The 53192-nt window shown below is 31.3% G+C and carries 54 protein-coding genes (1 of these 54 only partly in view); 22 read left to right on the forward strand and 32 right to left on the reverse strand.

What is annotated here, in order from left to right:
- Nucleotides 1-1869: the 3' portion of a DUF349 domain-containing protein gene (locus D3P13_RS18430; protein WP_117884446.1), read on the forward strand. 144 nt of this gene lie to the left of the window's left edge; only the last 1869 of its 2013 coding nucleotides appear in the window; the start codon falls outside the window, past its left edge; it ends in the stop codon at nucleotides 1867-1869.
- Here D3P13_RS18430 and D3P13_RS18435 read toward each other — a convergent pair.
- Together D3P13_RS18435 and D3P13_RS18440 are read right to left on the reverse strand one after the other, a co-directional pair.
- Nucleotides 1866-2543: a DUF6090 family protein gene (locus D3P13_RS18435; protein WP_117884449.1), complete on the reverse strand. Its 678-nt coding sequence runs from the start codon at nucleotides 2541-2543 to the stop codon at nucleotides 1866-1868. The two genes, D3P13_RS18430 and D3P13_RS18435, sit on opposite strands and share 4 nt — an antisense overlap.
- Nucleotides 2544-2608: 65 nt before the next feature.
- Nucleotides 2609-3613 (reverse strand): 3-oxoacyl-ACP synthase III family protein, encoded by a 1005-nt coding sequence (locus tag D3P13_RS18440; RefSeq protein WP_117884450.1) that lies wholly within the window; start codon nucleotides 3611-3613, stop codon nucleotides 2609-2611.
- 151 nt (nucleotides 3614-3764) lie between these two features.
- Between D3P13_RS18440 and D3P13_RS18445 the strand changes: the two genes are divergently transcribed.
- From D3P13_RS18445 to D3P13_RS18455, 3 genes are all read left to right on the forward strand, one after another.
- Complete coding sequence (locus D3P13_RS18445) at nucleotides 3765-4307, forward strand: porin family protein (RefSeq protein ID WP_117884453.1); 543 nt, start codon at nucleotides 3765-3767, stop codon at nucleotides 4305-4307.
- Between the two features lie 129 nt (nucleotides 4308-4436).
- Nucleotides 4437-6365 (forward strand): molecular chaperone HtpG, encoded by a 1929-nt coding sequence (gene htpG, locus D3P13_RS18450; protein ID WP_117884456.1) that lies wholly within the window; start codon nucleotides 4437-4439, stop codon nucleotides 6363-6365.
- 134 nt (nucleotides 6366-6499) lie between these two features.
- A complete protein-coding gene (locus tag D3P13_RS18455; RefSeq protein WP_232829243.1) occupies nucleotides 6500-8812 on the forward strand; it encodes an FUSC family protein in 2313 nt (770 codons plus the stop codon).
- Here D3P13_RS18455 and D3P13_RS18460 read toward each other — a convergent pair.
- Together D3P13_RS18460 and D3P13_RS18465 are read right to left on the reverse strand one after the other, a co-directional pair.
- A complete protein-coding gene (locus D3P13_RS18460; RefSeq protein ID WP_117884460.1) occupies nucleotides 8809-9207 on the reverse strand; it encodes a hypothetical protein in 399 nt (132 codons plus the stop codon). The genes D3P13_RS18455 and D3P13_RS18460 overlap by 4 nt on opposite strands.
- On the reverse strand, nucleotides 9188-9796 hold the full coding sequence (locus D3P13_RS18465; RefSeq protein WP_317124803.1) for an RNA polymerase sigma factor: 609 nt from the start codon (nucleotides 9794-9796) through the stop codon (nucleotides 9188-9190). The genes D3P13_RS18460 and D3P13_RS18465 overlap by 20 nt, the downstream gene beginning before the upstream one ends.
- Before the next feature lie 122 nt (nucleotides 9797-9918).
- On the opposite strand from D3P13_RS18465, the gene D3P13_RS18470 reads away from it, so the two are divergent.
- The gene (locus tag D3P13_RS18470; protein ID WP_117884464.1) at nucleotides 9919-10266 is read left to right on the forward strand and encodes a DUF6249 domain-containing protein; all 348 of its coding nucleotides are present in this window, start codon (nucleotides 9919-9921) and stop codon (nucleotides 10264-10266) included.
- Nucleotides 10267-10328: 62 nt separating this feature from the next.
- Here D3P13_RS18470 and D3P13_RS18475 read toward each other — a convergent pair whose 3' ends face one another.
- A complete protein-coding gene (locus D3P13_RS18475; protein ID WP_117884466.1) occupies nucleotides 10329-11027 on the reverse strand; it encodes a M15 family metallopeptidase in 699 nt (232 codons plus the stop codon).
- Between the two features lie 246 nt (nucleotides 11028-11273).
- On the opposite strand from D3P13_RS18475, the gene D3P13_RS18480 reads away from it, so the two are divergent.
- A complete protein-coding gene (locus D3P13_RS18480; protein WP_117884468.1) occupies nucleotides 11274-12356 on the forward strand; it encodes a hypothetical protein in 1083 nt (360 codons plus the stop codon).
- 26 nt (nucleotides 12357-12382) lie between these two features.
- Here D3P13_RS18480 and D3P13_RS18485 read toward each other — a convergent pair whose 3' ends face one another.
- Nucleotides 12383-13165 carry a S1/P1 nuclease gene (locus D3P13_RS18485; protein ID WP_117884470.1) on the reverse strand — a complete coding sequence of 261 codons (783 nt, stop codon included), beginning with the start codon at nucleotides 13163-13165 and terminating at the stop codon, nucleotides 12383-12385.
- Between the two features lie 113 nt (nucleotides 13166-13278).
- Between D3P13_RS18485 and D3P13_RS18490 the strand changes: the two genes are divergently transcribed.
- The 8 genes from D3P13_RS18490 (at nucleotide 13279) to D3P13_RS18525 (ending at nucleotide 21036) form a co-directional block, all read left to right on the forward strand.
- Nucleotides 13279-14133: an SPFH domain-containing protein gene (locus D3P13_RS18490; RefSeq protein WP_117884472.1), complete on the forward strand. Its 855-nt coding sequence runs from the start codon at nucleotides 13279-13281 to the stop codon at nucleotides 14131-14133.
- A gap of 120 nt (nucleotides 14134-14253) precedes the next feature.
- Nucleotides 14254-14412 (forward strand): DUF4177 domain-containing protein, encoded by a 159-nt coding sequence (locus D3P13_RS18495; RefSeq protein WP_117884473.1) that lies wholly within the window; start codon nucleotides 14254-14256, stop codon nucleotides 14410-14412.
- A 25-nt stretch (nucleotides 14413-14437) separates the two neighbouring features.
- Nucleotides 14438-14947, forward strand: a complete 510-nt coding sequence (locus D3P13_RS22265; RefSeq protein WP_117884475.1) for a hypothetical protein — start codon at nucleotides 14438-14440, stop codon at nucleotides 14945-14947.
- Complete coding sequence (locus D3P13_RS18505) at nucleotides 14944-15870, forward strand: alpha/beta hydrolase (protein ID WP_117884477.1); 927 nt, start codon at nucleotides 14944-14946, stop codon at nucleotides 15868-15870. The genes D3P13_RS22265 and D3P13_RS18505 overlap by 4 nt, the downstream gene beginning before the upstream one ends.
- A gap of 27 nt (nucleotides 15871-15897) precedes the next feature.
- The gene (locus D3P13_RS18510; RefSeq protein WP_117884479.1) at nucleotides 15898-16059 is read left to right on the forward strand and encodes an Arc family DNA binding domain-containing protein; all 162 of its coding nucleotides are present in this window, start codon (nucleotides 15898-15900) and stop codon (nucleotides 16057-16059) included.
- A gap of 174 nt (nucleotides 16060-16233) precedes the next feature.
- The gene (locus tag D3P13_RS18515; RefSeq protein WP_117884481.1) at nucleotides 16234-18768 is read left to right on the forward strand and encodes a M14 metallopeptidase family protein; all 2535 of its coding nucleotides are present in this window, start codon (nucleotides 16234-16236) and stop codon (nucleotides 18766-18768) included.
- 104 nt (nucleotides 18769-18872) lie between these two features.
- Nucleotides 18873-20180 (forward strand): DUF819 family protein, encoded by a 1308-nt coding sequence (locus D3P13_RS18520; protein ID WP_117884483.1) that lies wholly within the window; start codon nucleotides 18873-18875, stop codon nucleotides 20178-20180.
- A gap of 160 nt (nucleotides 20181-20340) precedes the next feature.
- Nucleotides 20341-21036: a DUF4369 domain-containing protein gene (locus tag D3P13_RS18525; protein WP_117884486.1), complete on the forward strand. Its 696-nt coding sequence runs from the start codon at nucleotides 20341-20343 to the stop codon at nucleotides 21034-21036.
- 93 nt (nucleotides 21037-21129) lie between these two features.
- Here the strand turns inward: D3P13_RS18525 and D3P13_RS18530 are convergent, their stop codons facing one another.
- On the reverse strand, nucleotides 21130-21930 hold the full coding sequence (locus D3P13_RS18530) for a TIGR00266 family protein (protein WP_117884488.1): 801 nt from the start codon (nucleotides 21928-21930) through the stop codon (nucleotides 21130-21132).
- Nucleotides 21931-22325: 395 nt separating this feature from the next.
- Nucleotides 22326-23297, reverse strand: a complete 972-nt coding sequence (locus tag D3P13_RS18535; protein ID WP_117884566.1) for a D-alanine--D-alanine ligase — start codon at nucleotides 23295-23297, stop codon at nucleotides 22326-22328.
- Nucleotides 23298-23382: 85 nt separating this feature from the next.
- Between D3P13_RS18535 and D3P13_RS18540 the strand changes: the two genes are divergently transcribed.
- Nucleotides 23383-23976 carry a PASTA domain-containing protein gene (locus tag D3P13_RS18540; protein ID WP_117884490.1) on the forward strand — a complete coding sequence of 198 codons (594 nt, stop codon included), beginning with the start codon at nucleotides 23383-23385 and terminating at the stop codon, nucleotides 23974-23976.
- Complete coding sequence (locus tag D3P13_RS18545) at nucleotides 23954-25003, forward strand: RluA family pseudouridine synthase (RefSeq protein WP_394336477.1); 1050 nt, start codon at nucleotides 23954-23956, stop codon at nucleotides 25001-25003. Before D3P13_RS18540 ends, D3P13_RS18545 begins: the two co-directional genes overlap by 23 nt.
- 1 nt (nucleotide 25004) lies before the next feature.
- Here D3P13_RS18545 and D3P13_RS18550 read toward each other — a convergent pair whose 3' ends face one another.
- Nucleotides 25005-25403, reverse strand: a complete 399-nt coding sequence (locus D3P13_RS18550) for a hotdog domain-containing protein (protein ID WP_117884492.1) — start codon at nucleotides 25401-25403, stop codon at nucleotides 25005-25007.
- A 104-nt stretch (nucleotides 25404-25507) separates the two neighbouring features.
- On the opposite strand from D3P13_RS18550, the gene D3P13_RS18555 reads away from it, so the two are divergent.
- Nucleotides 25508-26137 carry a CatA-like O-acetyltransferase gene (locus D3P13_RS18555; RefSeq protein ID WP_117884493.1) on the forward strand — a complete coding sequence of 210 codons (630 nt, stop codon included), beginning with the start codon at nucleotides 25508-25510 and terminating at the stop codon, nucleotides 26135-26137.
- 1 nt (nucleotide 26138) lies between these two features.
- Here the strand turns inward: D3P13_RS18555 and D3P13_RS18560 are convergent, their stop codons facing one another.
- From D3P13_RS18560 to D3P13_RS18635, 16 genes are all read right to left on the reverse strand, one after another.
- Nucleotides 26139-26993 carry a DUF3592 domain-containing protein gene (locus D3P13_RS18560; RefSeq protein ID WP_157972964.1) on the reverse strand — a complete coding sequence of 285 codons (855 nt, stop codon included), beginning with the start codon at nucleotides 26991-26993 and terminating at the stop codon, nucleotides 26139-26141.
- Nucleotides 26994-26996: 3 nt separating this feature from the next.
- Complete coding sequence (locus tag D3P13_RS18565) at nucleotides 26997-28661, reverse strand: hypothetical protein (RefSeq protein ID WP_117884497.1); 1665 nt, start codon at nucleotides 28659-28661, stop codon at nucleotides 26997-26999.
- Nucleotides 28651-29007: a YARHG domain-containing protein gene (locus D3P13_RS18570; protein ID WP_117884499.1), complete on the reverse strand. Its 357-nt coding sequence runs from the start codon at nucleotides 29005-29007 to the stop codon at nucleotides 28651-28653. The genes D3P13_RS18565 and D3P13_RS18570 overlap by 11 nt, the downstream gene beginning before the upstream one ends.
- A 390-nt stretch (nucleotides 29008-29397) precedes the next feature.
- Nucleotides 29398-30456 carry a hypothetical protein gene (locus tag D3P13_RS18575; protein WP_117884502.1) on the reverse strand — a complete coding sequence of 353 codons (1059 nt, stop codon included), beginning with the start codon at nucleotides 30454-30456 and terminating at the stop codon, nucleotides 29398-29400.
- A gap of 312 nt (nucleotides 30457-30768) precedes the next feature.
- Nucleotides 30769-31134 carry a hypothetical protein gene (locus D3P13_RS18580; protein ID WP_117884504.1) on the reverse strand — a complete coding sequence of 122 codons (366 nt, stop codon included), beginning with the start codon at nucleotides 31132-31134 and terminating at the stop codon, nucleotides 30769-30771.
- Nucleotides 31135-31391: 257 nt separating this feature from the next.
- Nucleotides 31392-32123 (reverse strand): hypothetical protein, encoded by a 732-nt coding sequence (locus D3P13_RS18585; RefSeq protein WP_117884506.1) that lies wholly within the window; start codon nucleotides 32121-32123, stop codon nucleotides 31392-31394.
- A gap of 230 nt (nucleotides 32124-32353) precedes the next feature.
- On the reverse strand, nucleotides 32354-32845 hold the full coding sequence (locus D3P13_RS18590; protein ID WP_117884508.1) for an SH3 domain-containing protein: 492 nt from the start codon (nucleotides 32843-32845) through the stop codon (nucleotides 32354-32356).
- A 47-nt stretch (nucleotides 32846-32892) separates the two neighbouring features.
- Nucleotides 32893-33621 carry a hypothetical protein gene (locus D3P13_RS18595; protein WP_117884510.1) on the reverse strand — a complete coding sequence of 243 codons (729 nt, stop codon included), beginning with the start codon at nucleotides 33619-33621 and terminating at the stop codon, nucleotides 32893-32895.
- Between the two features lie 196 nt (nucleotides 33622-33817).
- The gene (locus D3P13_RS18600) at nucleotides 33818-34378 is read right to left on the reverse strand and encodes a hypothetical protein (RefSeq protein ID WP_117884512.1); all 561 of its coding nucleotides are present in this window, start codon (nucleotides 34376-34378) and stop codon (nucleotides 33818-33820) included.
- Between the two features lie 89 nt (nucleotides 34379-34467).
- The gene (locus D3P13_RS18605) at nucleotides 34468-35247 is read right to left on the reverse strand and encodes a hypothetical protein (RefSeq protein WP_232829244.1); all 780 of its coding nucleotides are present in this window, start codon (nucleotides 35245-35247) and stop codon (nucleotides 34468-34470) included.
- Nucleotides 35248-35251: 4 nt separating this feature from the next.
- A complete protein-coding gene (locus D3P13_RS18610; protein ID WP_117884516.1) occupies nucleotides 35252-35992 on the reverse strand; it encodes a hypothetical protein in 741 nt (246 codons plus the stop codon).
- A gap of 303 nt (nucleotides 35993-36295) precedes the next feature.
- Entirely contained in the window at nucleotides 36296-38341 is a 2046-nt protein-coding gene (locus D3P13_RS18615; protein WP_117884518.1) for a DUF3857 domain-containing protein, read from the reverse strand.
- Entirely contained in the window at nucleotides 38307-40139 is a 1833-nt protein-coding gene (locus D3P13_RS18620) for a transglutaminase-like domain-containing protein (protein ID WP_117884520.1), read from the reverse strand. The genes D3P13_RS18615 and D3P13_RS18620 overlap by 35 nt, the downstream gene beginning before the upstream one ends.
- Nucleotides 40140-40208: 69 nt before the next feature.
- Complete coding sequence (locus D3P13_RS18625) at nucleotides 40209-40703, reverse strand: hypothetical protein (protein WP_117884522.1); 495 nt, start codon at nucleotides 40701-40703, stop codon at nucleotides 40209-40211.
- 345 nt (nucleotides 40704-41048) lie between these two features.
- Nucleotides 41049-41402 (reverse strand): DUF779 domain-containing protein, encoded by a 354-nt coding sequence (locus D3P13_RS18630; protein WP_117884524.1) that lies wholly within the window; start codon nucleotides 41400-41402, stop codon nucleotides 41049-41051.
- A gap of 61 nt (nucleotides 41403-41463) precedes the next feature.
- Nucleotides 41464-42963 (reverse strand): aldehyde dehydrogenase family protein, encoded by a 1500-nt coding sequence (locus tag D3P13_RS18635; protein WP_117884526.1) that lies wholly within the window; start codon nucleotides 42961-42963, stop codon nucleotides 41464-41466.
- Between the two features lie 162 nt (nucleotides 42964-43125).
- Here D3P13_RS18635 and D3P13_RS18640 point away from each other — a divergent pair, with 162 nt between their 5' ends.
- Entirely contained in the window at nucleotides 43126-44046 is a 921-nt protein-coding gene (locus tag D3P13_RS18640; RefSeq protein ID WP_117884528.1) for an AraC family transcriptional regulator, read from the forward strand.
- Nucleotides 44047-44090: 44 nt separating this feature from the next.
- On the opposite strand, the gene D3P13_RS18645 is transcribed toward D3P13_RS18640, so the two are convergent.
- The 7 genes from D3P13_RS18645 to D3P13_RS18675 all read right to left on the reverse strand — a co-directional run bounded on the left by D3P13_RS18645 (nucleotide 44091) and on the right by D3P13_RS18675 (nucleotide 48215).
- Nucleotides 44091-44276 (reverse strand): hypothetical protein, encoded by a 186-nt coding sequence (locus tag D3P13_RS18645; RefSeq protein WP_117884530.1) that lies wholly within the window; start codon nucleotides 44274-44276, stop codon nucleotides 44091-44093.
- 179 nt (nucleotides 44277-44455) lie between these two features.
- Nucleotides 44456-44845 carry a hypothetical protein gene (locus D3P13_RS18650; RefSeq protein WP_117884531.1) on the reverse strand — a complete coding sequence of 130 codons (390 nt, stop codon included), beginning with the start codon at nucleotides 44843-44845 and terminating at the stop codon, nucleotides 44456-44458.
- 50 nt (nucleotides 44846-44895) lie between these two features.
- Entirely contained in the window at nucleotides 44896-45849 is a 954-nt protein-coding gene (locus D3P13_RS18655) for a polysaccharide deacetylase family protein (protein WP_157972965.1), read from the reverse strand.
- Nucleotides 45850-45874: 25 nt separating this feature from the next.
- A complete protein-coding gene (locus D3P13_RS18660; protein WP_157972966.1) occupies nucleotides 45875-46216 on the reverse strand; it encodes a hypothetical protein in 342 nt (113 codons plus the stop codon).
- A gap of 16 nt (nucleotides 46217-46232) precedes the next feature.
- Complete coding sequence (locus tag D3P13_RS18665; RefSeq protein ID WP_117884537.1) at nucleotides 46233-46913, reverse strand: haloacid dehalogenase type II; 681 nt, start codon at nucleotides 46911-46913, stop codon at nucleotides 46233-46235.
- Between the two features lie 232 nt (nucleotides 46914-47145).
- On the reverse strand, nucleotides 47146-47577 hold the full coding sequence (locus tag D3P13_RS18670; RefSeq protein WP_117884539.1) for a VOC family protein: 432 nt from the start codon (nucleotides 47575-47577) through the stop codon (nucleotides 47146-47148).
- 95 nt (nucleotides 47578-47672) lie between these two features.
- Nucleotides 47673-48215 carry a hypothetical protein gene (locus D3P13_RS18675; RefSeq protein ID WP_117884541.1) on the reverse strand — a complete coding sequence of 181 codons (543 nt, stop codon included), beginning with the start codon at nucleotides 48213-48215 and terminating at the stop codon, nucleotides 47673-47675.
- 435 nt (nucleotides 48216-48650) lie between these two features.
- Between D3P13_RS18675 and D3P13_RS18680 the strand changes: the two genes are divergently transcribed.
- The 4 genes from D3P13_RS18680 (at nucleotide 48651) to D3P13_RS18695 (ending at nucleotide 53102) form a co-directional block, all read left to right on the forward strand.
- The gene (locus D3P13_RS18680; protein ID WP_117884543.1) at nucleotides 48651-49826 is read left to right on the forward strand and encodes an alginate lyase family protein; all 1176 of its coding nucleotides are present in this window, start codon (nucleotides 48651-48653) and stop codon (nucleotides 49824-49826) included.
- A gap of 356 nt (nucleotides 49827-50182) precedes the next feature.
- Nucleotides 50183-50905: a cupin domain-containing protein gene (locus D3P13_RS18685; RefSeq protein ID WP_117884545.1), complete on the forward strand. Its 723-nt coding sequence runs from the start codon at nucleotides 50183-50185 to the stop codon at nucleotides 50903-50905.
- Nucleotides 50906-51066: 161 nt separating this feature from the next.
- Complete coding sequence (locus D3P13_RS18690; protein WP_117884547.1) at nucleotides 51067-51933, forward strand: helix-turn-helix domain-containing protein; 867 nt, start codon at nucleotides 51067-51069, stop codon at nucleotides 51931-51933.
- Nucleotides 51934-51965: 32 nt separating this feature from the next.
- Complete coding sequence (locus tag D3P13_RS18695; protein ID WP_117884549.1) at nucleotides 51966-53102, forward strand: acyl-CoA dehydrogenase family protein; 1137 nt, start codon at nucleotides 51966-51968, stop codon at nucleotides 53100-53102.
- Nucleotides 53103-53192 lie beyond the last annotated feature (90 nt).

Consider the following 53192-nt stretch of genomic DNA (forward strand, 5'->3'; position numbering starts at 1 on the left):
CCAATAGTTGTTGAAGAAAAAACGGAGTCGATAGAAGTTGACGATAAAAAGGTTGAAACTGAAGAAGTGAAATCTGAAGTTTTAGAAGAAGAAACAGTTTCAAATGAGGAAATAATAGTTTCTAAAACAACAAATGATAAGGCTGAGGAGGATGAAGTAGTAAGTTTTGATACATTAGATTTAGAGCAACTGGTTAAAGAACTTCAAAAACTATTAAAGACTGATAATATAACAAGCATCAAAACTGATGTTGATACCATAAAAAAGAATTTCAATAAGCAATTTGGTCAACTATTGGCAGAAAAGAAAGAAGCTTTTATAGCTGATGGAGGTAATGAGATTGATTTCTATTATAGTACGCCCATAAAATCTGCATACAATGATTTACTTTTTGAGTACAAAACAAAAAGAGAAGCGTTCTATGCCGAAAAGGCCAGTGAACAAAAAGACAATTTAACAAAACGATTGACTTTAATTGAAGATTTAAAAGAACTTATTGATAATGCGGAGCCATCTACCATGTATGCTCATTTTAAGGAACTTCAAGAAAAATGGCGTGGTGTAGGTAGAATTCCTAGTGCCCAATACAATGATACTTGGCGTACTTATGAACATCATGTTGAGCGGTTTTATGATTTATTACATTTAAGTAATGACTTAAGAGATCTTGATTTTAAGCATAATTTAGAAGAAAAACTAAAACTAGCCATAAGGTCAGAGGAATTAGCAGAAATGACTGATTTAAATGTTGCTTTTAAAGAATTACAGGTGTTGCATAGATTATGGAAAGAAGAAGTTGGACCGGTTGCTAGAGAACATCGTGAAGAAATTTGGGATCGTTTTAGCAATGCAACTAAGAAAATTCATGAGAAAAGACATGAACATCAAAAGGTATTAGAATCTAAGTATGAGGAGAATGTAGATAAGAAAAGAGAAGTTATTGAAAAAATTTCTAATTTAATAGAAGATAGTAGTAATACCTCTCATAAGTATTGGCAGCAAAAGATAAAAGAATTAGAAGAACTAAGACAGCAGTTTTTTAAAATTGGTAAGGTACCTCGAAATGTAAATGACAAAATCTGGAATGAATTTAAAGATTCTACGAGAAAATTTAATAAGCTTAAGAATGGCTATTATAAAAATATAAAGAACGAACAAAATAGTAACTTAGAAAAAAAGAATGCTTTAGTAGCAAAAGCAGAATCATTTAAGGAAAGTGAAGATTTTGATGCCACCACTGAAGTTATGAAGGAGATTCAAGCGGAATGGAAAACGATTGGACATGTACCAAGAAAATTTTCTGATAAAATCTGGAAACAATTTAAAGATGCTTGTAATCATTATTTTGACAGATTACACGGTAAACAAGACGAAGCAAATAAAGACCAAATTGAAGCTTTTAATAAGAAGAAAGAAATGCTTGATAATCTTAAAAGTCAAGCCGATGAAAATGAAGTAGTGAGCTTAGAGGTTATTAACTCTTATATAGAAGATTGGAATAAGTTAGAAAATTTACCACATAATATGCACCATATTGAAGTAAAATTTAATAAAACATTAAATTCACTTTATGGTAAGTTAGACTTAGATGAAAAAGAGATTGCCATGTTAAAGTTTAAGAATATGGTTAATAGTTATGTAGAAACAGACAATTATAGAAAGCTTGACAGTGAACAACTTTTTGTAAGAAAGAAAATTGATGAAGTTACTAGAGAAATTCAGCAATTAGAGAATAACATGGGCTTTTTCGCAAATACAAATGCTGACAATCCGCTTTTAAAAGGTGTTCAGAATAATATTGAAAATTATAATAATCAATTAGAAATCTGGAAGACCAAATTAAATTATATAACCAGTTTAGATTATTAATTGAACTTATTTAATTCTTTTTTTACATATTTTATTACGGTACTTATGTTAAGTGTATCGAGTAGTTGATTATTTATTTTCTGATTAGCAGATATTTGAGAGTTTATCAAATTTAATAACATGTTATCTTTTAGTTTTTGTCTGACAATTACTGTATCTGCTAGATTATTTTTATCGATTAAAAACTCTGAAAGAATGTAAGGGCGAACATTATTATAAATAAAGGCCTTATGTGATTTTGAAAAGGCATCAAAGGAGTCGTAACCTGCTTCATACCATCCTGTTAAAGCACCTCTTATGGTGTCACTGGATATGGTATTTAAATTGCCGCCTGATTTTAAGTTGATGTATGCAGAGTTCATTTTTGCATGATAGAATTCACTATCAAGGTAAATAGATAATGAGTCTAAATGAATCGCTTCTTTTGTAGTAACTTGAGTAAGATAATCGATACTGTGGTTTAAATGATTTTTCCACATTACCATGATGTATTTTTCAGTTTGTAAATCATTATAAACTGCCTTCAAAACCTTATTTACTTCTTGCTTTTCTTTTCTGTTTTCATTCCAGTTATTTAAATTAACAGCAATAAAAATACCTAATACCACGATCAAAATTTCACCTAAAACATAGGTTATTGTTTTAGGAAGTTTTTTACTTAAAAATCTTGACATATAGAATAGTATAATTATTGAATGGTAATAATGAATTTACTGTTTCGATTAATTATTCAAAGATATTACCATCTTATAATTACACTTCCCCAAGTAAATCCGCTACCAAAGGCAGCCAGTACCACTAAATCATTATCCTTAATTTTACCTTTTTCATGAGCTTCTGCTAAGGCGATAATAATAGATGCGGCAGTAGTATTTCCATATTCCATTATATTATTATAGACTTGATCATCGCTTAAGGCAAATTTTTTCTGAACAAACTGTGAAATCCGTAAATTAGCTTGATGAGGAATAAACATATCAATATCTTTTGCTGTCAGATTGTTAGCTGTTAAGCCTTCCATAATTACCTCACTAAAACGAACTACCGCATTTTTAAAAACGAAAGTGCCATCCATATATGGATAATAGGAAGTATCCTCTTCTGTAGAAGCTAAAATTTCGGGTATCCAATGCTTTATACTCGGTGATTTTACTATTAATTTATCTGCATATTTTCCTTGACTATGCAAATGCGAAGACAAAATACCTTTATTGTTATCTTCTGTTCTTGATAAAACACAAGCACCAGCACCGTCTCCAAATATTACAGAAACACCTCTACCGCGTGTACTTTTATCTAAGCCATTAGAATGGTATTCAGATCCAATTACCAATATGTTTTTATACATACCTGTTTTTATAAACTGATCAGCAGTAGAAAGAGCATATACAAACCCTGAACATTGATTTCTTATATCAATTGCTCCAATGGTAGGCATGTCTAGCATGTCCTGTATTTGAACTCCACAACCAGGAAAATAGTAATCAGGACTTAACGTAGCAAATACAATAAAATCAATATCATCTTTAGTTAAACCTGCACGTTCAATTGCAATTTTAGCAGCTTTAGCACCCATTTTTGCTGAGGTAAGGTCGCTGTCTTCAGGAATCCACCGTCTTCTTTTTATCCCCGTTCTTTCTTGAATCCATTCATCATTTGTGTCCATTAGTTTTGAAAGATCGTCATTGGTGACAATATTTTCAGGAACGTAAAAACCTAGTCCTGTAATTTTTGAATTGTACATGTTTATTGTTTTTAATACTATGCAAGATAAGTAATCTAATTGAATTTATATTTAAGTTAATTTAACTAACAAAAGTTAAATGTGGTTAATTAACAAATTTTTTAGATAGACTGCATCGTAATTTTATGACTTAATCTTAAAATCAAATCTTATGAAAAAATTATTACTTACCAGTTTTGTGCTGATCACTATGATTACTAATTCGAATGCTCAAGAGGAGTACGGAATTAAGGCTGGGTTTTTCAATTCAGAAAGAGCAACAAATAGTTCTTTTCAGAATAGTGGACTAAAAACGGATACAAATTTTAATGAAGGTATTTACTTTGGTGCCTTTGCTGAATTTAAGCTGTCTGAAAAATTCGGTTTGCGACCAGAAATTACTTATGTCTCTGTGAAAAATGATTTTGACCAATTGCGTGTTCCTTTACTGGGAACCTATAAAATTGGAAAAAAGTTTAAAGTTTTCTTAGGACCAGAGATTGGCTATCTATTAACCGATAATAAAAACTTTAATAATATCCATTTTGGAGCTACAATTGGTGTTGGTTATGAATTTATTAAAAATTTATCAATTGAAGCAAGGTATTATTATGCATTCACCGAATCTCTCAAAGAAAGTGATCAATACTCAAGTGGTTCTTCAGCAAAGTTTAATAGTTTTCAATTAGGGCTTGTGTACCGTTTTGGCAAATAAAATACTGAGTACTCTTAATACCGAGACATTAAAATGTGAAAATCTGCCATCTTGTCATTTTAATGATCTTGGTATTTTTTTTGACTATACCAAACTACTATTATAAAAATAATTTAAAACTTACATATTATGGCAAAAGGAAAAATTAATGTTTCAGTCGAAAACATATTTCCGTTAATTAAAAAATTCTTGTATTCTGATCATGAAATATTTTTACGAGAATTAATATCAAATGCTACAGATGCAACATTAAAACTTAAGCACCTTTCTACAATTGGTGAAACAAAAGTTGATTATGATAACCCACTAATTGAGGTTAAAATTGATAAAGAAGGTAAGAAATTACATATTATCGATCATGGAGTCGGTATGTCTAAAGAAGAGGTTGAAAAGTATATCAATCAGGTTGCATTTTCAGGTGCTGAAGAATTCTTAGAAAAATATAAAGATTCTGCCAAAGATTCAGGAATTATTGGACACTTTGGACTTGGATTTTATTCTGCTTTTATGGTAGCAGAAAAAGTAGAAATTATAACAAAATCACATGTAGAGGAAGAAGGTGCTATACATTGGGTTTGTGATGGTTCGCCTGAATTTACATTGACTAAATCTAAGAAAAAAGACATAGGAACAGAAATTATATTGCATATAGCTGATGATTCTACTGAATTTTTAGAAGAACACAGAATTAGTGAATTGTTGTTGAAATACAACAAGTTTATGCCTGTGTCAATTAAATTTGGTACAAAAGAAATAAATGACCCTACGTTTGAGCCTAAAACAATAAAGGATAAGGACGGTAAAGAAACTACCGAACCACATAAGCAAATTACGATAGATAATATTATCAATAACCCAAACCCTGCTTGGACGAAACAACCTGGGGATTTAAAAGATGAAGATTACAAATCTTTTTATAGAGAGTTGTATCCAATGCAATTTGAAGAACCATTATTCCACATTCATTTAAATGTAGATTATCCTTTTAATTTAACGGGTATTTTGTATTTCCCGAAGTTGACTACCAATTTAGATGTGCAAAAAGATAGAATTCAATTGTATCAAAATCAGGTATTTGTAACGGATAATGTGGAGGGTATTGTTCCAGAATTTTTACAAATGTTACGTGGTGTTATTGATTCTCCAGATATTCCATTAAATGTATCACGTAGTTATTTGCAAGCTGATGGTGCTGTAAAAAAGATTTCAAGCTATATCACTAAAAAAGTGGGTGATAAATTGCAATCATTATTTAAAAATGACCGAGAAGGCTTTGAGAAAAAATGGAACGACATTAAAATTGTCATAGAATATGGAATGCTTTCTGAGCCTAAATTCTTTGAGAAAGCTCAAAATTTCGCATTGTTTCCAACAGTAGATGATAAGTATTTTACTTTTGATGAGTTGGTTGAAAAAGTAAAACCAGCACAAACAGATAAAGATAAAAATATTGTATTGCTTTATGCTACTAATGTAGATGAGCAACACGGTTACATAGAAGAAGCAAAAGCAAAAGGTTACGAAGTACTGTTGTTAGACTCTCCTATAATTTCTCATTTAATTCAAAAAATTGAAGGTGAAAATTCTGAGTTGTCTGCAGAAAAACAACCTATAAAATTTGCGAGAGTAGATTCTGATTTTGTTGATAATTTGATTAAAAAAGACGAAGAACAAATTTCAAAATTATCGGATGAAGAGAAAACAAAATTAAAAGAGATTGTAGAAGGAATTGTGCCTAAGGATAAATATACAGTACAATTAGAAGCTTTAGATTCAAATGCCAATCCTTTTATAATTACTATACCTGAGTTTATACGTAGAATGAAGGAAATGAGCCAAACTGGTGGCGGTGGTATGATGGGAATGAGTAATTTTCCTGAAATGTATAATTTGGTGGTGAATACCAATAATGAGTTAATGCAGAAAATTATTAAATCTAAAGGTAAAAAAGAAGAATATGTGAATCAGGCCTTAGATTTGGCAAAATTATCTCAAAATTTATTGAAAGGTAAGGATTTAACAAGTTTTATCAAACGTAGTTTTGAGTTGATGAAGTAGTTCTTTTACCTTTTTAAATATCAAACCGCTTTCCTAATTCATAGGAAGGCGGTTTTTTTATGGGGTAACTATGTTAAATAATTAAAGAACCATAGTCTTGATTTTGTTAGCAGATGGTATTTAAGCATACAATCATGCAAATAGAATATAACTATCCTCACCCTAATAAACTATCTTTGCGTCACTTAATCATGGTAGGCAACTTGTTAAAATCAATTGAGTTATTTTTAAAAGGAGCTAGTTTTTACAGAGGTATTGTATTAACTATTGCTGTAACACTGCCAATCGCTATACTTTATTCTATTGGTCAGACTGCTATAATAGTTCCTATTGTTTTTGGAACATTTGTAAACGCACCTAGTGATATTCCAGGAAGTTTAAAGCGAAAAGTTAATGGTATTTTAATTAGTATTTCCTTAACCGCAATTGTTACCCTATTAATTCTATTTGCAAAACCCTATTTTTTAGTACTACTAATAGCTTTGGCAATTTTATCTTTTTTTAGTGCCATGATTGCTGTATATGGTTTTAGAGGGTCATTAATTGCATTTTCAGGTTTGTTAGCAATGGTGCTAGCCTTGGCGGTTAAGGATATAAGTGGCATTGATATTTTGTTACATGTAGGTTTATTAATTATAGGAGGCTTGTGGTACCTCATAATTTCGTTACTGTTAAGACGGATTTCTTCAAAAAAAGATCAAAAAAAGTTATTATCAGATACGCTAGAATTAACGGGAGAATATTTAAAATTACGAGGACGGCTATTAACGGAACGCGATTTGCATGATGATTTGTTTAAGAAAATATTAGAACTTCAAACTAAAATTAGCGAGAAACATGAAACGCTTCGCGAATCTCTTTTAATTACCAGAAGGAAAACAGGTCGTTCGCATTATGAAGAAAGAAGACTACTTATATTTATTTCTTTGATAGATATTTTGGAGTTGGCATTGGCAAACACGTTAGATTACGCTAAGATTGATGATTTATTTAATACTAAAAAAAATTATTTAGAGACCTTTAGTAATGTTAATGTTGTTATGGGTGAGCATTTAGTAATGTTGTCTAAAGCAATAATCAATAATAATAAAATACCTACAAAAAACGAATTACTAAACGTTTTTGCAAATGCACATAAAGAGATTGATAATTATGTTGCAGAAGTAGGTTTGCCTGAGGCTAGGGAAGGAGCCTTAACACTTCGTAATATTTACACATATCAACAACAGTTGCTATATCAAATAAGGGCTATAAGACGCGTGATGGCAAATGTAGAAAACGCGTCTAAATTATCGATAAAAAAACAAGAAGAAAGCCAGTTTATTACACTTCAAGAATATCGATTCTCTATCATTTTAGAGCATTTGAGTTTTAAATCTACCATATTCAGACATGCCTTAAGGTTAAGTGTAGCTGTAGTTGCTGCTTATTTATTGGGAAGTTTATTAGATATAAAAAATGCTTATTGGATAATTCTGACGCTAATTGTTATTATGCGACCTAATTATGGATTGACCAAAGAGCGTTCTTTAAATAGAATTATAGGAACTATTATTGGGGCGGCTGTTGCAGCTTTAATTATTTTCACTACACAAAATATAATAGTCTATGGGGTGTTGGCAGTTTTATCATTAACATTTGCGTTCTCTTTAATTCAACAAAGTTATAAGGTTGGAGCGGCCTTTATTACACTCCATGTTATTTTTGTTTATGCTTTATTACAGCCCAATGCATTTGAAGTAATTGGTTACCGAGTTTTAGATACTTTAATTGGGGCAATTCTGGCAGTTATTGCTAATTATGTACTTTGGCCACTTTGGGAATTCAAGAACTTAGATCACGATATTTTAGCTGTTTTAAAAGCAAACAATAATTATTTATTAGCAACTCAAAAGCTATATAACAAAAAAAACGGACTGAATACACATTATAAAATGCCTAGAAAAGAAGCTTTTTTAGCCATGAGTGAATTAAATGCCGCATTTCAGCGTGTAACACAAGATCCGAAATCTAAGCAGAAAGAATATCAACTTATTTATGATATAGTTACTTTAAATCATACTATTATATCAGCTATTGCATCTTTGGGTAGTTTTATTCAAAAGCATAAAGTTTCCTCTTTAAATGAACAATTTGATATTTTTATTATTCATATAAGTAATAATTTAAAAGAGGCTCGAAATATTTTAGATAAGAATAAAAAACTAAAAATTAATCAAGACGATAATATTGAAAATGCAAAAGAAGAATTGTTAGATAATTATACAAATCTAGCAAATGAAAGAGATCAAGAAATAAAATCAGGTCAACTTGATGTAAAGGAAGAAATGCTCATTAATCTGCAAGAAGCACATTTATTATATAATCAGCTAATTTGGTTGAGAAACTTGACTGATAATCTTAAAAAAGCAACTTATAAGTACAAGAAATTGGTAAGCTCAACTTAGATGTTAAGGCGTTTGTTAAAGTAATTTTTAAGTACAATAATTTGTATTAAGAATAATATAGAAACGATTATGGTAGCATATAAAGTAGTGTTTGAGAAATGCATATTAGGCAGGAAATTTAAGCTAAAATCGAATTCAAAATAGTTCAACCATTTAGATTGGGTAAGGTTTTCGTAACGAGCTATATACACTAAAGCACTTACGGTTAAAAAACTAATTAACAACCATACTTTTTTAGATATCAGAGGTTTATATTCGAATGCTTTTTGTAGATCTAATTGCTCAACTTGAGCCATAATAGAATTTGTAAATTGCATGGAAGTCGTGGTTAAAGCATCATCTTGCATTAACTTATCAACCAACGTTTCTATATTTTTATTTTCTTCTGTACGCATAATGCTCTATGGTTTCCGGTGATAGCCTTTCTTTTAATACACTTGTCAATTTTTTTCTACTTCTGAATAGTTTTACTTTAATATTATTAGATTTTAGGTGAACAATTTTAGCTATTTCATCTATGGTTAAATCTTCAAAATAATATAAAGTTAATAAAAAACTGTCTTCACTTGGTAGTAATTGCATACAATTTTGAATTGCCAATTTTTTTTCTTCTCGTTCCATTGTATCCAAGACATTGTCTAAACTTTTAATTTGATGTTCAGTATACTCATTAATAGTAATTGTTTTCTGCTTGCGTTTTGTCTTTTTTAAATTATCTAAGCAAGTATGATACGCAATGCTATAGATCCATGTTGAAAATTTTGATTCTCCTTTAAATTTATGCAATGATTTATAAGCTTTTATAAACGTATCTTGACTAACCTCTTCTGCATCCTCCTTGTTTTTGACCATTCTTAGTACCAATGTGTATACAAAATTCTTGTAACGATTCACCAAAACAGCATATTTTTGGGTATCGCCATCAAGTATTTTTAGAATACATTCTTGGTCGGTTATTTCGGTCATATATACATATGACTTCAAAAAAGTAGTTTTGGTTACAATATTTGGGAAAAAATATGTAGAAAAATCTGTAACCAAAATAAAGAAAGCTTCGTCATAAGTAACATAACACAATAAAATTAATCAATTTAAATTAAATAATTATGGGATCAGAAGTAATCATATTACCGGCAATTTTTGGAGGTATATTCGGAATTTTCTATTTGTATTTTACGACAAGAAATAAAGAACGAATGGCATTAATTGAAAAAGGAGCAGATGCAAAAATATTTACACGAGAAAGACAGCGTGCGGCTCCGGTTTGGAAAGTTATTATATTAAATTTAGCCTTATTGTTAATGGGAATTGGTGCAGGTATTGTAATTGGTGGAATTTTATATTCAAATTTTAATGTTAAAGGTGATGTTGCCATGCCAGGCTCAATTTTCTTAATGGCGGGTACTGGTTTATTGATAGGGTTTTTCTTAACCAAGAACCTAGATAAGGAATAATAAAGTAAAGTTTAGAGCATAAAAAAGCCGCTTAGTGTTTACTAAGCGGCTTTTTTATTTTATTATTCAATCGAGAAATCAAAGTAAGTGTCAGGGTAAGGTTCTTTTGCTAATGTAAAATGCCACCATTCTTTTTCATGTGGTTTAAAACCATATTTTACCATTCTACGTTGCAACATTAATCGAATAGAACGCTGGTTTTTGGTTACGTTTTTAAAATTAACATGAGATTTTTTATCAAATAAATCAAAGTCGCTACCCAAATCTAATATATGTCCCGTTTTTAAAGATACAATAGTTAAATCTACCGTACTTCCTCTACTATGACCAGATTTAGCAGCGATATATTCCTCTTTAAATAAATCTTTTTTATCTATGTTAGGATAATATTGATGTTTCATTTTAGTATCAGTAGTGTCTTGTGCCCATTTTACAAATTGATTAACAGCACGTTGAGGTCTGTATGCATCAAATACTAAAAGGCCAAAACCTAATTTTTCAAAGTCCTGTTGTACTTTCTTTAAAGCTTGAGCAGCCTCTTTGGTTAAAATACACTTGGGCTTGTTGTAACCATCTATAGGTTTTCCAATAAAGTTGTTTTCAGAATAATATCGTAAATCAGTTCTTAATTTAGGAATTACTTCTTTAGCATAAACAAAACCTTTTGGCAAGGTTCCAGAATTTTCTTGAGCTTTAACTTGATTTGAGATACTAACTAGTAATATCACTGTTAAAAGTTTTATGAAATATGAAATTTTCATTAATTTAATCTTTTGGGTTAAGTGTTTAACGCTAAAGTATTCAATATATTTTACAGAATAGTACAATGACGCTACTGTGGTTATCCTATTGCTTTTGTTATTTAAGGATTAATAGTATAAAATAAGCTTAAAATGTACCTTTGATAGGAATATTTATATTATCTAAATGAATAGAATAACAATAAGCTAGAACTTAATTTCTATGTTTATTAATTACTATATTTAACAAAATTTCAAAATTATAGAATGAATCATAAATTAATGTCAAAGAAAAAACCAAGCTTTCCTATTTCGGAGAAGCTTTCTGCTTATTTGACTAGGCATGGTAGAAATATAAAGATTCCTATTTTTTATGATGATTTATTGCGTTTTCAAGGAGCCATAGAAATTTTTGATGAAGAGGGGAATGATACCTTATGGGTTAGTGTTTTTTTTGCAGAGCACGAGCGTAATGAGATTGAATTCAGTTTAAAGCAAATTTATACTATTTTAAATGCAGATGGTAGTGATACCTTGATTCCTTATTTAAATATTGATAGTATAGATTTTTGCACTTTTGGTAACTCAAAACCATTTAGGATAAAGGTGAGAAATATTTTAAATGATATCTACACTTATTTTTATGTTAAGAGTGCGGATGCATCTCGTATTTATGGATTGGAATTAGAGCATTTACTGTCACCAAACTACATTTATTTCTTAGTTTATAAGGATACCTTAATTGAAGAGCATATTTCTGGCATACCAGGCGATACTTTTATTGAAAATCATCTAGATCAGTGTTCAGAACAGGATAAAAGGACAATTGCTAAAGAGTTTGTAAAGTTTAATGAACGTTGTTTTGTGCGTTTGTTGGGTGACATGCGTTCTTATAATTATGTAATGGTACTTACTCATGATTTTGATAGAATACTCTATAGAATCAGGGCAATCGATTTTGATCAACAAAGTTTTGAAGGGAATCCAAAGGTGTATAAACCTCAGTTTTTAAAAGAAAATAATAAATTGGTAGAAATGACTTTAGACTTACTTCGTCAAGAATCTATTGACCAATATAAATTAGAAGAACGTTCGCTATTAGCAAAAAGAGCGGCCAGTGAGGACACCCGGTTAAGCCAAGTGTTAGATTGTATGTGCAAAGATGTAATATCAACGCCTGAGAAAGTTACGGAACTTAAAGAAGGTTTATTAGAACTTACTGGTGATGTTGAATTTAAGAAAGCAAATAATATGGGAGACATATTAAAAAGTGCTTTAGGCTTTGTTGGTCGAAATTATGAAAACTTAAATCCTCATATTATTAGAAACAATCAAGTAGATAATGTTTAGTAAATGTAAAATTTGTTTAAAATATATTAAGCAAAAATATCATTTAACAATTCTGCCAATCTAATTCCTGCTTTTTGAAGTTGCTGTCTTACGGTTTTAAAGTGATCATAATTATATTGGTAACGTAAATTTTCACCAACTTCAACAGAAGCATATATTTTTTTAGTAAGATTATGTGATTCATTTACCCAATCAATTACAGAACCTGCTTGAATGGTTTTTAATTGTACTTTGGATAAGTCTTGTTCGTTGTCTGCCAATTCTAAGTAACTCATTCCCCATTCATTAATCATATCACTATCCCAAACGCGGTGTAAATTTGTGCCTTTACCAAACCATTGTACTTGTACTGTATTTCCACCTTTATCTTCAGCTCTACCAACATGCATAGGTTGGTGTAAGTCGCCCACTAAATGCACTAACAATTTTAAATAAAAAACTTTGTCTTCTTTAGAGCTGTTATCGTCTTTTAAAACTTCAACACATTTATTAATACCTGTAACCACATCACCTTGTGGATTTTTTTCTGATGTTTCATAAGTTTTGTCAAAAGGCATATTCACATAATGCCATGTGTAAAACTTATTATACTTTTTATCAGATTTTATCTCATCGCCATAGGTCGATACAAATGCTAGACTTTGACCATCTAATAACTTATCAATCTTTTTACGCACGCTTTTCTTTAAATGATTTTCTGCGATTTTCCCTGTAGTTCTGTGTCCAGTTGGTCCCCACTCTATAGAAGTAGCAAAGATTGAGCTTGAAATAAATAGTGCAGATATAAAAAGTGAAATTTTTGAGATCATAAGTAATATATTTCTACAAAAGTAAGAAATAAATTGGTGATACTATTTGTAAATATCAAAAATAATGTTATATCTTAGCGATATCAAAATAATATCATTCTAAATCAAATAATATGAAAGAAGAAAAAATTATAAAAGTACCCAATGGTTATTTTATGCTGTTTTTAAGCCTCGTTTTAATATGCGGAGGTATTTACGGGTTTGTTGCTTTTGATATGGTTTTTGTGGTCGCTGTTGTAATAGGAATATTTCTGCTACCTGGCTTTTTCTTAGTGAACCCTAACACCTCAAAAGTATTGTTGCTTTTCGGTAAATACGTAGGTACTGTAAAGGATAATGGATTTTTTTGGGCAAATCCTTTTTACACCAAAAGAAGAATTTCTTTAAGAGCAAGTAACTTTGATAGTGAACGCGTAAAGGTAAATGACAAATTAGGTAACCCGATAATGATAAGTACCATTTTGGTTTGGCGTGTACAAGACACTTTTAAAGCGGCTTTTGATGTTGATAATTTTGAAAACTTTGTTAGAGTACAAAGTGATGCAGCAGTAAGGAAATTAGCAAGTTTATATCCTTACGACAATTTTGCAGATGAAGGTTTAGATGAAGATATTACGTTAAGAGCAAGTGTAAATGAGGTAAGCGAAGCTTTAGAAAAGGAGTTGTCAGAGCGTTTGGCAATGGCAGGTATTGAGGTGTTAGAAGCCAGAATAGGCTACTTGGCATACGCACAAGAAATTGCAAATGCGATGCTGAAGCGTCAACAAGCCACTGCCATTGTAGCGGCAAGACATAAAATTGTTGAAGGTGCAGTGAGTATGGTAGAAATGGCTTTAGAAGAACTAAGTAAAAAAAATATAATAGATCTTGATGAAGATAGAAAGGCAGCTATGGTTAGTAATTTGATGGTCATACTTTGTTCCGATAAGGATGCAACACCCGTTGTAAATGCAGGAACACTAACTTAAAATTTATAGGGTATGTCAGGATATATATTTGGCAAAAAGAAAACAAAACTTATAATCACCTTGGTTATTTTGTCCTTAATCTTAATAATTATTGGGTTTTTATTTAATTAAATATTTAATATGAAAGAATACAAAGTAATTAATTGGAAACAAGGATTAACAGGTAATAATAAAAGACTTGAAGATACTTTAAATCAACATGCTCAATCTGGTTGGAGAGTTTGTCATTTAGCAGAACATACAGCTCGTATTGTTTTTGAAAGAGATAAAAACAGGTAATTAGATAAATTTTAAAATTTTAAAAATGAAAATCTTCAAAGAACAACAGCGGTTTAGTCAATGGTGGATTTATATTATTATTGCTGCATCACTATTGTTCATGGTAATTCCCGTATTGGTAAATTCTAATGATATTAGTAATGATATAGCGGCTAAAACTTCCTTGATAATTTCAATTTTATTGATAGCTGGTGCCGTTATTCTTATTCGTATGATGACTTTACATACTAGGATAGATGATAAAGGAATACATTATCGTTTTACTCCTTTTCAAGGAAAGAAATATTTAATAGTTTGGAATGATATTAGCAATGTGTATGTACGAAAATACAATGCCATAACTGAATATGGAGGATGGGGATTCAGAGGTTATATCTTTAAATCTGGTGGAAAAGCTTTTAATGTTATGGGAAATAGAGGTATTCAAATTGTGTTAAAAAACGGAAAGAAAATGCTAATTGGAACTCAGAAGGAAGTTGAAGCAGAACGTATACTTGATGTTTATAAATCAAAAATTATAAAACCTACAGCATGAAAATAAAATTGGTATTTATTGCTTTTTTTGTAGTTCTTTTTAGTTTTAGTCAAGAAAACAATTTTATAGAAACAGAGCTCAATATTCCATCCGAAAAAGTGACTGCTAACGGTACATTATTGTCACCTAAAATTAACATTGTTCCGTTGGTAATTATTATTCCTGGTTCAGGGACGGTAGATAGAAATGGCGGTCAAGGAAATTACTTAAAGCAATTAGCAGAGGGTCTTTCGGAAAATAATATAGCTACCTATCGTTATGATAAAAGCAGTATTGCTTTATCAAAAATAGAAGGACTTAAAGAAGAAGATATTTCATTTGATGATTTTATTAATGATGCCATTGCTGTGATAAATTATTTTAAGGATCTACCTCAGTTTTCTAGTATTACAATTGCTGGTCACTCGCAAGGCAGTTTAGTGGGGATGGTTGCTGGCCAATTACGTGTTGATGGTTTTATTTCGTTGGCAGGAGCAGGAAGAACAATTGACAAAATACTAATAGAACAGGTTTCTGCTCAATCTCCTCTATTTAAAGGGGATATGGAAAAGACCTTTGGAATTATTGAATCTGGGAAAATTGATGAGGATTTTAATCCGTTATTGGTTTCTGTTTTTAGAAAATCATTGCAACCCTTTTGGGGATCTTGGATGAAGTATAATCCGCAAGAGGAAATTAAAAAATTAAACATTCCCGTTTTAATTGTTAATGGTACTAAGGATATTCAGGTGCCAGTTGCAGATGCTGAATTATTACATAAAGCAGATGATAACTCTCAATTACTTATAATTGAAAATATGAATCATGTTTTTAAAATAGTAGAAAGTGAAGATAGAATGGAAAATATAAGCACGTATACCAAAGCCGATGTACCAATTAGTAAAAAATTAGTCGAAGGAATTTCAAAATTTATCAATCAATAAAAATTGATAAAGAAGTAGTTTAGTATTATGTCAAAAAAGAAAGCATTTGCATTGCGGATAAATGAAGAGACTTTCAAAGCTATTGAAAAATGGGCTGCGGATGAATTTCGTAGTACCAATGGTCAAATAGAGTGGATGCTGCAACAAACGCTGAAAAAGGCTAAACGAGAGCCTAAAAAGAAAGATTAAATCTATTTATTATTTATAAAAATTGTTTCCAAAGGCTACAAAGTAACTTCATTCCATTATATATTTCTATAAATCAACACTCAATATTGTATAGATTTCGGTTAAGTTTTTTAATTAAAAGTATATCTTAAATAATAAACATTATGTATATATTTGAAACAATAAAACTACCCCATGAAAAAAATAATACTCTTCAGTCTAATTATTCTCATTTCTCATTTCTCATTTTCTCAATCTAAATCACCTAATGAATTTTTGGGTTACGAACTCGGAGATCGTTTTACTAGGCATCATCAAGTAGTAGATTATTTTAAGCATATTGCGACCGAAAATGAAAATGTTGAACTTATGAAGTACGGCGAAACATATGAAAATCGCTCACTACAGTTGGCATTTATTACAGCACCTAAGAATTTTTCTAAATTAGAAAGTATCAGAACCAATCATTTAAAATCAATTGGTCTTTTAGAAGGCGAAGCTGCGAAAGACATTTCGATTGTTTGGTTAAGTTATAACGTCCATGGAAACGAATCTGTAAGCACAGAGGCTGCCATGAAAACCTTATATGCTTTAGTAGATCCCAATAATACAGAAACAAAAAAATGGTTAGAAAATACCATTGTAATTATAGATCCATGTATCAATCCTGATGGTCGTGAGCGATATGTAAATTGGTATAATCAATATCAAAACAAACCCTATAATACAAATCCAGATTCAAAAGAGCATCATGAACCTTGGCCCGGAGGAAGAGCAAATCATTATTTATTTGATTTAAATAGAGATTGGGCATGGTCATCACAAGTAGAAACGCAATCGCGTCTTAAAGAATATAATAAATGGATGCCTCATGTTCATGTAGACTTTCATGAACAAGGCGTTAACAATCCTTATTATTTTGCTCCTGCAGCAGAACCGTACCATGAGGTAATAACCGATTTTCAACGAGAATTTCAAGTAGCAATTGGAACGAATCACGCTAAGTATTTCGATAAAAATGGCTGGTTGTATTTTACAAAAGAGGTATTTGATTTGTTATATCCTAGCTATGGCGATACTTATCCGTTGTACAATGGAGCTATTGGTATGACCTATGAACAAGGTGGAAGTGGAAGAGCAGGATTGGGAATTACAACTGCAGATGATGACGTTTTAACGTTAAAAGATAGAATCGCACATCACTACACTACAGGAATATCGACAATAGAAATGGCTTCTTTAAATGCGGATAAATTACAAGAAGAATTTATTACCTATTTTAAGAATGCTAGAAGTAATCCAAAAGGTAAATACAAAAGTTATGTAGTTAGTGGTAATAATGGTAAGGATAAAATTAATAGTTTAAAAGAATTATTAGATCGTCATCAAATAAAATATGGTTTGTCTAAGGCTTCAAATTCGGTTAAGGCATATGATTATCAAAGTAACAAAACGAGATCTGTAAAAATTAGTTCAAGAGATATTGTAATAAACACAAATCAGCCAAAATCTAATTTTATAAATGCGTTGTTTGAGCCTCAAACCAAAATAGTAGATTCTTTAACTTATGATATTACGGCGTGGGCATTACCATATAGTAGAGGATTGGAGACTTATGCTTTAAGTAGTCCGCTGGTTTCGGAATCTGTTTCTGAAGATGTAAAAGGAGCACCTCCAGTTGGAGTAGAAAAGCCTTATGCTTATTTGGCAAAATGGAATAGTACATCAGATGTTTCGTTTTTGTCATACTTATTACAACATAAAGTGAAAGTTAGGTTTTCTCAATTGGCTTTTTCAGTTGAAGGCAAAAAATATGATGCAGGAACTTTAATAATTACCCGTAGAGGTAATGAAAAATTAGGTGAAAAGTTCGATGAAATTGTTAGTGAAGCTACTCAGAAATTTGATAGAGTAGTAACAGGTGTTGCAACAGGTTTGGTTTCTGAAGGTAAAGATTTTGGGTCTAGTTCTGTAAGTTATTTAAAAGCTCCTAAAATAGCAGTTCTTTCTGGCGATGGTGTTTCGTCATTAGGTTTTGGAGAAGTTTGGCACTTTTTTGAACAACAAATTAAATATCCAATAACGGTTTTAGATACCGACTATTTTGGGCGAATAAATTTAGATAAGTATGATGTTCTCGTTTTACCTAGTGGTTCATATGGTAGTATTTTAAAGAAGGAGAAATTGAGTGAGCTTAAAAAATGGGTTCAAAGTGGAGGGCGAATAGTAGCCATTGATAGAGCTCTAAATACCTTTGCAGATAGTGACGATTTTGATTTGGCTACATTTAAAGATGAAGATGATAAAAAAGAAAATGAGAAAGAGGATAAAGAATGGAAAGAAAAATTAATTTTAGAGGATTATGATAATTTAGAAAGACAGTCTTTATCTAATATCATTACTGGAAGTATTTTTAAAGCATCAATGGATAATACCCACCCACTTGGTTTTGGTTACCAAAAGAGCTATCATACATTACGTTTAAATAGCAATCATTACACTTATTTAAAAGATGGAGGTAATGTGAGTGTTATAAAAAGCAAGAATGATTTAGTGAGTGGTTTTGCAGGAGTTAATGCCCTTAAAAACATTGACGAATCATTGGTTTTTGGTGTAGAAGATATGGGAAGAGGAGCTGTAATTTATTTGGCCGATAATCCACTATTTAGAAGTTTCTGGGAAAACGGAAAGTTGGTGTTTTGTAATGCCATTTTTATGGTAGGACAATAAGCTAATTCTGATATTTAGAGCATAATTCAATGCTGCTAAGAACCTCTTGATTTTGAATAAAGAATACTAAAAATAAATAATACAAATAGCGAATAACAAACATTATGGATACATCCCCGTTTATAACCAATGACACTATTGTTTTTGGACTACTAATGGTAGCATTAGGTTTTATTTTTTATACGTCTTCAAAAAAACAAGGTTTTTGGTCTAAATTCTATGGTATTGTCCCTGCATTATTTGTAGCGTATATGTTACCAGCGGTATTTACAACTACAGGTTTAATTGCTCCAGAATGGCAAACGGTTTCTGACAGCGGTGAAGTCACAGAACATAGTACCAGTTTGTATTATATGTCTAGTCGTTACTTATTGCCGGCTGCTTTAGTTTTAATGACTTTGAGTATTGATTTAAAGGCCGTTTTTAACCTAGGTTGGAAAGCCTTAGTCATGTTTTTTACCGGTACCGTTGGGATCATTATTGGTGGACCAATAGCCATCTTAATAATTTCATTTTTTTCACCAGAAACTGTTGGTGGTGCAGGCCCTGATGCCGTATGGAGAGGTTTAGCGACCTTGGCTGGTAGTTGGATTGGTGGTGGAGCCAATCAAACTGCAATGTTAGAAATATACGGTTTTAACCAGAAGTTGTATGGAGGAATGGTGTTTGTTGATATTGTTGTCGCTAATGTTTGGATGGCCATTGTGCTTATTGGTATTGGTAAATCAAAACGTATAGATAAATGGTTAAAAGCAGATACTTCGGCAATAGAAAGCTTGAAGGAGAAAGTTTCCAACTATTCAGCAGAAATAGAAAGAAACCCGAGTTTAAATGATTTGATGATAATGGCAGCCATTGCTTTTGGTACAGTGAGTTTTGCTCATTTTGGTGCCGGTTATTTGGCCGATTTTTTCTCAAATGTTGTTACAGGAATTGAAAATCCAACAACAAAGAATGTCTTTACTTTTTTAGATTCAGAATTTTTCTGGATGATTAGTTTATCAACCATAATTGCAATACTATTATCTTTTACAAAAGCAAAAAATTATGAAGGAGCTGGGGCAAGTAAATTTGGTAGTGTGTTTATTTATATTCTAGTAGCATCCATTGGTATGAAAATGGACTTAACTCAAATATTTGAAAATTTAGGTTTGTTAGCTATTGGATTTGTTTGGATGACAATACATGCGGCACTTTTAATATTGGTTGCCAAGTTAATTAGAGCTCCTTATTTCTTTTTGGCTGTAGGTAGTCAAGCCAATGTTGGCGGTGCAGCGTCGGCACCAATAGTGGCTGCTGCTTTTCACCCTTCATTAGCAACCGTTGGAGTTTTGTTAGCGGTATTTGGTTATGCGGTGGGTACGGTTGGTGCTATTGCGTGTACCATCTTAATGCAAATTGTTGCTCAGTAAAAAGTTGCTAAAGTTGAGACTGATTAAATTAGAAAAGAGGATACCTATATTATGACTCTAACTTTTTTTTTTGACAGAATTCTGAATACTTTGTGCGTAATACCTTCAAACATTAAGTAAAGACCACTATATTTGCATCCGAAAATTTTAGCTTAATTCAATGAAAAATACAATTGTTATTGCCTTAGTTACCTTGTTATTTGTAGCGTGTGGAAAGAAATCTGAAAACACGATGATTGTACAAGGTAAGATCAAAGATATGAAAAAGGGTACCTTATATCTTCAAAAACAAAATGATTCAATATTTGTTGTTGTTGATTCAATAGCACTTGATGGTACAGATACATTTACGCTTACCTGTGATGTTGAAAGTCCTCAAATGTATTTTCTATCCTTGGATAAATCGCCAAGTAAAGAAATAGCATTCTTTGGTGAAAAAGGTACCATAACAATCAATACTAAATTAGATAAATTTAATTTTGCTGCTGAGGTTAATGGCTTAAGCAATCAAAAACTGCTGAATGAATACAATGAAATTAAAAATAAGTACAGCGGAAAGCGATTGGATTTATTAAAGGCTGATTTTGAAGCGAAAAGAGATAATGATACGGTGAGAATAGACTCTGTATCAAATGCTATTGATAGGTTATTAAAAAGCAGATATAGATACGCTATAAATTTCGCAATAAACAATAGTGATAAAGAAGTGGCTCCATTTGTTGCATTAACTGAATTTAGTGATGCAAATATTGTTTGGATAGATAGCGTTAATAACAGTCTAACTCCAGAAATTAAAGACTCTAAGTATGGTAAAATACTTAGCGACTTTATAAAGGAAAGAAAGAAAAGTAATTAGAAACCACCACGTATTTTTTTGGTATCGAAAGTATAAATTCACTCCTCTTTTTAAAGGAAGAGAATTGAACTATTATATCAGTGGAGAGATAGTCTAAAACCTATTATCCCCATCTAATAAGTCACCAATACCACCTAAGATACTACCTTCTCCTTTGCTTTTACCACCAGATCTTGGTACAGATGCAATAATTCTACCAGCTAATCTGCTGAAAGGTAAAGATTGCACGTAAACAGTTCCAGGACCTGTTAGGGTTGCAAAAAACAAGCCTTCACCACCAAAAACGGTGTTTTTAATACCTCCAATAAATTCAATATCATAATTAACGTTTTGGGTAAAGCCAACGAGACAACCCGTATCTACTTTTAATTTTTCTCCTGCACGCAATTCTTTTTTAGAAACCGTTCCACCCGCATGCATAAATGCCATACCATCACCTTCTAATTTTTGCATAATAAATCCTTCACCACCAAATAAGCCTCTTCCTAGTTTTTTAGAAAATTCTATCCCTACAGAAACACCCTTGGCTGCACATAAAAAGGCATCTTTTTGACAAATGAATTTTCCATTAAAATTAGTTAGATCAAGTGGAATAATTTTACCCGGATAAGGAGAAGCGAAAGAAACTTTCTTTTTGCCTTGTTCAGCATTCATAAAAACGGTCATAAACAAACTCTCTCCAGTAAGCAGTCGTTTTCCTGCAGAAAATAATTTACCCAAAACACCTTCTGTTTGTCCAGAACCATCACCAAAAATAGTATCCATTTTAATACCGTTATCCATCATCATAAAACTTCCGGCTTCGGCAACTACAGCTTCTTGTGGGTCTAGTTCTATTTCTACATATTGCATTTCTTCTCCGTAAATGGTATAATCTATTTCGTGTGATGTCATTGTGCTTAGGTTTAAATTAATGTTATTACAATTACAATAATCTTTCGTAATTGTATGTATAGGTTGTGTTTTAGGTGAAATTGTTACAGTGAGTTAGGAAATTATTTGAAGTTGATTCATAAAACACCTCGTCTTTATACTTTGGCTCTCGCATGCATAAATATGTTCCTTCTTAATAAGGAGAAGAATTAATACTAATTGATTACGGAGAGAGAAGGATAGAAATCTATCTCCCCTTTCTTCTGTGAAATACAGAATTCATTCCCCTCTTTGCACAAGAGGGGAACCAGATACTATTTGAATTTTATTGACTAAAATTTTATTTGCAGCTAGTTACTCCATTGTGTAAAAGAAGGTGTCCTGACGATTTGTTCAGGACGGAGGGATAGAAGTATTTAACTTAAAGCCTCCTCAATAGCATTTCCAAATAAATCAGTTAAAGAAATACCTGCTTCTTTTGCTTGCATTGGTAATAGACTTTCAGTTGTTAAACCAGGAACGGTATTTATTTCTAAAAAATAAGGTTCATCACCAATAAAGATATATTCGGCCCTTGAAAAACCTTTCATACCTAAAACTTTATAAACATGTGCTGCAGCGGCATTTACATTCTGTAATTTTTGTTCTGAAATACGTGCAGGAGTAATTTCTTGACTTTTACCCAAATATTTGGCCTCATAATCGAAAAAATCATTTTCTGAAACAATTTCTGTCGGTGCCAACACTTTTACTTTACCTTTATACTCTATAACACCAATTGAAACTTCGGTACCATCTAAAAAAGATTCAATTAAAATTTCAGAATCTTCTTTAAAAGCTGTTTTTAAAGCTTCAGCGAGTTGCTCCTTTTTCGAAACTTTAGAAATTCCAAAACTAGAACCCGCATTATTGGGTTTTACAAAACAAGGTAATCCTATTTTTTTAAATATGGCGTCTTCATTTATGGTATCACCTTCATTTAAATAAATGGAAGTTGCGGTTTTAATACCGTAGGCTTTTACCACACTTAAAGTATCACGCTTGTTAAAGGTCAATGCCATTTGGTAAAAAGGTGCAGAGGTATGTTTAATACCTAACAATTTAAAATAGGCTAGTATCACACCATTTTCTCCAGGGTTACCATGAATGGCATTAAAAACACAATCAAAAGTGATTTTTTTTCCGTTAATTTCAGTAGAAAAATCATGCTTGTTAATTGGGTATTCGGTGCTGTTATCATCTAACGCTACCCATTTTTCTTTTAAAATATGAACCCGATAAGGGGTGTAATGAGTTCTATTTAGGTTGTTAAAAACTACATTTCCACTTTTTAAAGAAATTTCCACTTCGGAGGAATAGCCTCCCATAATAATAGCTATATTCTGCATTCTAATAATTTGATAAACAAAAGTATCAAAAAAATAGATAGCTTTTTTCTTTTTTGTGTAAGTTTGTAATGTTAACAAAACATTTATGAAACTACTTCAGTATTTAAAAAGTAAAATATTTATTAGAACCATTATTTTAATGGGGATTATTGTGATTGCATTGATTTTTGGACTAAAAGCCATGATGAGTGTTACCACAAATCACGATCAAAAAATATTGGTTCCAGACTTAAAAAAGATGTCTTTATCAGATACTGAAACTACGTTATCTAATCTTAATTTAAATTTTGTGATTCAAGATTCTGCAAGTTACAATCCTGATTATCCGCCAAAGTCGGTAATTGATCAAGATCCGGAAGCGGGAGATTTTGTTAAAGATGGTCGTAAAATATATTTAACGCTAAACCCATCTAGCTATAAAAAAATAGCAATGCCTGACTTGTTGAATAAAACGAAAAGACAAGTGGAGACACATTTAAAATCTATTGGGTTTAAAATCGGAAAATATCAATATATACCGGACTTAGGTAAAGATGTAGTTCGTAAAATGAAATATAAAGGCAAAGAATTAGAGATGGGAGATTTAGTTCCAAAAAATTCGCTAATAGATTTGGTGTTGGGCGACGGAACTGGGGATGGTACTAATGAAGGAATTGATGAAGGAACCTCTAAACAATAAAATGTTGGAACACGAAATAGAATCAGATGAAGACGATTTGTATGAGCATTATAAGTTTACTGCTTCTACTGGTCAAGATCCTTTGAGGGTTGATAAATTTTTAATGAACTTTATTGAAAATGCAACTCGAAATAAAATTCAACAAGCCATAAAAGCTGGTAATGTATTGGTAAATGATGTTGCTGTAAAATCAAATCATAAGGTAAAACCATTTGATGTTGTTCGTGTAGTATTGGCACATCCACCGCATGAAAACTTATTAGTTGCTGAAGATATTCCAATAGATATAGTTTATGAAGATGATGATGTGATGGTAGTTAACAAACCCGCGGGTATGGTTGTTCATCCTGGTCACGGAAATTATAGTGGTACTTTGGTTAATGGATTAATCCATCATATAGAAAATTTACCGACAAACTCAAACGAACGACCCGGCTTGGTACATCGTATTGATAAAGATACTAGTGGATTATTAGTAGTGGCTAAAACCGAGCATGCCATGTCTCATTTATCCAATCAATTTTATGATAGAACTACAGAGCGTTTGTATTATGCCTTAGTTTGGGGTAATGTAGAAGGTGAAGAAGGTACAATCGAAGGTAATATAGGTAGGAGTTTAAAAAACCGCTTACAAATGAGCGTTTTTCCGGATGGAGAACACGGTAAACATGCGGTTACACATTATAAAGTTTTAGAAAGGTTTAGTTATGTTACGCTAGTTCAATGTAAATTAGAAACAGGTCGTACACATCAAATTAGAGCTCATTTTAAGTATATTGGTCACACCTTGTTTAATGATGAACGTTACGGTGGTAATGCCGTTTTAAAAGGAACGACGTTTACTAAATACAAGCAATTTGTTGACAATTGTTTTAAAGTATTACCAAGGCAAGCCTTACATGCTAAAACCTTAGGTTTTGAACATCCAACAACTGGAGAGTTTATGCGTTTTAATTCTGAAATACCTGAAGATATTGTTCAGTGTATAGAAAAATGGAGAACATATACGGTTAACCAAAAGGAATAAATTACTTTTCTAAAATATGGTTGTCTAAGACAAAACACGTAAAATTACCTTCAAAAACAAGTTCATTTTTTTGATTAGTTACCATTACAAGTACAGTTACTTTTTTACCATTAGTAGTGGTAACTTCAGCAATAGCGGTTAATTCATCATTTAGAATTACTGGTTTTACATACTTTGTGTCAGCTTTTCCTAATACAACGGTAGGTTCATTAATGGCAACCATAGCCGCATAATCTGCCAATCCAAAAGTAAAACTACCATGAGCCAGGTTATACTTATCTACAACCATTTCTTTAGTAATTTGGAGTGAAACTTTGGCGTTATTTTTTGTAATTGAGATTACAGATCCAACTAGTTTTTTGGAAGCTAATAAATGTGTGTTCTGTTTTAAAGTAGCCATTGATTTTATTCATTTTAGAATTGATGTGCGAATTTCATTTTTTTTAAATTAAGAATGAAACTAAATTATTTTGTTTGTATTTTTAATTTTTGAAAGACGACCACATGAAAATAATTGATATTGAAAATTGGGATAGAAAAAATCAGTATAATTTTTTTAAAAATTATGAAGATCCTTTTTTTAATATCACGGCTACACTAGAGGTAACCAATTTATATCGCTTTTGCAAAGTCCATAAGTTGTCCTTTTTTCTGGCCGGTTTGTATGTCACAAATAAAGCAATGAATCAAATTCCTGAATTTAAACTTCGATTAGATGATGGAAAGGTTATAGCATTTGAAGACATAGATATTAGTTCTACTGTTTTAAATGATGATGACACATTTTCATTTTGTCATTTTGAATCGTTTTCTTCTATTTTTGAATTTATAGAAAATGGTTTAAGGACGATAGAAAATCTTAAAAAGGGTATTGTTGGTGATTCAGATGTTAATACTATAGCTGTTGTTCATAGTACCACAATACCTTGGGTTTCAATAACGGGATTTAAACATGCACGAAATGGTAATGAGAAAGGTATTGGCATACCTAAAATAGTTTTTGGCAAGTATTATCATGAAAATAATCGTAAAATTATGCCATTCTCTGTTGAGGTTCACCATGCCTTGATGGACGGAATTCATGTTGGTTTACTTTTTGAAAAAATGCAATATATTATAGATCATCTAAAGTAGATTAAAGGCGTTTATTTTTACATTTTTTCTCTTTCTCGTATCGCTCTTGATAATATTTTTCTTCAGCTCCGTCACTTTCCCAATCTCCAGCCCATTTGTTAACACCAACGCGTTTCATTTTAGGTTCACCTTTGGTAAAAATCATTTTTAAATAACCTAAGGTTCCCAAACCGAGCATCACAGAAAAAAAGATTAATAATCCGGTAACAAATAAAGGGACTTCATTTCCATAGAAAATTCCATATATCAGTAAAAGATTAAAACCAATCATCAAAAATGGGATAAAAAATTGAAAACCAATTTTAGAAGTAAAGGCCTTATAGCTTTCCATAGAATGACCTAAGGAAAATTTAACAACACCAACCAAAAGTAGTGTGAAGATAAAGCAAAAAATAAAAGAACCCACTAGTTTCATCACTAATGTAAAACCTAAAGTTATCACTTTATCGTTGGTTTCATTATAATTCACCTTGTAAGTATCTCCTACTTCTAAACCTGATGTAGAGAAATCTAATTCTTTTGCAATTACATTACCTGCTTCAGTAGTAAATTCAACTGTGGGCTGGTACATTGTATAATATCTATTGTCCTCAGAATCATAATGCTGTTCTTCTGTGAAGCTAATCACAGTTGCAGTATATTGTTGCCCAGATGTTGTTATGGCATATAAGTCTTTCGTACTGGTGTACATAAATACCCAGGAAAAAATAGCAAAAACATTGATACAAAATAGTATTAACCCAATATAACCATACGTCATACAACCTTTTTTACCAGATAATCTTTTAATAAAAAAATGGATCATTAATAGGGTTAATGCCAAAAAGCTAATTGTGTAAATTGGATCTAGTTTCATTTTTTAATACTCGATTTTTTTAGGCGTAATTTTAGTAATTGGTGTTGAAGTATATGGCGTAATTATTTGATTGTTTTGATCGTACAGATTGTAATAGCTACCGTCTGTATACATTACAATGCCCTCTTTTGAATAATTTAAGTTTCTAAAATTATTAAAAGCAACATCAGTCAATACTTTAGGCTCTAACGTACTTATCAATTGAATACCTAATGAAATACCTTTATCATCTTTTGAGCTAACCATCAATATCGACGGACATAAATACTCCATGTTTGAGTAGGGTAGTGCTCTATACTTACCGTTTTTACTGTTAAAAAAATAATAATCAAATTTGTAACTTTCATTTAATATTTGAAAGTAAGAAGTAGATTGGATATTACCACGGCTTGATTTCAAAAAAGTGATTTCGTGTGGAATGCTAGAAATGAATTTACCATTCTTATCTATAAACTCTGTTTTTTCTTCGAACGTATTGACATAGACTTCCTTTACCGAATCAATATTTTTTAAAATTGTAGAAAATGATATAGTATCTCTTGTGTTTTCTAAATACAAGGTAAATGAAGAAACGTTACCCTTAAGGAGATGTCTATTTATTGCTCTACTCCTTAAATAAATATTAGCATTTTTCAATGCTATATAGCGTAAGGTTAGATAAATTTCTTCTCTAGTATTGAGATTTTTTATAGCACTAACAATGTCTTGTAGGTGGTTTAAATTATCTTGATAGTATTCCTGAGCCGTTTCATGGTTCGTATTACTTAATGAATATTCTGAATCAAGTACTTGTGCTTTTTTATTGTAAAAAACTTTTTCAAGTAAGGTGCCCTTATGATATGGATAATAATCATAAGGTAGTTCATATTCAACATAATTGTCTTCCATTTTAAGCAGTTTTACCTTTCCTTTTTGAACCCCTATATCTGCTTTTGTAAAGTGGAGTGTATCTACTTTCGAAAGATATCTAACTTTAAAAGACATTGCAACACTATCCACATGTTTCATTTGTGGAATTTTAATAGGATTTAATGGAAAATGGATTTCAGCTGTTGGTAGGCTATTTTCCTTACTGTCGTGATAATAGATGTCGGTTATTTGAACATCTTCTTCTGAATGGAAATTTAAATTATAGAAGGGGTAGATGGTTTTTTCTGATGAAAATTTAAAAACAGTGCTCCCATTATTTCTAACTATAGGTTTGATATAACTTTTGTTTTCTTTAAATGATTGGTTAAAATAGATACCTTTTAATATGGTGTCACGGTAATTTATATGATTGTTATTTACAAGCTTTTTAAGAGTATTCTCTTTATCAGTTAGTTTCTCGTCTGTAAGTAGATAAGGTTTTGTTAAAGAATCAAAATAGTTGTTTTCTTGATAAAGGGCATTTTCATTTCTAGAAATAAAATCTTCTTTATTTTTTTTAAGGTTTTTGAAATTTTCGGTGATTAATTTTTTAATTTCTTTTACCGATAGGGTGTCTAAATCACGGTTATAGTCTTTAATTTTTGTAATTAAGTAGGTGTCAAGACATTTTGCCTCTTGTTCTGCAATCATTTCTGATGTTACTTTTAATGTGCTAATATCCGTTTTGTCCGTATTTTGACATGAACCAATAGTGGATATTAGCAGAATACTATATAGGAGTAATGCTTTATTTTTCATTAGATTTTATTTTTTCTTTTTCTATTTTTTGAATGTTTAATAGGTTCCTTTTTTCTATCGCGGTTAAAAAGGAATCAATGTTTTTATAAACGCCCTTATACCATTCTTGATTTTCAAAATAAAGAGCCATTGCACCGTTTTTTCTAAAAATGTAACCATAACGAGCATAAATTTCATTTCTCATTATTATTAATTCTCCTAAGGACATTGATTTTAGGTGATTATAGTCAAGTATTTCAAATTTGGTCTGAATGTAGTAACCGTAATTATGCTCCTCTAAGTTGACGCTGAAAAGACCTAGTTCAAATTCACCATCACTACTCATTTGCACAGGTGGATTTTCCATTTTTAAGCATTTAATACTTCTATTATCATAAAAGTAAATTACAAACTCACCATTGGTTTCATCTGAATAGAATTTATTACCTTCAATTTTAACATTAGTATAATTAGTATAGTTTGAATTCCAACCAATTACTTCTCCATTTTCTATTTTCCAATCTCCATTTTCTAATTGAGCAGTTATTAAATTTCCGAAAATTGCAATAGTAAATACCGATTCTGCTTCAGACTCTCCATAGAAGTAAGCCCCTTCATATTCCTCTATTTTATCAACTTTCCATGGACTTAAATTGCTTTTATCAACATTCTCTTCTGCGGTCCATATTTAACCAAAAAGATTTGATGAAGCTAAAAAAATAATGATTTGTATGTTTTTCATTTTAAATGTGTATTATTAATAGTATTCGTTTCCGTTTCTGTCTATATAACCTTTTCTATCATTTGAATTTTTAAATTCAGCTAAATTGAATTCAAATGGGAGGAGCTCTAAATATTTAATACGAGTCGTGTTATAATATCCATAAAGCCCATCTCGCATTACTTTTATTGGGTTTTTTGTACTATCAACATGGTCAAAATATTGGATGCCATATTTCTCTTCAAATATTCCGAAAGAATCTCCAAAATCTATGATTACATATTCTAAAGCGGGGAAGTTACCGTCATGTTCTAATTGTCGTTTATTATTTAGAAAATAGATATTTTTGACATCGATTTTATTTATGGAATCTATAGTTTTGTAGCTATCAAAATTAGTGTTCGTAAAGCTTTCCGCTTTTTTTAGAATATAATAGTTGTTGCTTTCTACTATTTTTAGACTGTAAGTAGATATATTACCGCAAACGCCATAGAAGGGAGGTGTTGTTATAATGGCTTCTGTAAACGGTTTTAAATGTTTGTTTACATACAGCATTTCTGTTTTTTTATTCAGTAACTGTACACTGTCGTTATTAATTTGAGCTATGTATTTGATGTCTTTTAAAATTATTTTATCGTTTTTATCTTTAACAGTTAGTCGCTGATTGGATTTATGAATACTGTAGTATTCACCCTGAATAGAGAGATTCCATTGATTTAGTACAGGTGTCGATTTTTGATATTTTGAAACTAGATTGGTATTTATTTTCCGAGGTAGTTCAATAGAATAACCACCACGAGAGCTCAAAGAGGTTTCATCCCATTCCGAATACTCAACACTAGATATCATTTCAACAGGAGCGTAGCCTACTATTTTTTTCTCAATTTCATCATAGACAAAAACTTTTCCTGATTGGTCACTAAATTTCGAGAAAGGGGCATTGTAGAAATAAGTGTTCACTGATGCATATCTACTATATTGTCCGTCTGGGCTATATGATTTATAATAAACTCCAGATGTTTGTATCAGAAAATAGATGGTAGTTATGATTACCACGACTAGTGTAACTACAATTATTTTTAATTTTTTGGACATTACGGATGGGCTAGTTTATGATCGGTTTTAGTTTATAAGTATAGAGCTAATTAATAGCACAATTTGAATGAGAACTAAGCCCCAGAATAACTTTAACGATGGTTTAACCGTTTCAGATATAAAATTGTTGAACTTTTCTGTAATAACATGAGATAGGTCTACGTTTTTATCTTGAAAATTTACGTCATCAAGTTTAATTTTTTTTAGTCCAAAGTTTATAACTTTACGTTGAAATTTTGAAGTGTCGACATCGTTTTTAGCAGATTGAAATAGTTGTGCTTTTAATACGGCTTTATCAGAAAGTTCCTTTTTTCATCCTTCTTTTTGAGTAAGTGTTCTAGTCATATTTCCCACTTTAGATGAGATGTAATCACCTAATTTACCTTCCCATAAAAGATAAATTGCATTTTGGATTGAAATTTTATTTGCAATTATAAAATATAAAATGATAAAAATAGGAGCTCCGAAAATTAAGAGAAATGCAAAGAAGTTTGTAGAAAGTAACCCTACAAATAGAGCAATAATACTTCCGTGTCCACCGCCCGCCAGTTCAATAATACTAAAAAGTGCTATTAGAAAAGTGATCAGTGTTATTAGATTACCCGTTGCGAAAATAAAAACCCATTTAAGAGCCGTCTTACCAGTAATTTTTGCAGTTAGTTTTATGTTTTCTTTCATCTTTTTATTTTTTGATATGTCAGTTATATCATTTGTTTAATAACTTTACATCAAAAGTAATCGTGAACGGGCTGAATGAAAGGAGCTAATGTTAATTCGGGGTGTTTTAATCCATATTTGAAATAAAGAGCCATAGATATGAATTTTATAAATATCAATTTTATTATCTGTTAAGTCTAAAAAGCGATATTTTTAATACCTCAAGACGTTACGGAATAGCAGATAATTGAGATTTTCGTAATCGTAGGTTATATATTCTAGTAGGCTTTTTTGAACCCATTTTCTGTTAATTTCAATAGTATTACGGTTTTCTTATTTGCGTAAAATCCAGTATCATCAAGATCACCATAACTATTATAGGATAATATTTTTTTTTCAGAATCATATTTTAATGCTATGGTTTGTGACCTATTTGCACCAATATAAAGGGCTGCTTCGTTATTAAATAGATTATCGCATTTGTACAACGCATCATTTTTTATTTCAAAAATTCTCGCAGTACTATAATGTTTGCCGCCACAGCAGGTACCATTACCAAGAACAAGGTAATATGATTTTTCCTTAATTTTTATCAATTGTAAATCCGTAATAAACACTTCTTCATATCCTTCTGGCTCTTCATCTAAGTCAATATATTTTACAGAGCCTGAAGGTGTTTTAAATTGAGCGTAGGTTTCTGTACCATGGCAACAACCGTAATCTCTTTCACTCCATGAGTATGTTTTCACTAAACCATCAGAAGAACGTCTAATACTTACGTATTTTGATAGGCTATCATGCGGGTTTGAAAAACTAGTAGAATCATTAAGGTGTTGCGTAAATCGTTCTTTTATGAATGAGTACATATAATTGGACAGTTTCATATCTACTTCTTGATACGCTTTAAAAGATGTAGCTAATAAGTTGTCATAATAATTTTCTTCTTCTTGACTAAAAGCAGGGCTATTGCAACTAAGAATTATACATACGAGAGTTAATAATTTCTTCATTGACCTTTATTTAAGTGTTAATAACAATTTTTCGTTGTTATTTAAATCAAATGTATAGTAAGAACAGTGAAGCTATATATACCGATATTGATTCGGTAGGGTTGAATACATATTCGGTGGGGTTTGTTAGCTTATAATGATTGCTAAATACTTTATGCTTTTACAATTTTGTATTTTGGAATCCATTGATAATTATTTGTAAATTCTATTAAAAGTGAAAAGACTCCGTTTTACGGACAGGTAGTTACGGGGTTGCCACATAGCAATTCTGAAGCTATCCAGCCGATTAAGCCATTGTATTCAATTTTAACCCAATCAGAACATACATCGCGTATGCTAACACCTGTTTCTTGCTCTATAGTTCCCACAAACTTTCCATTAATAGGTGCGTCTAATAGTTTTACATCTTTTCGTGTTGCCGCTCCGATTACTGATTTATGAATCCAACCTATGTCACCGGGGATTTTAATATTATTACCCTCAATACTTCTAATCTTTTTGATTTTAAACCATTCCTTTTTTATTGCTAGTAGTTCTACAGCATAATAATCTTGCTCGTGGTTAAGTTTTAGCACTATTTTTCCATTGGGTCTTGCTCTAATATTAGTTTCAGATCCATCATCAATTAGATAAACTTTTAATGATGTAAAAGGACAGGGTTGCGAATAAGATAAAGTAGCACTAAAAAGTACCGTGATTAATAATATGATTTGTTTTTTCATAATTTTATATTTCCTTTCTTACGGCTAAGTTAAAAATTAAAAATTGACTATTTATTTCTCATTAAATCAGAAAGTTGGTTTATTTCTAACACACCTTCAATTTCACCATTTTTCACCATAAAAATATCTTCACATAAAAATTCTAAATTATATTTGTTGTCTTGAATTAAATATGCGTGCATATTCATAAAGTTCTTTTTATGTTCAGCTTCTAAATTATTGTCAGCTATAAAAATGAGTCCTTTTCTGGGGATTGATACCATTAACTCATCGCAATCTAGCATTTTATGAGCTTCTAGCATATGCTTTTTACTTAGGATACTTTCTGATGCAATAAAAGAAAGTTTAGAGGATAAAACTTGATACGGTAATTTGTCATCTATAGGATTCCAAAACTCAAAATTAGCAGCCCTATTATCTAAGTTTTGAGCTCCTTTTTCTACAAGCATATTATAAAAGTCTTCATTTTGAGTTGCGGTTTTAATATGGAGTAGTTGTGGATCACCTACTTTATCTAAATTGATATCATCTAACATTACGTAGGTAGTATAGATATTAGCATAAATAGAATCACGCTCATAAAAGACGGCAGCAATTTCGTTATTCATGTCAAATTCAGTAGTCTTTCCTGAAACTAATGAAGGATATATATTTAAATCTGACAGTTCTTCTGTTGTTTGGTCAACAGGTTTTACAGTCGTTTTTGTTTGCTGAGGTCTTACGTTGGTTGGCTTTGAAGGGCCTAATCCTAGTATTTTTCTAAAAAGGTTTGTCATTGTTCTTTTTTTTGATACTTCAAAAGTAACTTAGTAAACACTAAGTAAAAGGTGTTAATGTCAATTCGGGGTGTATTAAGCCATATTTGAATAGTTGTATGGTAGATTAGAAGATTTCTAGATGAATTAATAGGAAATAGGTTTTCAAAAGTTACAATTGGAGAATTGGTCTTTTTTAAGAAATGTTAGATTTGTATTACTTTTCGCAATCAACAGTCTCATCTAATAAATGATTGTTGTTTAATTTGAAATCAATCGCTCTATTTAATATTAGTTCTTTTTTACCTGTATCAGGATTCATTTCATTGTCAAAAAAAATAATGGTTAGGGTTGTACCTTTTTTTAAGGCCGTTCTAAAGTTTTCAAAGGTGACTTTGTCATAATTTTTAAACGGATTTTCGAACATTTCTTCATCTATTAAAAACACGATCTTTTTAAAACGTTCTGATTTCGATGAAGTAAAATCTAATCCACCGCGATAGCCATCTCTATAATTATTTGTAAATTCAATTAAAAAACTAGGCATTTTTGATTCCTTGCAATGAATGGGAAAAAAAAGAATATAGTCTTTATTTGAAAAATTAGTTAAAGAAATTTTATTATCAAGCGAGGTAAGTGTCCAACCCTCATTTTGAATGTTATAAATTTCATTTTCAGATAATTCATCAAAATTAATAATTGAATCTTTACTTATATTTTGAGCATTTATGCTAAAGCTTGCTATTAATAATATTAACGTGATTACGAGTTTGTTCATTAGTTTTTTTCGTTGTTAAATTACTTATAACATTAATTTTATTGCTATTTGAACTATAAGCCTATTATGTAATTACAATTTTTAAATCTTTATTTGAATTCTATAAGCTCGTCATTTGGCAAGTCATATTCATATAATTTAGTGGTATCATTATATTCATAGTATAGCCATTGTATAGTATTGGTTTTCTCTTCAAAAGTGTTAAAAATTCCGAATACAGAATACTCTTTGTCGTTTTTGGTCCGTGTTTCTATGGAATATCCCAACTGCTCGTTGTTTTGGAGACTTTGTTTTATGAATTCATTAGTAGTGTTAGCAATATAATATTCTACAACCGAATAGCTATCCTCAAGAAAACTTTGCGTATAATTATTTTCTTCAGGTGCAGTATTTATAAGTTTTTTGGTATACTGTTTTCTGAATTTTGAAATATTGCCATCCTTAATTTTTTTAGAATTGACAATTACTTCTGTTAGCATTGGAATATCGCCTTCACCAGCAATGTAAATGGTATCTTTTATCCATTTAATTTCTATGATATCACCTTTTAAAAAATCCCTATCCTCAATCTTACTGTTTATAAAACTCAATGCATCACTGCCCTTATTCGCATGAAGCAAATAATAATCTCCATCATCATTATAGCTTACAAAATCTAAAGTATCGATGTATATAGTATTAGGTTGTTTTGTGACTTTTTCTTTTACAGTGAGAGTGTCTTTAATGGTAGCAGCCTCTTGAGTAACGATGCTGTCTTTTGATACTTCTTCGTTGCTATTTTTGTTTTCTTTTTCGTTTTCAACATTTTCCTTACAAGAAAGCAGTAGTACAAGAGGTATAAATATCCAGATTTTGTTCATTATTTTCATGTTTTTAGTTTTCGTCAAAATGTATTGTTTTTTCAAGGGTACGGTTGTACTCAATAGTACTATTTTTTATTAATTTAGGGTTTGTCAAACCATATTCTATTCTTTCTAGTTTAATTTCTAAACGTGTTGGAATGGTTAAAGAATCATTAAAATAAGATTTAGGAATGGTATAGTTACCAGAGGCAACTATTAGCGTGTCCATTTGTCTTTCTCCAAAACCGTGTTGGGTTATATTTTCTGAAGTTTCTTTAATAACTAGTGTTCCTTTTTGAAATTCCAAATGATGTGGTGTGTAAAGATGATTCCAATTAAAAACAAAATCCTCGTTTGTTGAGATACGATCTGGGATATTAAATTCGGTATTTCTGTTTTGAATCAAAGGCTTTATATAAGCTAAAGGATAGGTAGTGCTATCAGGTAAAATGATTTCAAAATAATAAGAATCGCTTCTGCGTAAACTATCCGTTCGGTAAAACGATGTTTTTGTATAGTACAATTCGTTTTTTACATATAATTCCAAAGGAAAGCCATTTAATAACACTTTTATGTTTTCATTAATTATCTTTTTTTTACCATCCGTCAGTACTACTTTTACTTGGTTTAAAGCGTCTTCTCTGTCACCATCTTTAATTTGAATATGTACTTTTAATTTTTCTATATTTTTTGCGTCTGCATCAGAAAGTGTTGAAACATCACAGCTACTAAAAATGAATAGAATTAATAGTATGGAAAAGTATCTTCTCATAATCATAAGTAACGTTTTTGCAAGTGAATTGTTATAGAATAGATTTTGGGAGAGTCGTTATTTCTATAATAAGTCAAAAATAGGATCCATTGGTCAACTATAAAGCTACCAATGTGAATTCGAGGTGATTTAATATATATTTGAAATATGAGACTATAGATTTGGATTTTGAAATTTTAAAACTACCAAGCTATTGAAGAAGGTGTCGCAAGGAATAGACAGTATTATACAAACAATCTATTTTATGAATTTGGTTTAAGATTTGTCGTTGTTAAGATTGACTTTTGTGGGTAATTGTGTTTATTAGTCAACTACATTCTTTAGTTTTACAAGTAAGCGTTTATTTTTAATATCTTTCACAAGTTTGTTTAAAGCTTTTAAGTGTGCTTGTCCGTCCTTTGGAATCATATCTTTTAAAATACTATAGTTAGAAATTATGGTAAGATTATTATTCGTTTTCTTATTTTTTGTTACGTTTAATTCAAATTGATAAGCTCCATAATCATTTTTAAAATTGATATTACTATCATCAAAACCTAATATTTCAATAGTACAAGGGAATTCTAAAATGAACATGAGATAATCGGTATAACCATAATCAAGATAGTAATTCAAATTGTCATCGTCAGTTTCACTTTCAATTTTTGTGTGCTGAATTAACTTGTCAAGTGAAATACTTGCAATGCTATCATTTAAAAAGATTAGAGCATCTTTAAGAGTACCCTCAGCATTAATATAATAATTAAAAGGGGATGTGTTTTTTAATTTAGTTGAGATGACAGTATCAATCTGTATTCCAGTATCATTTCCCTCATATTCTGACAAGGCATCGTAAAAGTCATTTGCTTCCTTATTTTCATTTAACATATCGAAAAAGGTTCTTAAATCTGTAGACAAACCACCAGATGCATTAAATTTATATTTAAAAGTGGCATTCTTTTCTTTAAGGTTTACTTCATTATAGAAGATTTGTCTTATAAAATTACGCTGGGCACTCATTCCAGGTAGTTTTATAATATTCACTATTACCGAATCTACTTCAGCTAGTTTTAAATCATAGCCGATAAATTTATCACTTTTTTTAATTTTTTTAGTCAAATATGGTTTCGTAATCACAGCTTCAGTATTATAGATAGAAGTTGGTATTTCATTAATTTGATATTTGAAATAGGCTTCATGAGGATATAGAAGATTTAAAGCACCTTGTCCATTATCATAGGTAAAAAAGACGTGGTCAAATTCACCCATTCTAATATTATAGGGATCAATTTTTCCTGTTCGTTTACTTCTAGCAAAAACAGCGGAATATTCAATTTCTAAATCTTCTAAGAGTCTTCTATACAAACGTTTTATACTGAAGGGGTTAAAACGTTTCTCTTTAAGAAAATAACCACTATTTTTTAATATTTCAGCTTCCTTTGCAGGCTCCATTTGCATATTTTCAATAATATCAGCGTGTAAAAGTTCAAACTGATAATATTTAGTACTGTCTTTCGCATGACCAAGTACTCTTTTTTTCCATCTCCGATAAAATGACGAATTCTCAGTGTCAAATGAAATAGGCTGAGTGATAATATTAAACTCTTGATTATATACTTCTTTCCATGTTCTAATTTTGTTTTTATCCTTATCTAATGAATAATACACATATGGTAAATCACAAGGTAAACACCTATTTTCATTTTCTGATATACCTTTAACTTTTTCCATTTTAAAAACACAGTAAAACAAGGTGTCATTTAAGATGACTTGAGGTTCTGGAAAATTATTGTATGGTTTATATCTCATATAAATACCTGGGTCAGTTCTAACGGTATATTGAGTATTAAAACTGGGTACATTACTGTATAAATTTACAAAATCCTTGAGTTCATATTTCTTAAGGTACTGAGTATACATATAAGAAGTTACAATAGTATCTCCGGGCTCAACTCCAGGTATTGGGTAATTTATTGCCCCAAATTTTTTGTTTTTTGAATTACGTTTAAAAACTAAACTAGAGTCTAATTCGACTATGGAACCGTCGGCTTTTAATGTTTTTACATTAATAGCTTTTAGGTTATCACTCATAAATTCGGTCAAATTCAAAAAAGCGAATTCATCTACACCAGAAGTATTGTTTATGACTAGCTTAGTGTTAACAGAAATTTGTTTTTTATAACGAGACCAAGACTTAGTGTAAGTAACATCAGTGTAAGAATGCTTATAATAGGCATCAGATTTTTTACATTGCTCTAGAAATTCAATTGTAGGAATACTATCATTAGCAAAGGAAAGATTGCTAATTGCTAAGATAATACACAAGATATAGTATTTATTCGCTCTTTTTTTTAAAAATAATAGGTTCATTAATTATCTTTTTAAATGCTATTAAAATCTCATTTGTAATGTCTACATTTTCCTTATTGATAAAAATATGGTCGAATACAAATTCATAATTACACGCTATAATATATTCTGATGGGTTTGATATTTTTAATACTAACGAAACACCATTATCGGAATAGCGATGCTCAATGGGTTTAAAATTTTGAACAGGCTCATCCATCTTAATCTTTAAATTTATTTTTTTATCGAATGGACTACCTATATGGGAGCCTTGTAATAAAGTCTCACGCTCTACTGATTCAAAGATTCTAGGTAAAAAATCAATAAATAGAAACCTATTAACACCATCTTTAATTATTTTTCCATTTACAGCTAGTTTCCCTTTCGTCTCAAATGCATTATCATTATTGTTGATTTTTAAATCAGAAATGGTTTGATTTCCGAATACGGATTCATAATGTTTTTTTGCTGTAGCGTTGACCTTGGTTTTTCCTACATATTTAAACTCACGTTTTAGAAAATTACCTGATATTCCATGATAGTTTGCTTTAAAAATGCCTTCCAAAAGTGCGTTATTAGCACTAGCATCTAAAGTAATTTCGTAGTTAATTAAATTCTGCTGTGGTGTAAAACTATTTACTTTAAAGAAAGCTCCGCCGTCTGAATTAATAATTAAAATAGATCGATTTTGTAAACTTTGAACGGGAGTCTCCATAAAGTGGATAGGATCAGTAGGATCTAACAGAATAGGTTTGTCCGCTATATAGGCGATACATATAACATGGTTTGCAGAACTTAACGAAGGGAAATCACAATCACTAATATGATCGTAGGTAGCTGCTAAAGCAATATCACTTCTAATCCCTTTATAGTTTAATGCCTCGGATAGAAAATTTGACAAATCTTTACAATCTCCTTGTTTGTTAGTAAGCACTTCATTGGCTGCTGTCGGTATAAATGCTCCCATTCCTATTTCTATGGCAACATATTTCATGTTATTTTGTACATAATTATAGAGAATTTTCGTTATCTCTATTGGGTCAGTTACACCTTTCGTTAATTCATTTATTTTTTGAATAGAAGCAGCGTCTAGCCCTCTTTTTCTTTCTACCTTCTTAAGGTACCAATCGTTCATATATTTTCTTTCCATGCCACTATAAGAGGCAGGGATAATTAAGGTTCTCATTAAAGGCTGCTTTATATTTCTATAAATTCCAAAGAATGATAACGGATTGGGTTCAATTTTTTTTGGAATTACCTCAATATTCCATTTTGTTAGATTAGTAGACTTTACAGAGTCAATAGATAAATAGTTTAATGAATCTTTATAAATGGTATTGTGGATAAAGCGGAAAGAATCAGGAACTGATATTTGATATTTTAAGGTATCGATTTCATTATTAGAGAAAAAACGCAAATCTGAAAAATACATTAATTCTTTACATTGAAGGGTATAGGTAATTCTGGCCTCCTCATTTGGTGGAACAACAATTAATTTTACTTTTCTACTTGCAATATAATCAAGTTCAAGATTTTCTTCATTTACTTCATTGTTTTTTAACAGTTTAAAACGTTTTCCTTTTTTTGTATATACTTTAATGTCAGAAATTTTTTCGAGTTCCGTATCGTAAAAAATAGGATAAACAATTGTTGCTTCACTCTTTTTTAAAGCTATGGTTATGTTTTTTACAAAAGAAGTGTCTGCCTTTATAAAAATATTCTCAAACCTTGATTTTAAAGCAATGTCTTGAGCGAATACGCTTGTAGAAATGATAAAAAATAAGGTAAATTGGGTTAGTTTAATAATTGAGTTATTCATATGTTTATACTCATATGTTGGCTTGTAATAATAGTAATGTATTGCTTTTGATATTGTTATGAATTGTTTTTATATTTTCGATTTTACGAACTTTTCTAATTTTCCTTTATTCTTTCTTTTAATTAGTTTTTCAATATCGGCGTTTTTTCCAAGTTCAGATTTGTTTTTCTCATAAAAGGCAATAGTACTCTCAACACCTTTTAAAGTACACTTTTCATCGTCTTTAGAATAATTGTTTACCAAACTGTATTTGGTCCAACCACTCATAAAAGACATTAGACATTCAGCACATTCTAAGGGCACTAAACCTTGAACTAATTTAATTGAAACCGTTGGGCTTCCACTCATCCATTGCATTAAAAAAGCATTTATTTGTTTCCGTTTCGCTTTTTCTTGGTCAAGAGGGGTGTTTTGTATCCATTCGATACTCGCCAAAACCAAGGATTCATTTTGTTTAAAATCTTCTTCCGTTTCAAGTTTAATATGATCAGGAATAACAACTTCTTGAGCATTCATATTTTTTCCGATAAAAATAAAAAGGGCAATAATCAATAATTTTTTCATAGTATTTATTTTAAATGATGATAGCATTTGATTAGCGAATAGTATTTAGAACCATAAGCGTTTGTTTTTATGCGAATGATAAAGATGCCAGAATTAAATTAGAAAAAGGATAAGTTGAATAGGGGCATATTTAGCGACTAAATATCAAATATAAGAAGAATTGTATTTAGAATCAAATTGAATAAGTACTATATAAAACGGTTTAGTAGTTTGTAGTTAAGAAGTCAATATTGGTAAAATAAATTGTGTTTTACCTAATAAAATGACACCATCATTTTACTATTCGTATATGATAGTTTTTTCTAAATTTTGGAATTATTATAGTTATAGAAAAGTCACCCGAACCTACTTATTAAAAAAGGCGTTCTCTTCATCAGTTAATAATCTTGAATGGATTAAGAAACGAAGTCCCAACGGTATTTCTAAGGAAAAACTAGCACCGCGACCTTCGGTAATATCTACGGTTAAGTGGGTGTGTTTCCAATATTCAAATTGATCTTGGTTCATGTAAAAATTAACACCCTCAATTTCTCCTAAAAGAATATCACTTTCATCTAAATACATATCTCCTTTTTCAAAAACCATAGGAGCAGAGCCATCACAACAGCCACCACTTTGATGAAAAATTAATTCGCCATGTTTTGCTTTTAATTGTTGTAAAATTATTGCTGCTTTTTTCGTAATTGCTATTCTTTCCATGGTATGAAGTTTAAAAAAAGGCTGAATATAATATCCAGCCTTGGCTATAAAAAAGAATCTATTAAAAGAAACCCAGTTTGTTTTTATCGTAAGAAATTAACATGTTCTTTGTTTGACGGTAGTAATTGAGCATCATTACATGGTTTTCTCTACCAAAACCTGATTTTTTGTACCCTCCAAACGGTGCATGTGCAGGATACGCGTGATAACAATTCACCCATACACGTCCAGCTTTGATGGCACGCGGTATTTGATACAATTGGTGGGCATCTCTCGTCCAAACACCGGCTCCTAATCCGTAAAGGGTATCGTTGGCAATTTCTATGGCATCGGCTTCATCTTTAAATTTAGTTACACAGACTACCGGACCAAAGATTTCTTCTTGAAATACTCGCATTTTATTGTGACCTTCAAGTATGGTCGGTTTAATATAAAATCCGTTAGCTAAGTTGCCTTCTAGTTTATTGGCAGAACCCCCTGTTAGTACTTTTGCTCCTTCGTCTTTTCCTATTTTGAAATACGATTGTATTTTTTCGTACTGATCATTAGAGGCTTGTGCACCAATCATTGTATTTACATCATAAGGATTGTCTTGTATAATGGCATTTGTTCTGGCCACAACACGTTCCATAAAAGCATCATAAATATCTTCTTGTACTAATAATCTGGAAGGTGCTGTACATACTTCTCCTTGATTAAAAGCAAACAATACCGCTCCTTCAATGGCTTTATCTAAATAGGCATCATCGGCATCCATAACAGAATTAAAGAAAATATTAGGCGATTTTCCACCTAGCTCCATCGTAACAGGATTCAAATTCTTAGAGGCATATTGCATAATTAATTGTCCTGTGGTAGTTTCTCCTGTAAAGGCCACTTTATCTACTCTAGCACTTGATGCTAATGGCTTACCCGCCTCAGGACCAAAACCATGAACAATATTTACAACACCTGGAGGAAATACATCCGCAATTTTCTCCATTAACAAGGTTGCTGATGAAGGGGTTTGTTCTGCTGGTTTTAACACCACACAATTACCCGTTACCAATGCCGGAGGTAATTTCCATGATAGCATTAATAGCGGAAAGTTCCATGGAATAATTTGTCCTACGACACCGAGTGGTTCTTTAATATTCATAGACAAGGTGTTAGAATCTAGTTCTGATGCACCTCCTTCTTCTGAACGAATACAAGCGGCAAAATACCGCCAATGATCAACAGCTAAAGGAATATCAGCATTTAATGTTTCACGGATTGGTTTGCCATTATCACAAGTTTCAACCAATGCAAATTCTTCCAAATTAGCTTCAATAATATCGGCTACTTTATTTAATAGCGTTGCTCTTTCAGTAGCTGAAGTGTTTCCCCAAGATTCTTTTGCAGCATTGGCAGCATCTAAAGCCAATTCTATATCTTCTTTTTGAGAACGTGGATATTTTGCAATTAAGCTATTATCAATGGGAGATGTATTTTCAAAATATTGACCACCGAGCGGTGCAACAAATTTTCCATTAATAAAATTGGAATATTTTTCTTTAAATTTTGGTTTCGAATAACTCATGAAAATATTTTTTTAGTGATTAATTATTTGATAATGAATCCGTGTAATATTACGGATATAACATTTTTATAAAGGTATTATTTAGGTATCAGAAATAACTGAACGTATTTATTAATAAATTGAACATATCTACTTTTCTGAATATTTTTTGTATTATTGTGTATGAGTCAGCTCTTACAATCGCATAGAAAGAACAGAAAACTAACGACGTTAGTAGAAAACAGGACTACCTATAGTGCTGAATATGCGGAGTTAAACATTTTTGAGACTCATAAAATTGCAGAAAAAGTAAAGCTCACATTTGACTTTCCTGTAATAGCGAGTATGCTTACCGGAAAAAAAATAATGCATTTAGAAGGACTGCCTAGTTTTGAATTCTTTCCCGGTGAATCTGTGGTAATGCCCAGAAGTAAACCCATGGTAATTGATTTTCCTATTGCTAATGAAAAGAACCCTACACAATGTCTCGCATTAGGTATAGATGAAAAGAAAATTAGTGATGTGGTGTTGAATTTTAACAACTATGTGGCTATTGAAAATGAAAATAATAATTGGGATTTAGACGCAAACACCTCTCATTTAACCAATAACCAAGCGGTGAATCATTTAGTAGAGCGTTTGGTATATACTTTTACAAACAATAATAAATCTAAAGATGTATTGTTAGACTTGATGATACAAGAGCTAATTGTACGTTTATTACAAACAAAGGCGAAAGCTCTTATTTTAAGTGATACGCAAAATGTTTTGAACGATACCAGAATTGGTATGGTTATTCAATTTATTAAAGAAAACTTAACCAATAGAGATATTACGGTTGATGTGTTAGCAGAAAAAGCCTGTATGAGTACTTCTCATTTTCATAAAAAGTTTAAGAATACCTTGGGAGTGTCTCCTATAGATTATATTAATTCTGAAAAGATAAAATTTTCTAAAAAATTAATAAAGGAAAAGAAAAGTTTTCAGATGTCTGAAATTGCCATTAAGTCCGGTTTTAATAATACCAGTTATTTCAATAGACAGTTTAAAAAGATGGAAATGATGACGCCTCAACAGTTTAAAAAATCAATTACCACTTCCTAAGGTTTTAGCTTTCTATAACCTATAGCGTTTAGAAAGAAAGAGGTTTACTGTGCAGTCTTAAAATTACCAAAAAATAATGCTGTGAGTAACAACCCGATTCCGATTCCTATAAAAGAACCTTTTGCCAAATCAGTTAATTCCAAGTAATGGGTAGCTACTTGTGCTGTAGCAATTACAAACATACCAGCGGATAGTAATAGGAGTGATTTTCTTTTTGTTGTTTTTTTCATCTTATTGCGTTTTTATAAGGTATCTATTGGGAGTAGACCTTGGTAAAATTAAAATATTTTGTGATAAAATTAAAATAATGATCAATTTTTTTTTAAAAATAATCAATAATTAGGATTGCGTTGTTGACGTGTAAGAGGTTGAAATGAGCATAGTTATACTTAAAATAGGATGGTTTAAGCTATAATTTATCAACGTTTTTCGATGCATTTCTCATTATTCCTTGCACTTGAATTTGATACATACTGTTTAGTGGTTCATCTATTCCGATATATGTAAAATATTCAGCGTTGCATGTTTTGCAAATGATTTTATCAAATACAGGAAATCCACCTTCTTTTGATTTGTTTGCAACACCAATATGGTAGTGTTTTCTGAGTTGAAGATATTCTTCTTCATTCAGGTTTGTCCCTTTACCTGTCCAGCTATTTTCAATTTGCCTTTTATAATTCAATTGTAATGTTTCCTCACAGGTTAAACAAGTGAAGTTGTACGCTTCTGCCTCGTCCTTTTTACCGGTTATGTAATCCGGATTTTTAATATATGAAGGTTTTCTTATTTCATTATCCATAGTATTTCTAATAAAGCAACCAAGTTAGCAAATACATCTAACACCGCTATTTATAAACCCAGTGAATCCATTTTTTCTTTTTCATACCTGCTGTCTTCTGCAGGATATCTAAGTGATTTTTCATATTTACCAGATTGCTTGGCCAAAGACCAAGTTAAGCTTTCACCAGCAAATTTTAAGGCAGGTATGTTCATAAATACACTATCCTGATATGCTTGTTCTGCGTTTATAATGTTCCAGCCTTCCTCTTTGAATTTATGCATAAGATCATCTAAGAATAGGGCAGAGGTCAAATTATGATGTAGCAATAAGGTGTGGCTGATGTGTCTTCCGCTAAGTTCTTTAGAAAGCATTTCGTAATAGTTGGCCCGTTCTAGAATATGCTGTACATAAAAGTCTTTGAATTGGTCAATATCTGTTTTTTCAATGCCTACTTCTTTTATTCTTTTTAAAAGGCGTGAATTTACATACCAATCAGAAGCATCAATGGTAACATATCCGTTTTGGTAATTATTACGGCTCAGTATATTTCTTATACTATCTACTTTTAATGGGTTTTGACCTTCTTTTAGATAGGGGAAACGGAATAGCTTTATACTATTACTGAGGTTGGAGATTACGGAGTCGGTTCTTTTTAGCTCACTTTCAAAAAGCTTAGCAGAATTTATGTCGGAATTGATATTGGGATGTGTAAAAGAGTGATTTGCGATGCGATGGCCTGCATCGTTCCAGTTTTTTAGTAAGAACTGACCTTTTTCATTTAATTTGTTTTTACCCGTCACAAAAAACACTGCTTTTAGATTTTCTTTTTCGAGATGAGACAAAATCATTTGATTCCATTCTTTAAATTGATAACCTGCTAAATCGGAAGTGATGCCATCATCAAATGTAAAACTTACCGTTGGTTTACTCTCTGTTATTTTTTCAACATGTTTAGGGGGTTCTTTTTTACATCCTATGCAAAGGAAGATTAGATAAAGGGGAAAAAAAAGTATTTTTTTCATGAGTTCTTTTTCGTGTTTGTAGATGTTAAATAACATCTACCACTTCTTCTAATACATAATGAGTTACGCCTACTGCAATAGCAATTCCAATAACAATAAGTAACCGTAAACCTATGGTATTTTTACGATGGTTCAGTTTCTTTCTTAGGTAAAAAATATCAAGTAGTATATAAAGTACGGCTATAATACCACCAATGATTGCACCAACCTGAATCAAAGCCGCTCCATATACCCAATCAAACATTTTCATAAAACCTGTAGAAGGTGCTGGTTTCGGCCCCAAGATAATACGCATATAAGCAAAACCAGTCAAAAAGCATATTAGGGTCCAAATGAGGTAGTTTAAAATTCTTTTAAAAAAGGTCATGGATTAATGATGCTGATTAGCTCTTTGTTTTTTTTAATTGTGATGCTAAATCCGTCAATTTATGGATGATGGTTGTGGGTTCAATACCCCAAGGATCAAAAACAGCATCTGGACTACGTTGTACCCATGCCGAACGCATACCGTAGGAAAGGGCACCAATGACATCAAATGGGTTGCTAGAAATTAACCAAGAATCTGATTTAGAAGAATTTGTTTCGGTATTAAAATGACTATAAACCAATGGATTTGGCTTAAACGTTTCTATTTTTTCTACACTTACAATGCCGTCAAATAGGTCAATAATTTTGGCATTTGTTAAAAGTTTTATAATCGATTTTTCGCTACCGTTAGAAAAAGCAAATAATTTATGTCCCGCTTGTTTTAAATCTTTCAGTCCTTTTGCAACATCAGGAAAGGTGGGCAACACTGAATATTCATTCATTAAAATGGACTTTTGTTTTTTACTTAAGTCCGTCTTATACAATTGACAGCAGAATTCTAAGGAATCATTGGTACATTCCGAAAAATCGGTGTAGGCTTCCATTAAACCCCGTCTAAAAGAATATTCCAATTGTTTGTATCTCCACGTTTCCATAAAAACCGTAGCTTGGTCTCCAATCATTTTTTCTAATGAATTGAAAACGCTAGAGGTGTTTATCAATGTTCCATAAACATCAAATGCTAAGGTATATTTCATATGTATTCTACTTATTGACTTGTTTTTTACGAGTGAAAAGGTAACAATTATTTACAACAGCACGGTATAGTAGTTACAAATTTTATTCATTGTCTTTTAACTCAATTCCCACTTGTCACTCTTTTTATTCTATTTAATTAATATCTTTGGTTAGTATCATGAGGCGTATAGCACCAGCTTCAAAACGATGACTTAAAGGCAAGACTTCTCGTTCATATTAACTATAGTTTTTTTATGCTTGGCTTTGCTCTAAGTTTACCATCCAATTAATACCAAATTTGTCGGTTAACATACCAAAATAGGATCCCCAAAATGTATTTTCCATTGGCATTGTTATTTGACCACCTGTTGAAAGTCCGGTAAATAATTTATCAGCTTCCTCCGTGTTTTCTGGGGTAATTGAAACTGAAAAATTATTTCCTTGTACAAATTTAGGTCCCCAATCTCCAATGGTGTCGCTGCCCATTAAAATGGTTTTACCGATAGGTAAGCTAACATGCATAATTTTGTTTTTATCTGAATCAGTTACTTTATAACCGTCTCCTTCAGGCATTTCTTCAAACCTGCCCAGGAAAGTAAATTCGCCACCAAAAACGGATTTATAAAAGTTAAATGCAGCTTCACAGTTTCCGTTAAAGTTTAAATAGGTGTTTATTGTTGCCATATTTTTTTTGTCTTAAAGGTAGTGAATATTAGCTTATTAGAAAGAGTGCCGTAAAATAGCTGTTTATTATTTTAGTTCAGATTGTTAAACTATTTTTATTTTTTTAGATCAACTATTCTCTGTGTCAGAACATAGCTTCCATCTCCTTTTTGATTCGGATTTATGATTAAGAAATCAAGCCTTTTAATTTTTTTGTAGCCTTTAATGTCTATGGTGTACATATTATTTATTATGAAAAATCGTTTTGAAAAGAGTTCAAAATCTTCCTCCTGTTTTTTCATTCCATTATATTCTGCAACTGAAAGAAGCTCATCTATTTTAGTTAATACACCAAGTGTAATTTCTGACCCACTATTCAAAAACCAAGATTTATAAGGACCTGCTTTGAATTCTACCTTATTGATTTCAACTATGAATTCAAATGTTTTGGTAGAATCTATTTTCGGAAATTGGTACAATTTACCAACTTTTTCTCCTGGTATTTTATTTCCATCTACAAGTATTGAAATTTCTGAAGCTTTAATTTTATTTTCGATATTATTCTTAAAAAAACGAAGCGTATGGCTTGAAAATTCCTTTTGACCATAGGTTAAAAGTACAGAGATTGATAATAATAGGGTTAGAAGAACTGTTCTCATAAATATCTCGACTTAAATAAGACTACAAGATAAAATTAAATTTCGAAAACTATTTATGGTTTATAGTTTTAAATATCTATAAACTACTTAATGATGTTCATTAGTATTAATTTCAGTATTGAGGAGCTAACAGTAGATGAAACTTTTGTCATGCTGAAATAATTTCTTAAAAATCTTTTTTCGGTTATCGTATTTAGCACTAAAAAGGATCATCTTTTTAAAATAAATAAAAAAGGAGTAGGTACTATATGGGAGAATTTCCGACCTTTAAAAATTGTTTTACGAGCAGAAAGGTATGCAGATTAATTAGTTTTTATTTCTCAAAAAATAGTCTACTTATTGTATATTATGGCCGCAGTATTTTAAATATTATCTTGTAGTTTGTTGTTACCAGCTAATAGATAATACCCACAAATCTTTATTTAAATAGTAATTATGACACATAATAAGTCCCTTTTCCTAGTTTTTACGTTACTCATGATGAGTTTTTATACGTATGGACAATTAATGAATACGCGTGTTGAAGCAGAAAAATATTCGGTTGAAGCTATTCGTCATCCTGGTATCATGCATAGTGGGGAAGAGCTTAATACAATAAAAGCTCATGTGAATAATAGTGATGAGCCTTGGTCGAGTGCCTATAAGGCTATGGTGGCCTGGAAAGGATCTTCATTGGATTGGACACCCCAACCTTTTGCTCATGTACATCGCGATAGTTATGGAGCCAATAGAGTTGGCGATCCGCAAATCGGTAATGATGCAGAAGCAGCCTATAGTCATGCCATACAATGGGTGGTTACTGGAAATAAGGCACATGCTGAAAAAACCATTGAAATATTGAACGCATGGAGTGGCACTATAAAAACAATTACTGGGAAAGATGATAATTTAGTCGCAGGAATGATAGCTCACAAATACTGTAATGCTGCAGAAATCATTCGTTATACGTATGACAACTGGGCAGAGGATGAAGTTGATCAGTTCAAGGATATGATGCTCAATGTCTTCTATCCCTTAATTAGTAATTACTACACCAATAGCATGAATTCTAATGGGAATTGGGGGCTTTCTATGGTCAATTCGGTATTGGCAATAGCTGTGTTTTGTGATGATGTAGAACTGTTTAACGATGCGATTGCTCATGTTATGGGCACAAATGTGCAACCTTACTCTACCTTCTCGGGCTATATAGATGCTACCACCGGTCAATGTCAGGAAAGCGGAAGAGATCAGGGGCATTCGCAAATGGGACTGGGCTATTTAGCGGCAATATCTGAAATAGCTTGGAAACAGGACATTGATTTATATGCCTATCTCGACAACCGACTTTTGCATGGCTTCGAATATTTTGCAAAATACAATCTAGGTAACGATGTAGCATATTACAATATGTATGGAAAATTTAAGGATGTAATATCAGAGAAAAGTCGTGGAAAATATCAACCTATTTTTGAAAGGGTTTATGATCACTATGTGCGTGTAAAAAAACTTTCAATGCCTTATACTGAACAAATCGTTGAACAGATTCGTCCAGAGGGTTTTACTTCTTCAATGATTTCTTGGGGTACCTTAACAGGATATCAGGGAGTCCCTATTGATTTAAATGATTAGTGCGGTGTTTTTAACGCAAACAGACCGTTTTGTTATATTTCTACAGAATTATCGTGTTCTTTTGTGTAATAAATCATATAAATATGTATGATTAAGTGTATCTAAAAGGTTCTGATTTAAATGTCTGGTCCTGAAATATGCTATAAATTTCAAATTATTATCTTTATATTTTTTCAGTAGCAACTGTTTGCCAGTTAGTATTGAATAAGAACTTTATTTTTCAATTTCTTTCAAATTTGTAATTTTGACATACTCAGTCAATTTTTTGAAAGGCTTGGTCAATTGAGGCATATATTTTCTTTTTAATTTTGTATGATAAAATAATACATCTGTGTATAACCTTAAAAAATTCAATTATGATTAAAAATAAAAATGTAATTAAAGTAATGGTATTAGGTGTCTTATTCATCATATTTACCGTAGTTCAAGGTTGTGATAAGAAAAAGGATAATCACAAAAAAGCTAATGATCAAATAGCCAAGCTTTCTCTTGAAGAAGAAGTTATAGAACCACATATTCACAAAGAAGAAATAGAACCGCATACGCATAGTCATTCACCTCAATCAGATCCCGGCAAAAGAATATTAAAACCAGAAGATGTAAAAGGATTGTGGGTGTTTCCTGAAAGTAAAGACAAATTAGGTTCTGGAGGATTGCTTCAAATTTATATGGATGCTGAAAGTCACCCTCAAGCTTCTTCAGGTTTTGCTAAATATGAGTTGGGAGTGGGGGGAGCTCTACCTGAACACAAACATAATAAAACAGAAGAGATTGCTTATTTTCTTTCAGGAAAGGGGATTGTTATAAGTTACGAGAACAATAAGAAGATAGAGACTGTTGTTGAAGAAGGATATGTATGGTATACAGCACCAGGGGAATGGCATTCGTTTAAAAATACAGGAGATGTACCTTTAAAATTGGTGTTCGCTACGATACCAAATGCCAAACATGGCTTATTGAATTTCTTTAAAAAAGTAAGTGCAGAACCTGGGAAACAGGCTACTGCATTAAGTGCGGAAGCGTTTGCAAAACTTGCAACAGAAAATGACATGATCTTAAAGCCTGCAAAAATTGAGTAGCATTTTATTTTTCTTTGTGTTTTGGTTGCGTAACGCATTTCATTGAGTTGGGATCAATTTTACAGTGCGTAAAAAATAAATTTAACCTATGATATATAATTCTTATAAGTTGATTCCTCTAGAAAATTGTAATTTTAAGGTATAAACCTCATTTAAAAATTATGGGAAACGGTTACGATATAGCAAAAAACAATCCTACATTCAAGAAAATTGAAGTGTCATCTCTTATGTTTTCGGAATATCGATGTATGGAGGAAAAATCGATTTTCACGGCATGGTCTCATTTAAACTACTTTATTTATGTATTAGAGGGTAAAAAGAAATGGCGAACATTAGAACATAGCTATATGGCTCATGCCAATGAGGTGCTTTTTGTAAAAAAAGGAGCTAACATTATTCATAAGTTTTTTGATTCAGATTTTTGTGCCATGGTTATCTTTATTCCTGATGCGTATATAAAAGATTTTATTTCACAAAAACCAGAAATAGGAAGCAGTTTTAAAAAAAATATACCAAGTGATAGTGTAATTCCACTAAAATTAGATAGGATATTAACCACCTATTTTGCTTCTTTGTTAGCCTGCTTTTTTAATGAGGAAAAGCCTTCAAAATATTTGATGGAAATTAAGTTTCAGGAATTATTGGTCAACATGTTATCACTCTCTTCCAATCCTAAAATTGGGAGTTATTTTAAGCAGATCTCACAACCTGTAAAACCATCTATTAAAAATATAATGGAGGCTAATTTTATTTATAATCTATCTCTAGAAGAATTTGCAAGACTAACACATCGAAGTTTAAGTACCTTTAACCGTGATTTTTATAGTACCTACGAAACATCACCAGGAAAATGGCTTACCAAAAAAAGAGTCTCCCATGCTAAAAAATTATTAGAGAATACGCAGCAAAAAATATATGAAGTGGCTTTTGATTGTGGTTTTGAAAGTCCGGCACATTTTGCAAGAGTTTTCAAGAATGAAAATGGGATAACTCCTTTAAAATTTCAAAAAGCACAGCTGTCCGTTTAATAACAGTTTAAAAATATATTCAACTTCTAATTATGGATATTCAAACAAATAAGGAAACAAAATCTTCCTCAAAAAAATGGTTGCATCTTATAGATGAGCTAGGAGAACAATTGGCAACAAACGGAATTACTCATGACCATAACGATAGCTTTGTAGTTGATAATTATCAATTATTAAAAAAAAATGGATATTTAAAAGCGATGATTCCAAAACCATTGGGTGGTGGTGGCGTTTCCTTCAAGGATATGTGTGAAATATTGATAAAAATTGCACATTATTGTCCATCTACGGCATTGGCACTTTCTATGCATCAGCATCTTCTTGCAGCTAGTATATGGAAGTATATACATCAGGGTACGGGAGCAGAATTTTTAAAAGAGGTAGTTGAAAAAAATCTAGTATTGGTTAGTACGGGTGCACGTGATTGGTTAGACTCTAATGGAAGCATGACAAAAACAGCTGGAGGTTATTTGGTTTCTGCAAAAAAACAATTTGCCAGTCAATCTGCGATAGGAGATGTTTTAGTGACTAGCATGCCTTATAATGACCCAAAAGAGGGTTGGCAAGTGCTACATTTTTCAGTGCCCATGAACTCTGATGGGATACAATTATTAGAGGATTGGCATACATTGGGGATGCGTGGTACAGGTTCACAAACAGTAACTCTTAAAAATGTGCTAGTTTCAGACAATTCTATCGTAATGAAAAGAGCAAAAGGTGAATTTCCTATGTTTTGGAATGTAGTTCTAACAGTTGCATTGCCTTTAATTATGGCTCCTTATATAGGAATTGCTGAGAAAGCGATGAAGATTACACTAGAAAAGTTAAAAGTAAAACAACATAAACTACCCCATATTACCTTTTTACTTGGCGAAATGTACAATAGCCTTACATTGGCCCAAGTGGTTTATAAAGACATGATTGCAATAGCTAACAATTTAGATTTTCAGCCTGACGATAGTATAGGTATCCAAATATTGGCTAGAAAGACGTTGGTTGCTAAGGCATGTAAGGAAACTGTCAATAAAGCCATGGAAACAGTAGGTGGACAAAGTTTTTACCGAATATTTGAACTTGAACGACTCTTCCGAGATGTACAAGCGGTAGGCTTTCATACATTGCCCGAAAAGCAACAGCAGCATTTTACAGGAGAATTTTTATTAGAATAACAAAATTACAGCCAACGTCAGACTGTCTAATAACTTCTAACATTTTCTTTTAAAAGAATCATATTGGTTTTATAACTTTTTTGTATCTTC

Origin of the sequence: Aureibaculum luteum, from assembly GCF_003449015.1 — a bacterium.
Classification (GTDB): Bacteria; Bacteroidota; Bacteroidia; order Flavobacteriales; family Flavobacteriaceae; genus Aureibaculum; species Aureibaculum luteum.

Bases quoted from the DNA above. Each gene is read 5' to 3' on its own strand.
- D3P13_RS18610 (WP_117884516.1), bottom strand. From the start codon at position 35,992: ATGAGAAGATACTTTTCCATACTATTAATTCTATTCATTTTTAGTAGC.
- D3P13_RS18620 (WP_117884520.1), bottom strand. From the start codon at position 40,139: ATGAATAACTCAATTATTAAACTAACCCAATTTACCTTATTTTTTATC.
- D3P13_RS18585 (WP_117884506.1), bottom strand. From the start codon at position 32,123: ATGAAGAAATTATTAACTCTCGTATGTATAATTCTTAGTTGCAATAGC.
- D3P13_RS18525 (WP_117884486.1), top strand. From the start codon at position 20,341: ATGAAAAATACAATTGTTATTGCCTTAGTTACCTTGTTATTTGTAGCG.
- D3P13_RS18680 (WP_117884543.1), top strand. From the start codon at position 48,651: ATGACACATAATAAGTCCCTTTTCCTAGTTTTTACGTTACTCATGATG.
- D3P13_RS18540 (WP_117884490.1), top strand. From the start codon at position 23,383: ATGAAACTACTTCAGTATTTAAAAAGTAAAATATTTATTAGAACCATT.
- D3P13_RS18440 (WP_117884450.1), bottom strand. From the start codon at position 3,613: ATGTACAATTCAAAAATTACAGGACTAGGTTTTTACGTTCCTGAAAAT.
- D3P13_RS18665 (WP_117884537.1), bottom strand. From the start codon at position 46,913: ATGAAATATACCTTAGCATTTGATGTTTATGGAACATTGATAAACACC.
- htpG (WP_117884456.1), top strand. From the start codon at position 4,437: ATGGCAAAAGGAAAAATTAATGTTTCAGTCGAAAACATATTTCCGTTA.
- D3P13_RS18625 (WP_117884522.1), bottom strand. From the start codon at position 40,703: ATGAAAAAATTATTGATTATTGCCCTTTTTATTTTTATCGGAAAAAAT.
- D3P13_RS18520 (WP_117884483.1), top strand. From the start codon at position 18,873: ATGGATACATCCCCGTTTATAACCAATGACACTATTGTTTTTGGACTA.
- D3P13_RS18560 (WP_157972964.1), bottom strand. From the start codon at position 26,993: ATGAAACTAGATCCAATTTACACAATTAGCTTTTTGGCATTAACCCTA.
- D3P13_RS18455 (WP_232829243.1), top strand. From the start codon at position 6,500: ATGCAAATAGAATATAACTATCCTCACCCTAATAAACTATCTTTGCGT.
- D3P13_RS18660 (WP_157972966.1), bottom strand. From the start codon at position 46,216: ATGACCTTTTTTAAAAGAATTTTAAACTACCTCATTTGGACCCTAATA.
- D3P13_RS18445 (WP_117884453.1), top strand. From the start codon at position 3,765: ATGAAAAAATTATTACTTACCAGTTTTGTGCTGATCACTATGATTACT.
- D3P13_RS18595 (WP_117884510.1), bottom strand. From the start codon at position 33,621: ATGACAAACCTTTTTAGAAAAATACTAGGATTAGGCCCTTCAAAGCCA.
- D3P13_RS18505 (WP_117884477.1), top strand. From the start codon at position 14,944: ATGAAAATAAAATTGGTATTTATTGCTTTTTTTGTAGTTCTTTTTAGT.
- D3P13_RS18650 (WP_117884531.1), bottom strand. From the start codon at position 44,845: ATGGATAATGAAATAAGAAAACCTTCATATATTAAAAATCCGGATTAC.
- D3P13_RS18565 (WP_117884497.1), bottom strand. From the start codon at position 28,661: ATGAAAAATAAAGCATTACTCCTATATAGTATTCTGCTAATATCCACT.
- D3P13_RS18640 (WP_117884528.1), top strand. From the start codon at position 43,126: ATGAGTCAGCTCTTACAATCGCATAGAAAGAACAGAAAACTAACGACG.
- D3P13_RS18630 (WP_117884524.1), bottom strand. From the start codon at position 41,402: ATGGAAAGAATAGCAATTACGAAAAAAGCAGCAATAATTTTACAACAA.
- D3P13_RS18690 (WP_117884547.1), top strand. From the start codon at position 51,067: ATGGGAAACGGTTACGATATAGCAAAAAACAATCCTACATTCAAGAAA.
- D3P13_RS18490 (WP_117884472.1), top strand. From the start codon at position 13,279: ATGAAAGAAGAAAAAATTATAAAAGTACCCAATGGTTATTTTATGCTG.
- D3P13_RS18535 (WP_117884566.1), bottom strand. From the start codon at position 23,297: ATGCAGAATATAGCTATTATTATGGGAGGCTATTCCTCCGAAGTGGAA.
- D3P13_RS18580 (WP_117884504.1), bottom strand. From the start codon at position 31,134: ATGAAAGAAAACATAAAACTAACTGCAAAAATTACTGGTAAGACGGCT.
- D3P13_RS18605 (WP_232829244.1), bottom strand. From the start codon at position 35,247: ATGAAAATAATGAACAAAATCTGGATATTTATACCTCTTGTACTACTG.
- D3P13_RS18475 (WP_117884466.1), bottom strand. From the start codon at position 11,027: ATGAAAATTTCATATTTCATAAAACTTTTAACAGTGATATTACTAGTT.
- D3P13_RS18685 (WP_117884545.1), top strand. From the start codon at position 50,183: ATGATTAAAAATAAAAATGTAATTAAAGTAATGGTATTAGGTGTCTTA.
- D3P13_RS18470 (WP_117884464.1), top strand. From the start codon at position 9,919: ATGGGATCAGAAGTAATCATATTACCGGCAATTTTTGGAGGTATATTC.
- D3P13_RS18460 (WP_117884460.1), bottom strand. From the start codon at position 9,207: ATGCGTACAGAAGAAAATAAAAATATAGAAACGTTGGTTGATAAGTTA.
- D3P13_RS18555 (WP_117884493.1), top strand. From the start codon at position 25,508: ATGAAAATAATTGATATTGAAAATTGGGATAGAAAAAATCAGTATAAT.
- D3P13_RS18655 (WP_157972965.1), bottom strand. From the start codon at position 45,849: ATGAAAAAAATACTTTTTTTTCCCCTTTATCTAATCTTCCTTTGCATA.
- D3P13_RS18635 (WP_117884526.1), bottom strand. From the start codon at position 42,963: ATGAGTTATTCGAAACCAAAATTTAAAGAAAAATATTCCAATTTTATT.
- D3P13_RS18530 (WP_117884488.1), bottom strand. From the start codon at position 21,930: ATGACATCACACGAAATAGATTATACCATTTACGGAGAAGAAATGCAA.
- D3P13_RS18480 (WP_117884468.1), top strand. From the start codon at position 11,274: ATGAATCATAAATTAATGTCAAAGAAAAAACCAAGCTTTCCTATTTCG.
- D3P13_RS18600 (WP_117884512.1), bottom strand. From the start codon at position 34,378: ATGAACAAACTCGTAATCACGTTAATATTATTAATAGCAAGCTTTAGC.
- D3P13_RS18615 (WP_117884518.1), bottom strand. From the start codon at position 38,341: ATGAACCTATTATTTTTAAAAAAAAGAGCGAATAAATACTATATCTTG.
- D3P13_RS22265 (WP_117884475.1), top strand. From the start codon at position 14,438: ATGAAAATCTTCAAAGAACAACAGCGGTTTAGTCAATGGTGGATTTAT.
- D3P13_RS18575 (WP_117884502.1), bottom strand. From the start codon at position 30,456: ATGTCCAAAAAATTAAAAATAATTGTAGTTACACTAGTCGTGGTAATC.
- D3P13_RS18495 (WP_117884473.1), top strand. From the start codon at position 14,254: ATGAAAGAATACAAAGTAATTAATTGGAAACAAGGATTAACAGGTAAT.
- D3P13_RS18545 (WP_394336477.1), top strand. From the start codon at position 23,954: ATGAAGGAACCTCTAAACAATAAAATGTTGGAACACGAAATAGAATCA.
- D3P13_RS18485 (WP_117884470.1), bottom strand. From the start codon at position 13,165: ATGATCTCAAAAATTTCACTTTTTATATCTGCACTATTTATTTCAAGC.
- D3P13_RS18670 (WP_117884539.1), bottom strand. From the start codon at position 47,577: ATGGCAACAATAAACACCTATTTAAACTTTAACGGAAACTGTGAAGCT.
- D3P13_RS18675 (WP_117884541.1), bottom strand. From the start codon at position 48,215: ATGAGAACAGTTCTTCTAACCCTATTATTATCAATCTCTGTACTTTTA.
- D3P13_RS18510 (WP_117884479.1), top strand. From the start codon at position 15,898: ATGTCAAAAAAGAAAGCATTTGCATTGCGGATAAATGAAGAGACTTTC.
- D3P13_RS18570 (WP_117884499.1), bottom strand. From the start codon at position 29,007: ATGGAAAATCCACCTGTGCAAATGAGTAGTGATGGTGAATTTGAACTA.
- D3P13_RS18590 (WP_117884508.1), bottom strand. From the start codon at position 32,845: ATGAAAAAACAAATCATATTATTAATCACGGTACTTTTTAGTGCTACT.
- D3P13_RS18515 (WP_117884481.1), top strand. From the start codon at position 16,234: ATGAAAAAAATAATACTCTTCAGTCTAATTATTCTCATTTCTCATTTC.
- D3P13_RS18435 (WP_117884449.1), bottom strand. From the start codon at position 2,543: ATGTCAAGATTTTTAAGTAAAAAACTTCCTAAAACAATAACCTATGTT.
- D3P13_RS18645 (WP_117884530.1), bottom strand. From the start codon at position 44,276: ATGAAAAAAACAACAAAAAGAAAATCACTCCTATTACTATCCGCTGGT.
- D3P13_RS18550 (WP_117884492.1), bottom strand. From the start codon at position 25,403: ATGGCTACTTTAAAACAGAACACACATTTATTAGCTTCCAAAAAACTA.
- D3P13_RS18695 (WP_117884549.1), top strand. From the start codon at position 51,966: ATGGATATTCAAACAAATAAGGAAACAAAATCTTCCTCAAAAAAATGG.